Genomic DNA, 57,671 nt, shown 5'->3' with positions numbered 1-57,671 from the left:
TGCGGCAACACTCAGAAAGTACCCCGGACCACACCACCCGCGACCATCCGGACAGTGGTGATCACCCCTGGGCGCGCCACCCCTTGCACACAGGCAGCCGGGTACTCCCTGGCCGGCGACCATCAGGGCAGCACGTTCGCGGAGGTGGGTCTCAAGGAGACCATGCCGGTGCGGATGCGCAAGCAGGATCCGTTCGGCAACCAGCGCGGTGCGGACACGGCCGGGGAGAACGTCCAGAGCCACGGGGGTTTCCTGGGTGCGACGCGGGACGACGCGTCCGGCTGTGTGCCGCTGGGTGCGCGGTTGTACGACCCGGTGGTGGGCAGGTTCCTGTCCGCGGACCCGGTGCTGGACCTGAACGACGTGCTGCAGTCCAACGGCTACACCTACGCCCACAACAACCCGGTGACGATGTCCGACCCGTCGGGTCTGTCCATCGCGCTGACCGCGTCGGAGCGGGCGGCGGCGCTGGCGGGCGCGGGTCTGTCGGCGGCGCAGATGGCACAGGAGCAGGCCGATATGGGCAAGTCGCTGACGCGTTTCGCCCGCACGGCACGAGCCCGGAGGGCCGCCGCCCCCGAGCGGCTGCGGCCCTTCACCCCGTACGGCTCGTACGGCTCGTATGGGTGGTGCGGCTTGTGCGGCTTGTGCCGTGCGCGGTTCGCGTACCGCGGGACGCGGCTCAGAGCACCCGCACGGCGCCCGTCGCCGGGTACCCGGAGAGGTTCTGGATGACGACGCCCTTGGAGGGGTTCGCCGCGTCCAGGTACTGACCGTTGCCGATGTAGACGCCGACGTGGTACGCGGAGCCCTTGGCGCCCCAGTAGAGGATGTCCCCGACCTGCAGGCTGGAGAGCGAGACATCGGTGCCGACCGTCGACTGGTCCTGCGAGACGCGCGGCAGGTCGACGCCGACCTGCTTGAACGCGGCCTGGACGAGGCCGGAGCAGTCCCAGGCGTTGGGGCCGGTGCCGCCCATGACGTAGGCGTCGCCCACCTGTGCCTTGAGGAAGGAGATCACCGTCCCGACGCTGCCGCTCGGCGCGGACGCGGTCGTCGCGGAGAGCACGGTCCGCGCGGAGTCGCGCGTGGCGCGCTCGGCGGCGGCCTTGCGGGCCTCCTCGGCCTTCTTCCTCGCCTCCGCCTTCTTCTGCGCCACGGCGAGGTCCGCCTTGGCCTGCTTCGCGGCCTTCGCCGCGGCCGCGTCACGCTCGGCCCGCAGCAGGTAGTCGGCCGCGGCCTGCTGGGTGGCCTCCGCGGACTGCGCGACCTGCGTGGCCATGTCGGCCGTGAGCGTGGGCAGTTCGAGGGTCTGCGTCACCGGCTCGGCGGCGCTCGCCGATGCGGCCGCGCCGACCGAGGCCATGCTGAGGACGCCACCGGCGACTCCGGCCCGCATCGCGAGGTTCGACGCGCTGCGGTTCCGGGGCTTCCGGTGGCTGCGTATGTGAGCGGTGTGGGACATGGGTACAAGCGGTATCAGGGGCTCCTCCATACCTTCAAGGAACGTGTGCTGTGCCACAGTTGTTCAATCGAGACCCTGAATCCCGGGCGTGTCGTTCTTTATTGACGCCGTAACGGGCATTGCGGACACTGATGATCAAGCCTGTGATCACGGTCTTTCATCGTTACGTCCGGATTGCTCTGTACATATCACCGGTGGGAACGCGTGGCCAAGCTCGCTTTGTGGGCGCCTTCATGGGTGTGGTGCAGGTCACGGAACGGTCACCGTGGCGGCGGCGTCCCCGCGGGGGTGCGGTACGCGGGTGCGTGACCGCTGGCGCGCGATGTGCGGTACGCGGGTGTGTGACCGCCGGCGCGCGATGTGCGGTTGCAGACCGTTCATGGCCGATGACGTGATGTGTGCGATGGGTGGCCGGCGGTGAACCGTTCGCCCCTGTGTGCAGGCGCCTCCACTCGTGAATGCATGCACACGTCCACTCCCGCGACGCTCCCCCTCTCCTATGTGAACGCGCTCCCCCTATCAGGGGATCCGGTCCGGTGCGAATTTGCCTACAGTGGTCGTTGCCTGGTAGTGCGGGGCGGCCCTGACCAGCGGTGATGAGTGAAAATGTCACCTCCTGGTGACCGCTCGGCCGCTTCGCGTATGAAGGTCATCGCTCATCCGACTTCATGATCGTTCGACGGGTGGTAGAGATCACAAAGCACAAGGGCACCCTCGTGTCGCAGATCACACACCCCCGGGCATAGGATGCACGGCAGTTGGGCTTGTGACCTGCTTCACATGTGCACGATCTTCGCTGGGGTGAGTGGGGTTCGCGGTACAGACGGGGTGGGTGTGAGCCCAGTGCAACCGCCAGCAGTCAGTGCCGACTGAGAGGAGCGAGGAGCGGTGAACGCGTATGCGCCCATCCTCGTACTGGGAGCCCTCGGGGCAGGATTTGCGATCTTCTCCGTGGTCATGGCCACGCTGATCGGTCCGAAGCGGTACAACCGGGCCAAGCTCGAAGCATACGAGTGTGGTATCGAGCCGACCCCGACACCGGCCGGTGGCGGGCGCTTCCCCATCAAGTACTACCTGACGGCGATGCTCTTCATCGTCTTCGACATCGAGATCGTCTTCCTGTACCCGTGGGCCGTCACCTTCGACGCCCTGGGGATTTTCGGGCTCGTGGAGATGCTGCTCTTCGTGCTCACCGTCTTCGTCGCGTACGCGTACGTATGGCGGCGCGGCGGCCTGGAATGGGACTGAGGGGCTGAAGCCATGGGACTCGAGGAAAAGCTGCCGAGCGGCTTCCTTCTGACCACTGTCGAGCAGGCCGCGGGATGGGTGCGCAAGGCGTCCGTCTTTCCCGCCACCTTCGGACTGGCCTGCTGTGCTATCGAGATGATGACCACCGGCGCCGGCCGCTACGACCTGGCGCGCTTCGGCATGGAGGTCTTCCGCGGATCGCCCCGCCAGGCGGACCTGATGATCGTCGCGGGCCGGGTCAGCCAGAAGATGGCGCCGGTCCTGAGGCAGGTCTACGACCAGATGCCGAACCCCAAGTGGGTGATTTCCATGGGGGTGTGCGCCTCCTCGGGCGGCATGTTCAACAACTACGCGATCGTCCAGGGCGTCGACCATGTCGTGCCCGTGGACATCTATCTGCCCGGCTGTCCGCCGAGGCCCGAGATGCTGATGGACGCGATTCTCAAACTGCACCAGAAGATCCAGAGCTCCAAGCTCGGCGTCAACGCCGAGGAGGCGGCCCGCGAGGCGGAGGAAGCGGCGCTCAAGGCCCTCCCGACGATCGAGATGAAGGGGCTGCTGCGATGAGTGACGCGAAGAGCGACGGCGCGAACACGCCGCGCGACGGCGCGAACGGCGCCGGCGCCAACGGCAACGGCGTCAATCCCGAGAAGGACCTCGGCGCCGCCAACCTCCCCGGCATGCGCGGGGACCGCGGCGAGGAGATCCGCGTCCAGCGCGGCATGTTCGGCGCCAACAACGGCGGCGACACATCCGGCTACGGCGGTCTGGTGCGCTCCATCCGGCTCCCGGGCGCGGCCGGCCGCCCCTACGGCGGCTGGTTCGACGAGGTCGCCGACGAACTGGAGGGCGCCCTGGAGGAGCAGGGCCTCCTCCCCGGGAACGTCATCGAGAAGACGGTGGTCGACCGCGACGAGCTGACCTTCCACATCGAGCGCGAGTACCTCGTCGCCGTCGCCCGGACGCTCCGCGACGACCCGGCGCTCCGCTTCGAACTGTGCACGGGCGTCAGCGGAGTGCACTACCCCGGCGACAAGGGCCGCGAGCTGCACGCCGTCTACCACCTGCGCTCGATCACCCACAACCGGCTGATCCGCCTGGAGGTCAGCGCCCCCGACGCCGACCCGCACATCCCGTCGCTCGTCCCGGTGTACCCGACGAACGACTGGCACGAGCGCGAGACGTACGACTTCTTCGGCCTGATCTTCGACGGCCACCCGGCGCTGACGCGGATCATGATGCCCGACGACTGGCTGGGCCATCCGCAGCGCAAGGACTACCCCCTCGGCGGCATCCCCGTCGAGTACAAGGGCGCCCAGATCCCGGCTCCGGACCAGCGGAGGTCGTACTCATGAACACCCAGACTCCGTCCTCCGCCTCCCCGCGCGAGACCACCGAGGGCACCGTCTACACGGTCACCGGCGGCGACTGGGACGAGGTCGTCCAGTCCGCGGCCCGCGCCGACGACGAGCGCCTCGTCGTCAACATGGGGCCGCAGCACCCGTCCACGCACGGAGTGCTCAGGCTGATCCTGGAGATCGAGGGCGAGACGGTCACCGAGGCCCGCTGCGGCATCGGCTACCTCCACACCGGCATCGAGAAGAACCTCGAGTTCCGCACGTGGACGCAGGGCACCACGTTCGTGACGCGCATGGACTACCTGACGCCGTTCTTCAACGAGGCGGGCTACTGCCTCGCCGTCGAGAAGCTCCTCGGCATCGAGGACCAGGTCCCCGACCGCGCCTCGGTCATCCGCGTGCTCCTGATGGAGCTGAACCGGTTGTCCTCCCACCTGGTGTGCATCGCCACCGGAGGCATGGAGCTCGGCGCCACCACGATCATGATCTACGGCTTCCGCGACCGGGAGATGATCCTCGACATCTACGAGCTGATCACCGGCTTGCGGATGAACCACGCCTTCATCCGCCCCGGGGGACTCGCCCAGGACCTGCCGCCGGGCGCGGTGGACCAGATCCGCGAGTTCGTGAAGAAGATGAAGAAGAACCTCCCGGAGTACGACAAGCTCGCCACCGGGAACCCCGTCTTCAAGGCCCGCATGCAGGACATCGGCTACCTCGACCTGTCCGGCTGCATGGCCCTCGGCGCCACCGGCCCGATCCTGCGCGCGGCCGGCCTGCCGCACGACCTGCGCAAGGCGCAGCCCTACTGCGGCTACGAGACGTACGACTTCGACGTCCCGACCGCCGACACCTGCGACGCCTACGGCCGGTTCCTCATCCGTCTGGAGGAGATGCGCCAGTCGGTCAGGATCGTCGAGCAGTGCCTGGACCGGCTGGAGCCCGGCCCGGTCATGGTCGCCGACAAGAAGATCGCCTGGCCCGCCCAGCTCGCCCTGGGACCCGACGGGCTCGGCAACTCCCTCGACCACATCAAGCAGATCATGGGCACCTCCATGGAGTCCCTGATCCACCACTTCAAGCTGGTGACCGAGGGCTTCCGCGTCCCGCCGGGACAGGCGTACGCGGCCGTCGAGTCCCCCAAGGGCGAACTCGGCGTGCACGTCGTCTCCGACGGCGGCACCCGGCCCTACCGGGTCCACTTCCGGGACCCGTCCTTCACCAACCTGCAGGCCACGGCCGCGATGTGCGAGGGCGGCCAGGTCGCCGACGTCATCGTCGCCGTCGCGTCCATCGACCCCGTGATGGGAGGCGTCGACCGGTGACCACCAGTTCTTCGGATCACGGCGTCAGCCTGGGCATGCCCGAGCTGCCCGCGCCCGACTACCCGGACGGCGTTCGAGCCCGGCTCGAGCTGGACGCCCGCGAGATCATCGCCCGCTACCCGGACTCCCGGTCCGCCCTCCTGCCGATGCTGCACCTGGTGCAGTCGGAGGAGGGCCACGTCACGCGCACCGGAATGCAGTTCTGCGCGGACGTGCTGGAGCTGACCACGGCGGAGGTCGCCGCGGTCGCCACCTTTTACACCATGTACCGGCGGCGGCCCTCCGGCGACTACCAGGTCGGCGTCTGCACCAACACGCTGTGCGCCGTGATGGGCGGCGACGCGATCTACTCCGCCCTCCAGGAGCACCTCGGCGTCGGCAACGGCGAGACCACCGGCGACGGCAAGGTCACCCTGGAGCACATCGAGTGCAACGCGGCCTGCGACTACGCGCCGGTCGTGATGGTCAACTGGGAGTTCTTCGACAACCAGACCCCCGAGAGCGCCAAGCGCCTCGTGGACGACCTGCGGGCGGGACGGCAGGCCGATCCCACCCGCGGCGCCCCCTTGTGCACCTTCAAGGAGACGGCCCGGATCCTGGCCGGCTTCCCCGACGAACGGGAAGGGGCCGTCGACGCGACCGGTGGCGCGGGACCGGCCTCGCTGACCGGGCTGCGGCTGGCCAAGGGGGAGAAGCCCGCCGCGCGCGTGGTCCACCCGCGGGACGGCGGGCCGCACGACGAGCCGCGCAGTGGGACGGCGGCCAACGCGGACGTGCACCTCAGCTCGCACGACGCGCCGCAGGACACATCGGCCTCCGACCCGAGCCACCCGGCCGGGCCCGCAGCCGAGGAGGGGCAGTGATGACCGTGGCAGCCGAGAACGGGGGCACCGCCCGCCCGAGCGGATTCGAGGGCGGCGGGGAAACGAGCCCCGAGAAGCTGCTCGCACCCGTGCTGTCCGCCTTCTGGGACGAGGAGAAGTCCTGGACGCTGGACGTCTACCGCCGGCACGACGGCTACGAGGGGCTCCGCAAGGCGCTCGCCATGTCGCCGGACGAGGTGATCGCGTACGTCAAGGACTCCGGACTGCGCGGGCGCGGCGGCGCGGGATTCCCTACGGGACTGAAGTGGCAGTTCATTCCCCAGGGTGATGGCAAGCCTCACTATCTCGTTGTCAACGCCGACGAGTCGGAGCCCGGAACGTGCAAGGACATTCCGCTCCTCTTCGCGAACCCGCACAGCCTCATCGAGGGCATCGTCATCGCGTGCTACGCCATCAGGTCGTCGCACGCCTTCATCTATCTGCGTGGTGAAGTCGTCCCCGTGCTGCGGCGCCTGCACTCCGCCGTGCGCGAGGCGTACGAGGCGGGCTACCTCGGCAAGAACATCCTCGGCAGCGGACTCGATCTCGACCTCACCGTGCACGCGGGCGCGGGCGCGTACATCTGCGGCGAGGAGACCGCGCTGCTCGACTCGCTCGAAGGCCGCCGTGGCCAACCGCGGCTGCGTCCCCCCTTCCCCGCGGTCGCGGGCCTCTACGCGTGCCCGACTGTGGTGAACAACGTCGAGTCGATCGCGTCGGTTCCCGCGATCCTGCACCGGGGCAAGGAATGGTTCCGGTCGATGGGCAGCGAGAAGTCCCCCGGCTTCACGCTCTACTCGCTCAGCGGCCACGTCGCCAGCCCCGGCCAGTACGAGGCCCCGCTCGGCATCACACTCCGCCAGCTGCTCGACATGAGCGGCGGCATGCGGCCCGGCCACCGCCTGAAGTTCTGGACCCCGGGCGGCTCGTCGACGCCCATGTTCACCGACGAGCACCTCGACGTCCCGCTCGACTACGAGGGCGTGGGCGCCGCCGGCTCCATGCTCGGCACCAAGGCCCTGCAGTGCTTCGACGAGACGACCTGCGTGGTCCGCGCCGTCACCCGCTGGACCGAGTTCTACGCCCACGAGTCCTGCGGCAAGTGCACACCGTGCCGCGAAGGGACGTACTGGCTGGTGCAGCTGATGCGGGACCTCGAGGCCGGCAAGGGCACCATGGCCGACCTCGACAAGCTCGCCGACATCGCCGACAACATCAACGGCAAGGCGTTCTGCGCCCTCGGAGACGGCGCCGCCCAACCCATCTTCTCCTCCCTCAAGTACTTCCGCGCGGAGTACGAGGAGCACATCACCGGCCGGGGCTGCCCCTTCGACCCGGCCAAGTCCACGGCCTGGGCCGACCGCACGGAGGTGAACGCATGACCGTACAGCAATCCGACAGCGGCTCCGCCGCGGGCCAGCGCTCCTCCGGAAAGGGAGAGGCGGCCATCCCGCCGGAGGACCTCGTCACGCTGACCATCGACGGCATCGAGATCAGCGTGCCCAAGGGCACCCTGGTCATCCGTGCCTCCGAGCAGCTCGGCATCGAGGTCCCCCGCTTCTGCGACCACCCCCTCCTCGACCCGGTGGGCGCCTGCCGCCAGTGCATGGTCGAGGTCGAGGGCCAGCGCAAGCCCATGGCGTCCTGCACGATCACGTGTACGGACGGAATGGTGGTGAAGACCCAGCTCACCTCGCCCGTGGCCGAGAAGGCCCAGAAGGGGATGCTGGAGTTCCTGCTCATCAACCACCCGCTGGACTGCCCCGTCTGCGACAAGGGCGGCGAGTGCCCGCTGCAGAACCAGTCGATGTCGCACGGCGCCGCCGATTCCCGCTTCGAGGGCAAGAAGCGCACCTACGAGAAGCCGGTACCGATCTCCACCCAGGTGCTGCTCGACCGCGAGCGCTGCGTGCTGTGCGCCCGCTGCACCCGCTTCTCCAAGCAGATCGCCGGCGACCCGATGATCGAACTGCTCGAACGGGGCGCGCTCCAGCAGGTCGGCACCGGCGAGGGCGACCCCTTCGAGTCGTACTTCTCCGGGAACACCATCCAGATCTGCCCGGTCGGCGCGCTCACCTCCGCGGCCTACCGCTTCCGTGCCCGCCCCTTCGACCTCGTCTCTTCCCCGTCCGTGTGCGAGCACTGCTCCGGCGGTTGCGCGACCCGCACCGACCACCGGCGCGGCAAGGTCATGCGGCGCCTCGCGGCGAGCGACCCCGAGGTCAACGAGGAGTGGATCTGCGACAAGGGACGCTTCGCGTTCCGGTACGCGCAGATGAAGGACCGGCTCGACCGGCCGCTGGTGCGCAACGAGTCGGGTGAGCTGGAGCCCACGTCCTGGCCGGAGGCGCTCCGGGTGGCGGCGCAGGGCCTGCTCGCCACGCGGGGCCGGGCCGGTGTGCTGACGGGCGGCCGGCTCACCGTCGAGGACGCCTACGCCTACAGCAAGTTCGCGCGCGTGGCGCTCGACACCAACGACATCGACTTCCGCGCGCGTGTGCACAGCACCGAGGAGGCCGACTTCCTGGCCGCCCGGGTCGCCGGGCGGGGCCGCGACCTCGACGGCAGCGGCGTCACCTACACCTCCCTGGAGAAGGCGCCGGCCGTCCTGCTCGTCGGATTCGAGTCCGAGGAGGAGGCGCCCGGCGTCTTCCTGAGGCTGCGCAAGGCGTGGCGCAAGCGCAAGCAGCTGGTCTTCTCGCTGGCCACGCACGCCACCCGGGGCCTGGAGAAGGCGGGCGGGACGCTGCTGCCCGCCGCGCCCGGCACCGAGCCCGAGTGGCTGGACGCCCTGGCGGGCGAGGTCGGCCTGGAGGGGGACGGCGTCCGGGCCGCCGAGGCACTGCGCACCGAGGGCGCGGTGATCGTCGTCGGTGAGCGTCTCGCCGGCGTGCCGGGCGGGCTGACCGCCGCCGTGCGGGCCGCGGCCGCGACCGGTGCCGAACTGGTGTGGATCCCGCGCCGGGCCGGGGAGCGGGCCGCCGTCGAGGCCGGCGCGCTGCCCTCGCTGCTGCCGGGCGGACGTCCGGCCACCGACCCGAGGGCCCGGGAGGAGGTCGCCGCCGCCTGGGGCGTCGCGGTACTTCCGAGCGGCTACGGCCGCGACACGGGCCAGATCGTGAACGCCGCCGCGAGCGGCGAGCTGCAGGCCCTGGTGGTCGCCGGCGTCGAGGTGGCCGATCTGCCCGATCCGGCACGCGCGCGTGCGGCACTTGCCGCGGTGGACTTCCTGGTCTCGCTCGAACTGCGCCCCAGTGACGTCACCGAGCACGCGGACGTGGTGCTGCCGGTGGCGGCGGTGGCCGAGAAGGCCGGCACGTTCCTCAACTGGGAGGGCCGGGCGCGCTTCTTCGAGGCCGCGCTCAAGCCCGAGCAGATGACCCGTCGGCTGCCGCCCACCGACGCGCGGGTGCTCCAGATGCTCGCCGACGCCATGGACGTCCACCTGGGACTGCCCGATCTGCGCACCGTGCGCGCGGAGCTGGACCGGCTCGGCACATGGGACGGGTCCCGGGCGGCCGACCCGATGGGTACCGGCACCCAGCTGCCCCGCCCGGCCGCCGGGGAGGCAGTGCTCGCCGGCCACCGGCTGCTGCTCGACCGGGGCCGTCTGCAGGAGGGCGACGACGCGCTCGCCGGCACCCGGCACGCGGCACGCGCGCGTCTGTCGGCCGCCACCGCCGCCGAGGCCGGCGTCGAGGACGGTGCGGTGCTGGCCGTGAGCGGCCCCGCCGGAACCGTCGAACTGCCGCTGCAGGTCACCGAGATGCCGGACCGCGTGGTGTGGCTCCCGATGAACTCCACGGGCGGCGGCGTCATCTCCGACGCCGGAGCGCTGCCCGGCACCCTCGTCCGCATCGGCCCGGCGACGTCCACCGCCGAAGCCCCCAAGGAGGTGGAGGCATGAGCCCGTACCTCGCCGCTGAAGACCTCTCCATGTTCGGCCGCGACCCGTGGTGGCTGATCGCCATCAAGGCGGTCTTCTGCTTCGCCTTCCTGATGGTGACCGTGCTGGTCTCCATCGTGTGGGAGCGCAAGGTCGTCGCCTGGATGCAGCTGCGCATCGGCCCCAACCGGAACGGCCCCTGGGGCATGCTCCAGTCGCTCGCCGACGGCGTGAAGCTGATGCTCAAGGAAGACCTCATCGTCAAGCGCGCCGACAAGGTGGTCTACATCCTGGCGCCGGTCGTCGCGGCCATCCCGGCCTTCATGGCGATCGCGGTGATCCCCTTCGGACCCGCCGACAACGAGATCTCGGTCTTCGGCCACCGCACCGCGATGCAGCTCACCGACCTGCCGATCGCGATGCTCTACGTCCTCGCGGTCGCCTCGATCGGCATCTACGGCATCGTGCTCGCGGGCTGGAGCTCCGGATCCACCTACCCGCTGCTGGGCGGCCTGCGCTCGTGCGCCCAGATGATCTCCTACGAGATCGCCATGGGCGCCGCCTTCGCCTCGGTGTTCCTCTACTCGGGCTCGATGTCCACCTCGGCGATCGTCGAGCAGCAGCACGACCGCTGGTACATCCTGCTGCTGCCGGTCTCGTTCATCATCTACGTCGTCACGATGGTCGGCGAGACCAACCGGGCCCCCTTCGACATGCCGGAGTCCGAGGGCGACCTGGTCGGCGGCTTCAACACCGAGTACTCGTCGATCAAGTTCGCGCTGTTCATGCTCTCCGAGTACGTGAACATGGTGACGGTCTCGTCCGTGTCGACCACGCTCTTCCTGGGCGGCTGGCGGGCCCCGTGGCCCATCAGCACCTTCTGGGAGGGCGCGAACCACGGCTGGTGGCCGCTGCTCTGGTTCGTCATCAAGGTCCAGTTGCTGCTGTTCTTCTTCATCTGGCTGCGCGGCACGCTCCCGCGCGTCCGCTACGACCAGCTGATGAAGCTCGGCTGGAAGGTCCTCATCCCGGTCTCCGTGGTCTGGCTGATGCTCGTCGCGACGGTACGGGCGCTGCGCAACGAGAACTACGCCTTCGGCGACATCGCCCTGTACGTGGCCGGCGGCGTCCTGGCGCTGCTGCTGCTGTCGTTCGTCGCCGACATGTTCCGCGAGAGGGCGAAACAGACCGCGCGCTCCGCCGAGGAGCCCGCCGCCTTCGACCCGATGGCGGGCGGATTCCCCGTACCGCCGCTGCCGGGCCAGACGCTGCCGCCGGTGCCGAGGCGCCGCCCGCACCGTGAGCGGGAGCTGATTGTCAGTGGTGGCGCGGACACTGTCAGTGACGGATCTTCGGATGGAAAGGAGGCGTCCGATGGCTGAGGAGCCCAAGGAGACCGAGCCCGGTTTCCTGAACCCTGTGGCCGGCTTCGGCGTGACCTTCAAGGCCATGTTCAAGAAGCGGCTGACCGAGCAGTACCCGGAGCAGAAGAAGACCACGGCTCCGCGGTTCCACGGACGGCACCAGCTCAACCGTCATCCGGACGGCCTGGAGAAGTGCGTCGGCTGCGAGCTGTGCGCCTGGGCCTGCCCCGCCGACGCGATCTACGTGGAGGGCGCGGACAACACGGACGAGGAGCGCTACTCCCCGGGCGAGCGGTACGGGCGGGTGTACCAGATCAACTACGCCCGCTGCATCCTGTGCGGCCTGTGCATCGAGGCGTGCCCGACCCGCGCGCTCACGATGACGAACGAGTTCGAGCTGGCCGACTCCAGCCGCGCCAACCTCATCTACACCAAGGAACAGCTGCTGGCCGGCCTCGAAGAGGGCATGGTCGACACGCCCCACGCCATCTACCCGGGGACGGACGAGCAGGACTACTACCGGGGCCTGGTGACGGAGGCCGCGCCCGGCACGGTGCGTCAGGCCGCTGTCTCCAAGGGCGAACAGCCCTCGGCGGAGGAGGTGGACGCATGAGCGCGCAGCTCGCCGCCTACACCACCTCCACCGGTGAGGCGTTCCAGTTCTGGGTCCTGGGCACCGTCGCGGTGATCGGCGCCCTGTGCACCGTCTTCATGAAGAAGTCCGTGCACAGCGCGCTCTGCCTGGCCGGCACCATGATCGTCCTGGCGGTGTTCTACCTCGCCAACGGCGCCTACTTCCTGGGTGTCGTGCAGATCGTGGTCTACACCGGCGCGATCATGATGCTGTTCCTGTTCGTGGTGATGCTGGTCGGTGTCACCGCGGCGGACTCCCTGAAGGAGACCATCAAGGGGCAGCGCTGGCTGGCGCTCCTGTGCGGCGTCGGCTTCGGCGTCCTGCTGCTCGGCGGCATCGGCAACGCGGCGCTGAAGGACTTCGACGGCCTGGGCCAGGCGAACGCGAACGGCAATGTGGAGGGCCTCGCCGCCCTCATCTTCACCAAGTACGTGTTCGCCTTCGAAATCACGGGCGCGCTGCTCATCTCGGCCGCGGTCGGCGCCATGGTGCTCACCCACCGCGAGCGCACCGAGCGCGCCAGGACCCAGCGCGAGCTGTCCGAGCAGCGCGTCCGGGAGGGCAAGCACGTCCCGCCGCTGCCGGCCCCCGGCGTGTACGCCCGGCACAACGCGGTGGACATCGCGGGCCTCCTCCCGGACGGCACCCCGTCCGAGCTGACCGTCAACAAGACGCTGCGCGCCCGCGGCCAGATCCGTGATGTGTCCGAACAGGCGCTGAGCGATCTGAAGGCCCTGGAGCACCGCACCGCCGAGCGTCTGGAGCGGACCGAGGACGAGCGGCCCGCGCTCAAGAGGACCGAGGAGGCGTCGAAGTGAACCCGGTCAACTACCTGTATCTCGCCGCCCTGCTGTTCACGATCGGCGCCACCGGCGTGCTGATCCGGCGGAACGCGATCGTGGTGTTCATGTGCATCGAGCTCATGCTCAACGCCTGCAACCTCGCGTTCGTCACCTTCTCCCGGATGCACGGCAATCTCGACGGCCAGATCATCGCGTTCTTCACGATGGTCGTCGCCGCCGCGGAGGTCGTGGTCGGGCTCGCGATCATCGTGTCGCTGTTCCGTACCCGCCACTCGGCCTCGGTCGACGACGCCAGCCTGATGAAGCTGTAAGGGGTCGCTGAATCGTGGAGAACCTGATTGCGCTGCTGATCGCGGCGCCCTTGCTCGGAGCGGCCGTCCTGCTGTGCTGCGGCAGAAGGCTGGACGGGGTCGGCCACTGGATCGGCACGGTGCTGTCCGCCGCCTCCTTCGTGGTCGGCGTCGTCCTCTTCGCCGACATGCTGGGCAAGGGCGCCGAGGACCGGACCATGACGCAGCACCTGTTCAGCTGGATCCCGGTGGGCGGTTTCCAGGCCGACGTCACCTTCCGGCTCGACCAGCTGTCGATGACGTTCGTGCTGCTGATCACCGGCGTCGGGTCGCTCATCCACCTGTACTCGGTCGGGTACATGGAGCACGACGAGCGCCGGCGCCGCTTCTTCGGCTATCTGAACCTGTTCCTCGCGGCGATGCTGCTGCTCGTCCTCGCCGACAACTACCTGCTGCTGTACGTCGGCTGGGAGGGCGTGGGCCTCGCCTCGTACCTGCTGATCGGCTTCTGGCAGCACAAGCCGAGCGCGGCCACCGCCGCGAAGAAGGCGTTCCTCGTCAACCGTGTCGGCGACGTGGGCCTGTCGATCGCCATCATGCTGATGTTCACGACGTTCGGGACCTTCGCCTTCGAGCCGGTCCTCGCCGGCGCGGACAAGGCGGGGGAGGGCAGGCTCACCGCCATCGGCCTGATGCTGCTGCTGGCCGCGTGCGGCAAGTCCGCCCAGGTGCCGCTGCAGTCCTGGCTCGGGGACGCCATGGAGGGCCCGACCCCGGTCTCCGCCCTCATCCACGCCGCGACCATGGTGACCGCGGGTGTGTACCTGATCGTCCGCTCCGGCGCGATCTTCAACGCGGCGCCCGACGCGCAGCTGGTCGTCACCGTGGTCGGTGCCGTCACGCTCCTCTTCGGTGCGATCGTCGGTTGCGCGAAGGACGACATCAAGAAGGCGCTGGCCGGTTCGACCATGTCGCAGATCGGCTACATGGTGCTCGCGGCGGGCCTCGGCCCCATCGGCTACGTCTTCGCGATCATGCACCTGGTGACGCACGGCTTCTTCAAGGCCGGGCTGTTCCTCGGGGCAGGCTCGGTCATGCACGGCATGAACGACGAGGTCGACATGCGCAAGTACGGCGGCCTCCGCAAGTACATGCCGGTCACGTTCGTCACCTTCGGCCTCGGCTACCTGGCGATCATCGGTTTCCCGGGCCTGTCCGGTTTCTTCTCCAAGGACAAGATCATCGAGGCGGCGTTCGCCAAGGGCGGCACCGAGGGCTGGATCCTCGGCGGCGCGGCCCTGCTCGGCGCGGCCATCACCGCGTACTACATGACGCGTGTGATGCTGATGACGTTCTTCGGCGAGGAGCGCTGGAGGAACCGGCCGACGGCCTCCCCGGACGAGTCGAGTGCGGAACCGGCCGCGGAGCACCGCGGCGATGCTGCGTCTGAGCATGTCGCTGCCGCGACGGGGGAGCCGCACCCGCACGAGTCGCCCAAGGTGATGACGATCCCGATGATCGTGCTGGCCTTCGGGTCGGTGTTCGCGGGTGGCCTCTTCTCGCTGGGCGACCGCTTCCTGCACTGGCTGGAGCCGGTCACGGGTCACGCGGAGGGCCACTCGCCGGTCAGCGCCGGGACGGTCACGGGCGCGACCCTGGTGCTGCTGCTCGTCGGCGTCGGCATCGCCTACGCCCAGTACGGGCGCCGCCCGGTCCCGGCCGTCCCCCCGCGCGGATCGCTGCTCACCCGGGCCGCCCGGCGCGACCTGCTCCAGGACGACTTCAACCACGTTGTCCTCGTCCGCGGCGGAGAGCACCTCACGCGCTCCCTGGTGTACGTGGACCACACCCTGGTCGACGGCGTCGTCAACGGCACGGCGGCCTCGGTCGGCGGTCTCTCCGGACGGCTCCGCCGGCTGCAGAACGGCTACGCCCGGTCGTACGCGGTCTCGATGTTCGGCGGTGCGGCGGTGCTCGTCGCACTGACCCTGCTCATGAGGGCGGTCTGATAGCGATGTCCTTTCCTCTGCTGACAGCCACGGCGGCGCTCCCGGCCGTGGGAGCGATCGCCACGGCCGCGGTCCCCGTCGCACGGCGCACCGCCGCGAAGTGGCTGGCGCTGCTCGTCTCGCTCGCCACGCTCGCGCTCGCCGCGGTGGTCGCGGTCCGCTTCGAACCGGGCGGCGCCCGCTACCAGCTCACCGAGTCCCATGCCTGGATCAGGGACTTCGGGGTGCGGTACGAGCTGGGTGTCGACGGCATCGGGGTGGCGCTCGTCGCGCTGACCGCGCTGCTGATCCCGTTCGTGATCCTGGCGGGCTGGCACGACGCCGACCCGCTGGAGACCGGAAGCCGGCGCTGGCGGCCCACTCAGGGCTTCTTCGCCCTGATCCTGGCCGTCGAGGCGATGGTGATCCTCTCCTTCGAGGCCACCGACGTCTTCCTCTTCTACATCTTCTTCGAAGCCATGCTCATCCCGATGTACTTCCTCATCGGCGGCTTCGGGGACCACGCCCACGAGCACGGAGAGCAGGCGGCGGCCACACAACGGTCGTACGCCGCCGTGAAGTTCCTCCTCTACAACCTGGTCGGCGGTCTGATCATGCTGGCCGCGGTCATCGGCCTGTATGTGCAGGCCGGGACCTTCTCCCTCCCGGAGATCGTGCAGGCGCGGGCGAGCGGCTCGCTCCACATGGTGACCAGCACCGAACGCTGGCTGTTCCTCGGCTTCTTCTTCGCCTTCGCGGTCAAGGCGCCGCTGTGGCCGTTGCACACATGGCTGCCCAACGCCATGGGCGAGGCCACCGCCCCGGTCGCCGTGCTCATCACCGCGGTCGTCGACAAGGTCGGCACCTTCGCGATGCTGCGCTTCTGCCTCCAGCTGTTCCCGGAGGCGAGCAAGTGGGCGACGCCCGCCATCCTCGTCCTGGCGCTCATCAGCATCATCTACGGCGCCCTGCTGGCGGTCGGTCAGCGGGACATCAAGCGGCTGGTGGCGTACGCGTCGGTCTCGCACTTCGGCTTCATCATCCTGGGCATCTTCGCGATGACCAGCCAGGGCCAGTCGGGCGCGACGCTGTACATGGTCAACCACGGGCTCTCGACGGCCGCCCTGATGCTGGTGGCGGGCTTCCTGATCTCACGCCGCGGCTCGCGTCTGATCGCGGACTACGGCGGCGTGCAGAAGGTCGCGCCGCTGCTCGCCGGCACGTTCCTGGTGGGCAGCCTCGCGACCCTGTCCCTGCCGGGGCTGGCGCCGTTCGTGAGTGAGTTCCTGGTCCTGGTCGGCACGTTCACGCGCCACCCGGCCATCGGGATCATCGCCACCTTCGGCATCGTCCTCGCGGCGCTCTACGCCCTCGTCCTCTACCAGCGGACGATGACGGGCCCGGTGAGGGCGGAGGTCGCCGAGATGCCGGACCTGCGCGTACGCGAACTTCTGGTGGTCGCCCCGCTGATCGTGCTGCTGATCTTCCTGGGCGTCTACCCGAAGCCGGTCACCGACATCGTCAACCCGGCGGTCAAGCAGACCATGTCCGACGTACACCAGACCGATCCCAAGCCCGTGGTGGAGGCGGCCAAGTGAGCACAGCAGCCGTCCACAACCTGTGGACAACCGCGGCCGACCCGATCTCGAAGATCGATGCGCCGAAGATCGAATACGGGCAGTTGTCACCGACGTTGATCGTCATCGGTGCCGCGCTCATCGGAGTGCTGATCGAGGCGTTCGTGCCGCGCAAGTCCCGTTACTACGCGCAGGTGTTCGTGTCGGTCGTCGCGCTCGCCGCCGCGTTCGCCGCGGTGGTGGGGCTCGCGGCGGGCGGATACGGCACCACGAAGGCCCATATCGCGGCGATGGGCGCGATCGCGGTCGACGGACCGTCCCTGTTCCTGCAGGGAACGATCCTGCTGGCCGGTCTGCTCGGCGTGTTCACGTTCGCCGAGCGGCGCCTGGACCCGGCGGCGCACGGCAACCGCGTAGACTCGTTCGCGGCGCAGGCCGCGTCCGTACCGGGCAGCGACAGCGAGAAGGCCGCCGTGAAGGCGGGGTTCACCACGACCGAGGCGTTCCCGCTGCTGCTGTTCGCGGTGGGCGGCATGCTCGTCTTCCCCTCGGCCAACGATCTGCTGACGCTGTTCGTGGCCCTGGAGGTCTTCTCGCTGCCGCTGTACCTCCTGTGCGCGCTGGCCCGCCGCAAGCGTCTCCTGTCGCAGGAGGCCGCGGTCAAGTACTTCCTGCTCGGTGCGTTCGCCTCCGCGTTCACACTGTTCGGCATCGCACTGCTGTACGGGTACGCGGGCTCGGTGTCGTACGCGGCGATCGCACGGGTCGTCGAGGGCACGGTGCCGAGCGTCGACCCGGCGCTCGCCAACACCATGGGCAACGACGCGCTGCTGCTGGTCGGCGCCGCGATGGTCGTGATGGGGCTGCTGTTCAAGGTGGCCGCGGTGCCGTTCCACATGTGGACGCCGGACGTGTACCAGGGCGCGCCGACCCCGGTGACCGGCTTCATGGCGGCGGCGACCAAGGTGGCGGCGTTCGGCGCGCTGCTGCGGCTGCTGTACGTCGTCCTGCCGGGCATGCGCTGGGACTGGCGGCCGGTGATGTGGGCGGTCGCGATCGCCACCATGCTCGGCGGTGCGATCGTCGCGATCACCCAGACCGACATCAAGCGGCTGCTGGCGTACTCGTCGATCGCACACGCGGGATTCATCCTCGCCGGTGTCATCGCCGCGACCCCGGACGGCGTGTCTTCGGTGCTCTTCTACCTGGCCGCGTACTCGTTCGTGACGATCGGCGCGTTCGCGGTGGTCACCCTCGTCCGGGACGCGGGCGGCGAGGCCACGCACCTGTCCAAGTGGGCCGGGCTCGGGCGCCGGTCCCCGCTGGTGGCGGCCGTGTTCGCGGTGTTCCTGCTGGCCTTCGCCGGCATCCCGCTGACCTCCGGCTTCGCCGGGAAGTTCGCCGTGTTCAAGGCGGCGGCGGAAGGCGGGGCGACACCGCTGGTCGTGATCGGTGTGATCTCCTCGGCGATCGCGGCCTTCTTCTACATCCGTGTGATCGTGCTGATGTTCTTCAGCGAACCGCGCCCCGAGGGGCCGACGGTGGCGGTCCCCTCGCCCCTGACGATGACGGCGATCGCCGCGGGCGTGGCGGTGACGCTGGTACTGGGCGTGGCGCCCCAGTACTTCCTCGACCTGGCGAGCCAGGCGGGCGTCTTCGTACGCTGACCCGCACCCGCACGGGACGGCCCGGCACCCGCTCGGGGGGCGCCGGGCCGTCGCGTTGTGTGTGAGCGGTGCCGGGCTAGGGGGTGTTTTGAAAGTCCCGCACAGCACCCCCGCGGCGCCCGGCACGCTCCCCCAGGCTCTTCGAGCAGGGGGCACCCCCACTCGCCGCACCGGCCGAAACCCCGAGTACGTCCAGTACGAGGGCTTTCGTCCGGCACGCCGAGAGCACGCACCGGACACCGCGGGCACCGCACAGGACTTCCGAAACACCCCCGAGTGCTGAGCTGCGCGGCGCGTCCTGATCTGGGTGAGGTCCAGGTCCAGTCCACCGGGAAGGGGACGTCCACCTTCATCCGCTCACGGAAGATGCCCACGCTCGTGTAGGTGCCGGTCGTGGGCTCCAACTCGAAGGCGTGCACCGCGGCACGGCCCTTCTCGTTCTCGGCGCGCCAGTAGTGGGGGATCCTGGCCCGGGAGTACTTCATGGGCTTGGTCTCGCGGCGCGGGAGACGGAGTCCTCCGAGACGACCTCGACGGCCAGGACGACGGCCTCCGCCGGGAACCGGGTCTGCTCAGGCCCCTTCACCACATCCTCGCACCACGACCACGTCCGGCTCGGGCCTGTTCTGCCTGTCGATATCGACGGTGAACTCGCGTACGACTTCAAGATCCGCGGGAGCCACGGACTGCAGCCGCCGTTCGAAGAAGCTGACAGCACGTGCGTGAAAGAGGGTTTGCGGACCTACGTAGACGAGGCTCCCGTCGATCAGTTCCGTATGCGGAGGCAGATTCGGAAGCCGGTCCAGGTCGTCGGCGGTCCAGCCGTCTACTGGCGGGGTCGGCCAGCTGGACGCGGACGCCTTCGGCGCGACGCTCATCAGTGCTCCCATGGGACGGAGTCTCGCCGGTCCAATCAGACTATCGGGTGCAAACGTGCAGGTCTCCCCATGTACGTGTGAACGGCCCCCTGTGTCATTGACCCGGGTATGCGGGAGCGGCCTGTGGATAACCCCGAGGCTGTCGGCACGGCCCCCTATCGTGGACGCAGTGGTCGAGGGACGGCGTGCGGGGGACGGGCGATGGACGGGACGGGCGGGATGACCGAGGCGGGCGTGAGGCCGGAGCCGGACGAGGGCAGCGAGGCGCTCGCCACGCTGCACCGGGTCTTCGGGTACGAGGCCTTCCGTGGCGAGCAGGAAGCGGTCATCGAACATGTGGTGGCCGGCGGCGACGCGGTCGTGCTCATGCCGACCGGTGGCGGCAAGTCGCTCTGCTACCAGATCCCGGCCCTGGTCAGACCCGGTACGGGCGTGGTGGTCTCCCCGCTGATCGCGCTGATGCAGGACCAGGTGGACGCGCTGCGGGCGCTCGGTGTGCGCGCGGGCTTCGTCAACTCCACGCAGGACTTCGACGAGCGGCGCGGGGTGGAGTCCGAGTTCCTGGCCGGCGAGCTGGACCTGCTGTACCTGGCCCCGGAGCGGCTGCGCCTGGGGCCCACCCTCGATCTGCTCTCGCGCGGCAAGATCTCGGTGTTCGCCATCGACGAGGCGCACTGCGTGTCCCAGTGGGGCCACGACTTCCGCCCCGACTACCTGGCCCTGTCCCTGCTGGGCGAGCGCTGGCCGGACGTCCCCCGGATCGCGCTCACGGCCACGGCGACGCGGGCGACGCACCAGGAGATCACCCAGCGGCTCGGTATGCCGGCGGCGCGGCACTTCGTGGCGAGCTTCGACCGGCCCAACATCCAGTACCGGATCGTCCCGAAGGCCGACCCCAAGAAGCAGTTGCTGTCGTTCCTGCGCGAGGAGCACCCGGGTGACGCGGGCATCGTCTACTGCCTGTCGCGGAACTCGGTGGAGAAGACGGCGGAGTTCCTGACCCGCAACGGTGTCGAGGCGGTGCCGTACCACGCGGGCCTTGACGCGGGCACGCGCGCCTCCCACCAGTCCCGCTTCCTGCGCGAGGACGGCCTGGTCGTGGTCGCGACCATCGCGTTCGGCATGGGCATCGACAAGCCGGACGTACGGTTCGTCGCGCACATGGACCTGCCGAAGTCGATCGAGGGCTACTACCAGGAGACGGGCCGGGCGGGCCGCGACGGACTGCCGTCCACGGCCTGGATGGCGTACGGGCTGAACGACGTCATCCAGCAGCGCAAGCTGATCCAGTCCGGGGAGGGCGACGAGGGGTTCCGCCGCCGCGCCCAGGCGCACCTGGACGCGATGCTGGCCCTGTGCGAGACGGCCCGGTGCCGCCGCGGCCATCTGCTCGCCTACTTCGGCCAGGACCCCGAGGCGGGCGGCTGCGGCTACTGCGACACGTGCCTGGTCCCGCCCGAGACCTGGGACGGGACGATCGCGGCGCAGAAGGTGCTGTCCGCGGTGTGGCGGCTGGACCGGGAGCGGCGGCAGAAGTTCGGCGCGGTGCAGATCGTCGACATCCTGCTGGGGCGGCGCTCGGCCAAGGTGATCCAGTTCGACCACGACCAGCTGTCGGTCTTCGGGATCGGCGAGGAGCTGACCGAGGGCGAATGGCGGGGTGTCATAAGGCAGTTGCTGGCACAGGGGCTGCTCGCGGTCGAGGGTGAGTACGGGACGCTGGTGCTGACCGAGGCGAGCGGGGCCGTGCTGCGGCGGGAGCGCGAGGTCCCGCTGCGCAAGGAGCCGGCCAAGCCGCAGGCGCCCCGGTCGTCGTCGGGCTCCGCCCGGCCCGACCGCAAGGCGAAGGCGGCCGCCGCCGAGCTGTCCCCGGAGCTGCTCCCCGCCTTCGAGGCCCTGCGCGCCTGGCGCGCCGAACAGGCCCGGGAGCAGGGCGTCCCGGCGTACGTCATCTTCCACGACGCCACGCTGCGGGAGATCGTCACCCGCGGGCCCGGCTCGGTGGCGGAGCTGGGCACGGTCAGCGGGGTCGGCGAGAAGAAGCTCGCCACGTACGGCGAAGGGGTGCTCAGGGTGCTGGCGGCCCTGGACGAACCCTCCACGGGCAGCCGGGCCCCGGCGGACGCGGACGCCCCCGCCGGGGCCCGTGGCGGGGCCGACACGGAGCCGGACTGGGACACGGAGCCGGAGCCGGAACCGGACGACTGGTTCTAGGGGGTGTTTCGAAAGTCCTGTGCGGTGCCCGCGGTGTCCGGTGCGTGCTCTCGGCGTGCCGGACGAAAGCCCTCGTACTGGACGTACTCGGGGTTTCGGCCGGTGCGGCGAGTGGGGGTGCCCCCTGCTCGAAGAGCTTGGGGGAGCGTGCCGGGCACCGTGGGTGCTGTGCGGGACTTTCGAAACACCCCCTAGGGCGGCTGGACACCGGAGCGGCGGAGCGGACGACGGGAGGCAGCGCAGCGATGGCCCGGGCCGCCCCGCCGGCCGCTATACCGGCGCGGCTCAGCCCGCGGTGTCCACCGCCGGTGCCACCCGGCCCGTCACCTCGCCGAGCCCCACCCGTGTCCCGTCCGGCCCGGGCGCCCACGCCGTCAGCGTGACCACGTCCCCGTCCTCAAGGAACGTCCGCTTGCCGTCGGGGAGTTCGAGGGGGTCGCGTCCGTTCCACGTCAGTTCGAGGAGCGAGCCGCGCTCGCGCTCCGCCGGGCCGCTCACGGTGCCCGAGCCGTACAGGTCGCCCGTCCGCAGCGATGCCCCGTTCACCGTCATGTGCGCCAGCTGCTGGGCAGCCGTCCAGTACATGGTGGAGAACGGCGGCCGGGAGACGACATGGCCGTTGACCGCGACGGAGATGCGCAGGTCGTAGCCGGCCGGTTCCTCCCGCGTGTCGTCCAGGTACGGCAGCAGCGGATGGGTGCGCTCCGGCGGCGCCACCCGTGCCTCCTCCAGCGCGTCCAGCGGCGTGATCCACGCCGAGACGGACGTGGCGAACGACTTGCCGAGGAACGGCCCCAGCGGCACGTACTCCCACGCCTGGATGTCCCGCGCGGACCAGTCGTTGAGCAGGCAGAGCCCGAACACGTGCTCGCGGAACCCGGACAGCCCCACCGGTCGGCCCAGCCGCGACGGGACCCCCACCACGAATCCCACCTCCGCCTCGATGTCCAGCCGGACGGAGGGGCCGAAGACCGGAGCGGGGTCCGTGGGGGCCTTCCGCTGCCCCTGCGGACGCACGACGTCCGTGCCGGACACCACCACGGTCCCCGAGCGGCCGTGGTAACCGATCGGCAGATGCTTCCAGTTGGGGGTCAGGGAGTCCTCCGCGTCCGGACGGAAGATCCGCCCGACATTGCGGGCGTGGTTCTCGGAGGCGTAGAAGTCGACGTAGTCCGCGACCTCGAAGGGCAGGTGCAGTGTCACCTCGGACAGCGGGCGCATGAGCGGCCCGACCGTCTCCCGGTGGGCGGGCACCGTCACCCATGCCGTCAGCGCCCGGCGCACATCCGACCAGGCGGTGCGGCCGGCAGCCAGCAGCGGGCCCAGGGACGGCCGTGCCAGCAGGGAGGCGTACGGGGAGCCGAGCGCCCTGGCCGCCGCGCCGGCGTCGAGCACATGGTCGCCCAGGCGGACGCCGACGGTGCGCTCGTCGGAGCCTGTGGGGGAGAACACGCCGTAGGGGAGGTTGTGCGGGCCGAAGGGGTCGCCCTCGGGGACATCGAAGGGGGGCATGGGATGCTGCCTCGCTTTCGTGTGCTCCGGGTGGTGCCGTGCACGGTTGTTCCAGGTCGTCGCCGCACACGTTACGGGTGGCCGCCCGTCTTGGGCAGTGTCTAAAGAGTTCGCAATGTCCGAATAGGTCTTGTCAGGGCGGTCAATTCCGGCTTAGCGTCCTTTGGGGGATGCGGGCGGGGTGGGTCCGCTCCGCAAGGGGGACACGTGGGGGGACCCGTGGCCAGGAGCACCGGCAGCGTGCCGCTCGACCCGGACCGCGATGTCCCGGGGCTCATCGTGAAGTTCGGCGACTATCCCCTGCACCACGGCGGGGTCGGTGCCGTCCGCAGCCTGGGCCGGCTCGGCGTGCCGATGTACGCGATCACCGAGGACCGTTACACGCCGGCCGCCGTCTCCCGCTACCTCCGGCGCGCCTTCGTCTGGCCGACCACCGGGACCGAGGAGCCGGAGCGGCTCGTGGAGGGACTGCTGAGCATCGGGCGGCGCATCGGCCGGCCGGCGGTCCTCGTGCCCACCGACGAGGAGGCCGCCGTCGTGATCGCCGAGCACCAGGGCGTCCTCGGCGGCCCCTTCCTGTTCCCGAAGGTGGACGCCGGGCTGCCGCGCCGCCTCGCCAGCAAGCAGGGCCTGCACGAACTGTGCGTGGAACACGGCATCCCCAGCCCCGCGACCGCCTTCCCGCAGTCGTACGACGATATCGTGCGCTTCGCGGACACGGCCCGTTTCCCGCTCGTGGCCAAGAACCGGGAGGCGTTCGTGCGCCGCGAACGCCCCGCCGTGAACGGGACGACCAGGATCACCACCCGTGAGGGCCTCCTCACCCTCGCCCGCGACTGGGGCGAGCACCCCGGCGTGATCCTCCAGGAGTACCTGCCCCGGGAACAGGCCGAGGACTGGATCGTGCACGCGTACTTCGGCCGGGACTCGACCCCCCTCGCCCTGTTCACGGGTGTCAAGGTCCGCTCCTGGCCGCCGCACGCCGGCATGACGGCGAACGCGTACGTCGTCGACAACCCGGAACTCGCGGACCTCGCGGCACGCTTCGTCAAACAGATCGGCTTCACCGGCATCGTCGATCTCGACCTGCGCTTCGACCGGCGCGACGGGCGGTACAAACTGCTCGACTTCAACCCGCGCATGGGCGCCCAGTTCCGGCTCTTCGAGAACGGGGCGGGGGTGGACGTCGTCCGCGCCATGCACCTGGACCTGACCGGCCGGGGGGTTCCGGAGGGCGAACAGCGCGCCGGCCACCGGTACATCGTGGAGAACATCGACCTGCCGGCCCTGATCGCCTACCGCCGCAGCGGCTATACGACGCCGCACGCCCCGGCCCGCGCGAGCGGCATCGAGCTGGCCTGGCTCGCGGGTGACGACCTGCGGCCGTTCCTCACGATGCTCGCGCGCTTCGTGCGGCCGGGCGCGAAGCACCTGTATCAGCTGTGGCGGACCAACCGCCGCGGCAGCGCGGCCGCTCCGGCCGGCCGGCCCGGCCCCGCCACGACGTAGGCACGACGCAGGCACGAAGCAGGCACGAAGCAGGCACGTAGCGTCCTGGGGAGGGACTTCGTGATTCATCCGGTAGCAGTCATCGGTGCCGGGCCGTTCGGCCTGTCCACCGCGGCTCATCTGCGGGCACGGGGCATCCCGGTACGCGTTTTCGGCGAGCCCATGGTGAGCTGGCGCGACCACATGCCCGCGGGCATGCTCCTGAAGTCGACCCCGGCCGCCTCGTCCATCGACACCCCCCAGCGCGGTCACACCCTCGCCGACTACTGCGACGCGGCGGGCGTCCCCCGCCTGGTGACGGACGAGGACATCATCCCGGTGGAGACGTTCATCGGGTACGGGGAGTGGTTCCAGCAGAAGCTGGTGCCCGGACTGGAGCGGGTCCGGGTGGTCTCCGTGGACCGCGGTCAGGGCGGGGGCTTCGAACTCAAGCTGGACTCGGGCGAACTGTTCACCGCGCGGGCCGTCGTCGTGGCGACCGGCCTGTCGGGTCTGGCTCATCTGCCGCCGGAGCTGGCCACCGCGGCGGCGGACGGACCCACGCCGACCGGCCCCCTCTCCCACAGCTCCCAGCACCACGACCTGTCCCGTTTCTCCGGCAGGGACCTGCTGGTCGTCGGTGCGGGCCAGTCGGCGCTGGAGACAGCGGTGCTGGCGGCGGAGGCGGGCGCGCGCGTGCGCGTCGTCTCGCGCGGCCGGGGCCGGGTCGCGTTCGGCGCGCCGCCCTGGAAGCAGCCGAGGCTGCGTCCCGAGTCGCCGTTCGGCCGTGCCTGGTCGCTGTGGGCCCTGAGCTACTACCCGCACCCGTACCGCTTCCTGCCCGCCCGTACCCGCCACTACCTGGTCCGCCGAGTCCTCGGCCCCCTCGGCGCGTGGTGGCTGCGCGACCGCTTCGAGGGCAGGGTGCAGCTACAGGAGATCGCCCGCCTGGTGCGCGCGTCCGCGCCGCACGGCGGCCCGTCCCTGACGGTCCTGACGCACACGGGCCGCACGGTGGAACTGCACGGCGACCATGTGATCGCCGCGACCGGCTACCGCGTGGACATCGCCGCGATGGACTTTCTGGCCCACGAGCTGCGCACGGAACTGGCGGTGAGCCGCGGCACGCCGAAGCTGGGGGCGGGATATGTGTCCTCCGTCCCCGGTCTGTACTTCACGGGCCTTCCGGCGGCGGCCTCGTATGGGCCCGTGATGCGCTTCGTGTGCGGTACGCAGTTCGCGTCGCCGCGGCTGGTGCGGCATCTGGCGGCGGCTCACGGCTGAGTCCTCGCGGTCCTCGTCCGGTTCGGGCCGAGCATGCGGGGGTGTTCCATCCGTATTCTCTGATCATGGCCGCACCCCTCACATATGCACTCATCGCCACCGACCTGGACGGAACCCTGCTGCGTGGTGACGACACGCTCTCCGACCGGTCGAAGGCCGCTCTGGCGCGGGCCGTGGCGTCCGGCGCCCGGCACCTGGTGGTGACGGGGCGTCCGGCGCCCAGGGTGCGGCCGCTGCTCGACGACCTGGGCAGCGAGGGGCTCGCGGTGTGCGGGCAGGGCGCGCAGGTGTACGACGCCGGCGCGGACCGGCTGCTGTTCTCCGTCACCCTGGACCGGGAGTTGGCCGAGACCGCGCTCGGCAAGATCGAGGCCGAGGTGGGGCAGGTCTACGCGGCGGTCGACCAGGACGGGGTGGACGGACTCACGCTCATCGAGCCCGGCTACCGGATGCCGCACCCCACCCTGCCCGCGGTGCGCGTCGAACGGCGCGACGACCTGTGGTGCGAGCCCATCAGCAAGGTGCTGCTGCGCCATCCCACCTTGTCCGACGACGAGTTGGCGGTGGCGGCCCGTGGCGCGATCGGGTCCCTGGCGACGGTCACCATGTCGGGGCCCGGAACCGTCGAACTCCAGCCGTGCGGCATCACCAAGGCGACGGGGCTCGCGCTGGCCGCCGAGCATCTGGGCCTGAGCCCGTCGCGGACCATCGCCTTCGGCGACATGCCCAACGACATCCCCATGTTCGACTGGGCCGCGCACGGCGTCGCCATGGCCAACGCCCACCCCGAACTCAAGGCGGTCGCCGACGAGGTCACCCTGTCCAACGAGGACGACGGCATCGCCGTCGTCCTCGAGAGACTGTTCGGGCTCAGTAGGCGCTGTTGACGTTGTCGATCGAGCCGTACCGGTGGGCCGCGTAGTTGCAGGCGGCCGTGATGTTCGCGACCGGGTCGTAGGGGTCGTACGCCGTGCCGGGCACGTGGTAGGCGCGGAAGGTCGGGTCGATGACCTGCAGGAGGCCCTTGGACGGAATGCCCTTCGTGGCGTTGGAGTCCCAGAGGTTGATGGCCCGCGGGTTGCCCGACGACTCGCGCATCACATTGCGGTAGATCCCCTGGTAGGAACCGGGAATCCCGTGTTTCGCCATGACGGCCAGCGACTGGCGTATCCAGCCGTCGAGGCTGCCGCGGTAGGTCGTGGCCGTCGCCGCTTCGGCGGCGGGTGTGGCGGCCGAGGCACTCGTCGCGCCGACGACGGGAAGGGCGAGCACCGCGGCGGCGGTCGCCGCGACGGCGAGGGTGCGGCGGACGCGGGTGGCCTTGGACCGGTCGTTCCGACGGCGTACGGGCAGGGCGAAAGCGGGCATGTCGTTTTCCTCTCCGGCGCCTGCGAGGTGAGCTGTCGGGTTCGGGCTGGGAGGTGCCCGGCCGTGTCCTCGGTCCCGAGGGCACGGCTTCACCCCAAGCCGTTCCGGCGCGGTGTCCGGCTCGGCGACTTACCTGGGTCCCCCGCTCCTGCCGTCATCGGTGGATGGGCCCTCGAGCGGCGGCAGGATTCGGCGATCCGCTCGGGTCGAGAGGAAGGTATGCGAGGGGAGATGCCCGGAACAAGCAGGAAGTCATCGTCCGGTCGAAATGACCTTGACATTATGCAATGTGGATGTTGATCCGCTTTGAGGTCGGCGGCCAACGCGCCCTTTGTGGAAGGAAAGTTGGCCACATGACCGAAAAGAGTCGCATCGGGGTGGCGTGACCGATTTCACTGGCATCCTCCCCACGCCGAGGAATTCGGTGTTATGGGAAATCGAATGTCAATTCGGGCAAATCGGTCGATGGCTGCCCGCCCGGTGGGAGCTGTTCGCGCCATCGGCGCTCCGAGTGGCGAAGCTCACGGGAAGTGCGGTTCGAATGCCTCCAATTCGGGCATTCCGTCGGAGTGGTGGAGGCGGCCACCGTGCGGGGAATCCTCGTCTCCCATGTCCGGTGGAACACCACCTCGTCCCCGTCCTTGCAGACCACCTCGTCCGAGACGACGAACTCCGTCGCCGTGCAGGCGATCCCGGAGCGCGTCTCCACCCTGGCGTCCCATCCCGTCTCCGGGCGGTGCATCCGGACGGACCGGTCCGAGCGGGCCCGGGCCGTCAACGCGTCCGAGTCCTCGACGGTGTACGTCTCCCGGGCGTCCTCGGTGACCTCGAGACCGTCGGGGTGCACGAGAACACCCTCGCGGCACGGGACGAGTTCGAGGCGCCACTCGCCCTTCGCCACGTCCCGGACCACCAGCCGGGGCGGGCGCGGCCCGTCGGGCACGGCCGGGGAGCTGACGCCCAGCGGCCGGGCGTGCTCCGGTTCCCGAACACGATGGGCGGCCCCGACTGCGCCGTGTGCAGGGGAAGTTCGAGCCGACTGCCGGCCGGGTCCAGGACGAGGCCCGCCTCCGAACCCGGTTGCGGCCACAGCCACGGCCAGTACGCGCAGGACACGGCGAGGCGGATGCGATGGCCGGGTGGGAAGACGTGCCCGACGCAGCCCAGCTCGACCATCACGTCCTCCGTGGCACCCGGGGTCCAGGGACCGTCCGGTCGCGGCCGTGGCGTGCGGACAGGTCCAGTGCGCCGCGGGTGACGAGGGTCGACACCCCGTCGGGTGCCACGTCGCACAGCCGTGCGACCACCTGGCCGCACGGCACCGGGCAGGTCAGCCGCAACCGCACTCGGTCGGCCGGGAGGCGCTCCGGGAGTGCGAGCACGGTGTCCCGGTACGGGTCGTGCCGGCCACCCACCGCGAGCACGGCGGCCCGGAGCGTGCCGGGGGTCGCGGGGTGGGCGCCGTCGCCGTCGAGTCCGTGGGCGCCGTGCCTGCCGACCCGCGCGGGTGCGGGCGGGAGGGCGGAGGGACTCCGGGCGCCTGATCCAGCCGTCGCGCCACACCGTGCCCGCATACCGGGGGTCCGGTGGCCGGGCCGCGAGGGCGAGCATCGCCGCCTCCCGGGCGTGGGCGCCGCCGGTGAGGGCGGAGCCGCCGGGGTGGCCCACGTCGTCGTACGGGTCGTCCGCGGCGCAGACCGCCACGACCGCCTTGAGCGGTTCGGGAGCGAGGGCCGCGATCCGGAGGGCGGCGGAGCCGCCCCGGGAGACGCCGAACATGCCCACGTGCCCGTCGCACCACGGCTGTGCGGCGAGCCGTTCGACGACCTCGACGCCGTCCTGCAGCCCGGTCGCCCCGTCGGCGTCGGCGGGCAGGCCGTCCGAGTTGCCGTACCCGCGGGCGTCCACGCGCACGGAGGCGTAGCCGTGGCCCGCGTAATAGGGGTGGCGCTGGTGGTCGCGGGCGGCGGTCGCGTCGGTGAGACGGCCCGGGAGGTATTCGAGCAGGGCCGGGAAGGCCCCCTCGGTGAGCGGACGCCATGCGCGCGCGTACAGACGGGTGCCGTCCTGGAGCGGGATCCAGAAGTCGTCGTGGGCCGTCTCGTGGGGGAAGGCCGTACGGATGCGCATGTGCCTGACCTCGGAATGCGGAGCGCAGCACAAAAAGGTGCACTTCGGGTATATCGATAAATATGTATTCGTATGGCCCGATCAAGAACTTACCGTTCGTGATCCGATACCGCCCGGCCTGGAACAGCGGGCGCTCGCGGTGATCGAAACCTGACCGGATACGCTGACTTGAGTGATGGCAGCGACAGATCGACAAACGCGATGAGCCGAGTCGACCGGCGACGTCATCGACCCAGTGACCGTCCTTGAGACCGACCGTGTGATCGTCAGCAGACGTCAGCAGACAGGAGACCCCACGTGACCGTCGTCGGGCCGTTCGGGCTGAGCGTGCGGGACCAGGCTCTGGAAGCCGATGTCCAGGCCGGATTGGCCGCTGTCGAGGAAGGGCTGCTCGACGCCACCAAGAGCGAGGTGCCCTTCATCACGCAGGCCGCACAGCATCTCGTGCGCGCGGGCGGGAAGCGGTTCCGGCCGCTGCTCGTGATGCTCGCGGCCCAGTTCGGCGACCCGTACGCGCCAGGGATCGTCCCCTCGGCCGTGGTCGTCGAACTGACCCACCTCGCCACCCTCTACCACGACGACGTGATGGACGAGGCCGAGGTGCGGCGCGGGGTGGACAGCGCGAACACCCGCTGGGGCAACTCGGTCGCCGTCCTCACCGGTGACTTCCTGTTCGCGCGGGCCTCGCACATCCTGGCCGACCTCGGCCCGGAGGCCGTCCGCATCCAGGCGGAGGCGTTCGAGCGGCTGGTCACGGGCCAGATCCTGGAGACGGCGGGACCACGGGACGGCCGCGACCCCGTGGAGCACTACCTGGACGTGCTGAGCGGCAAGACGGGCTCGCTGGTGGCCGTGGCGTGCCGCTTCGGGGCGATGATGTCGGGCGCCGACGAGACCGTCGTGGATGTGCTCACGCAGTACGGCGAGCGGCTGGGCGTGGCGTTCCAGCTCGCCGACGACGTCCTGGACATCGCGTCGGACTCGCACGAGTCCGGAAAGACCCCGGGGACCGACCTGCGCGAGGGCATCGCCACCCTGCCCGTCCTGCGCCTGCGCGAGCGTGCGGAGCGCCTGGGGCTGCCCGAGGACGCCGCCCTGTGCGAGCTCCTGGACTCGGACCTCACGGACGACGCCCGGCACGCCGAGGCGCTCTCCCGCCTGCGCGTCCACCCGGCGCTGGAGCAGGCCCGCCGCGACACGATCCGCTACGCGGAGGACGCGCGCGCGGCCCTCGCGCCGCTGCCCGAGTGCGGCGCTAAGGCGGCCCTGACGGAAATGTGCGACGCGGTGGTGCACCGGGCCGGCTGAGACCGGCCGGCGGGCCACCCGGCGCCGCCGGGAATATGACCTGGATTACTTCTCCGGAGTGAATCCGGCGTCGGATGCCTTCCGTACCCCTGCCCGAAAGCCGGCACAGGGGTGCCGGCTGCGGAACGGGGCGGCCACCGCGACACCGTCTCGGTGGCCGTCACCCGGCGCCGCACCGGACGGCCCACCGCGCTCCACCTCCACGAGGGCCCGAAGGCGTCGACGGCGGCGTGCGGACCGACTTCACCCGGCTTCCGGACAAGGGCGCACGGGGCCATACCGCCGTCGGCAGCGTGAAGGTCGAGGACGCCATCCCGGCACGCCGCAGCGGGTCACCCCCGACGGCAGCGACGTCACCGGCACGGTCCTGGCCAGGACTCCGAACGGCGACACGGACATCCCCGAGCTCGACCTGAAGGCCATCCGGCCCGTCGGGCGCCACGGCCTGCTCGCGGACACCGCCGAGATCCTGCGCCTGAACACGGTCGGCGGTGTCGCCCCGGCCGGCTCCTGCACGCCCGGCACGATCGCCGGTGACCCCTACCGGGCGGACTGCGTCTTCGTGCGGTGCTGAACCAGGAGTTCGCGCACCCGGGAGACTCAGGAGCCCCCGAAAGTCCCCTGGGCGGCGCCCCCTGACGACCCCTACGGGTCGGTCGAGGCTCCGCCCCGCCATGTCATACCCCAGCAGTACGCCGAGTTGGGCCCGCGGTCTGACGCTTCCCCGCAGCCGTTTTGGTCAGATTGAGGCAGTGGCCTTCCCGGGGAGACCCCCGGGGCCCCACCTGACAGGAGTTCGGGTGACAATGGCGGCACAGGGGTGGACGAGTGCACTGACGGTAGGCCGCCGCCGACGACGGAGGTAAGGCAGACATGGCACCGTACGAATCCGACGACAACGCACCCGCCGGGGAGGCGGATGACGTACGCGACGGGCGGCGCAAGGCCGCGCGGTACGTCGTCCCGGTCGCGGTGGTGGGGGTGGCGGCGGCGACCATCGGGCTTGTCCCGGCGTTCGCCGGATCCGGCGACCCCGACCTGCCGAAGATCAGCGCGCAGCAGCTCATCGAGAAGATCGCCGCGTCGGACGTCCAGCAGATGTCCGGCACGGTGAAGATCAGCACGGACCTGGGCCTGCCCGACCTGGGAGGTCTGGAGAACAGCATCACCTCGGGCGCCCTCTCACGGGGCACCGGGGTCGGCGGCAAGGACGGCTTGGCCGCCGACCCGGGCTCCAAGCTGCTCGAACTGGCCTCCGGGACCCACACGCTGCGCGTCGCCACGGACGGCCAGGACAAGCAGAAGCTCTCCCTCATCGAGAAGGCCGCCGAGTACAGCATCATCCGCAACGGCACCGACATGTGGGCGTACGACAGCGCGTCCAACGAGGCGTATCACGCGACCGGCGCGGCCGCGGGCAAGCACGAGCGGACGACACCCCGGGACATGCCGGCCACCCCCGGGGGCCTGGCCGAGCAGGCACTGAAGGCCAGCGACAAGACGACCTCCGTGACGGTCGACGGCACGGCCCAGGTCGCGGGCCGGGACGCGTACAAGCTGCTCATCAGGCCGAAGCAGTCGGGCACCACGGTCGGTGCGATCAGCATCGCGGTGGACGCGAGGACAGGGATGCCGCTGAAGTTCACGCTGACCCCGGCGGCGGGCGGCGCGGCCGTCGTGGACGTGGGCTTCACCGAGGTCTCCTTCGCCAGGCCGGCCGCGTCGACGTTCGACTTCACGCCGCCCAAGGGCACGAAGGTCACCCAGGGGGACGACCTGCGGGCCGAGCGGGGGACCGGGTGGAACGGCGGGGACGAGGCCGGACCCGAGGGACTGCACAACGGCCTGCCCAAGGGGCTGCCCAAGGACATGGGGAAGCCGGTCCCGGGCACCGGGTCCAAGACCATCGGCGAGGGCTGGAACACGATCGTCGTCCTCGACGGCGGCGGCAAGGGCGGGATGCCCGCGGGCGGCCCGGCGTCCGGCGGCAGCGCGGTCTCCGGCTTCCTCGGCTCCCTCGGCGACCACGTCAAGGGCAAGTTCGGCTCGGGCACCGTGTTCTCGACCCGCCTGGTCAACGCCCTGATCACGGACGACGGCAAGGTGTACGCCGGCGCGGTCACCAAGGACGCGCTGGTGAAGGCGGCGAACGCGGGGAAGTAGGTCCCGCGCGGACGGCACGAGCAGGAGAGCCCATGGAGGAACTGTCCGCCGCGGAAGCGGAGCCGGAGGACGCGGAGACTGCGGCGAGCGACCCGGAATCCCCGGTCATCGCCACCCGCGCCCTCACCAAGCGCTACCGCGGCGGACAGCTCGCCGTGGACGGACTCGACCTGACCGTTCCGGCGGGCAGCGTCTTCGGCTTCCTCGGGCCGAACGGCTCCGGCAAGACCACCACCATCCGCATGCTGATGGGCCTGATCGAACCCACCTCGGGCACGGCACGCGTCCTGGGCCGGCCCATGCCGCGGGCCTCGCGCGCCGTGCTCCCGCACGTCGGCGCCCTCATCGAGGGCCCGGCTCCGTACGGCTTCCTCTCCGGCCGCGACAACCTCCTGCGGTACGACTCCGCCGATCCCACCGCCGATCCCCGCACCCGGAGCGCACGCGTCGCCGCCGCGCTGGACCGGGTCGGCCTCACGGCAGCGGGCGGCAAGAAGGCGAAGGCGTACTCGCTGGGCATGAAGCAGCGCCTCGGGCTCGCTGCGGCGCTGCTGCGGCCCCGCAGGCTCCTGGTCCTCGACGAGCCCACCAACGGCCTGGACCCGCAGGGCATGCGTGAAATCCGCTCCCTGGTCAGGGAGCTGGCGTCCGACGGCACGACCGTCTTCCTCTCCTCCCACCTGCTCGACGAGATCGAGCAGGTGTGCACGCACGCCGCTGTCATGGCCCGTGGCCGGCTGATCACCCAGGGCGCGGTGAGGGACCTGGCGGCCGGTGCGCGCGGACGTCTCGTGGTGACCACCCCGGACGTGACCGACGCGGCCCGAGTACTGAAGGAACAGGGCGTGGCCGACGTCACCGTGGCGGAGGGCCGGGTGACGGGCGAACCGCCGGAGCGTGAACTGGCCGACGTGAACGCCGCACTGGTCACCGCCGGCGTCCGGGTCCGCGGCTTCGGAGTCGAGCGCGCTTCCCTGGAGGACGCGTTCGTGGCGCTGACGGGAGAGGGTTTCGATGTCGCGGGCTGAGGGTGCCGGGCGGGCCGAGCAGGCCGTGTCGGGGGCCGGCGGGACCGCGCCGGGCCGGACCGGGGCGCCCCCGACCGGAGCGTACCGGCGTCCGAACCCGCTGTGGACCTTCGGGCTGCTGCGCAGCGAGCTGGTGACCGTCTTCCGGCGCTGGCGCACGCTCGCGCTGCTCGCCGTCCTGGCGGCCGTGCCGGTCCTCGTCGGAGTAGCGGTCAAGATCGAGACGAGTGACGGCTCCGGCGTCGGCGGGGGACGGAGCGGCGGCGGGCCGGCCTTCATCACCCAGGTCACCAACAACGGGCTGTTCCTGGTCTTCACGGCGCTCGCCGCGACGCTCCCGTTCTTCCTGCCGATGGCGATCGGCGTCGTCGCGGGCGACGCGATCGCGGGCGAGGCGAACGCGGGCACGCTCCGCTACCTCCTGGTGGCCCCCGCCGGCCGCACCCGGCTGCTGCTCACCAAGTACGCGACGACCATGGTCTTCTGCCTCGTCGCCACCCTCGTCGTGGCCCTCTCGGCGCTCGCGGTGGGCGCGCTGCTCTTCCCCCTGGGCGACCTGACGACGATCTCGGGCACGCGCATCGGCTTCGCCGACGGCCTGGGCCGGGCCCTGCTGATCGCTCTGGCCGTCGCCGCGTCCCTGATCGGCGTGGCGGCCCTGGGGCTGTTCGTCTCGACCCTCACCAACAGCGGCATCGCGGCGATGGCGACGACGGTCGGCCTGCTGATCACGGTCCAGATCCTCGACCAGATCCCGCAACTGCACGCGCTCCAGCCGTACTTCTTCTCGCACTACTGGCTGTCGTTCGCGGATCTCATGCGCGACCCGGTCTACTGGGACGACCTCGTCCACAACCTGGGCCTGCAGGCCCTGTACGCGGCGGTCTTCGGCTCGGCGGCGTGGGCGCGGTTCACCACGAAGGACATCACGGCGTAGGACCGGACGCGGCGGCCTCGCAGGGGAACCGCGCGAGCCCCCGCGGCCGCCCGGCGAAGAACGTCTCGGCGCGTGTCAGGGCCTCCGTGTCCCCCGGCACGTCGCCGGGCCCGCTGCCGTTGCCGAGCAGGACCCCGCCGAAGCGCATCTTCATGTACGCGGCGGAGTTGTTGAGCGTGCCGACCAGCGGATCGGCGACCGACGGTTCCTCGTCGGCGAGGACGGTGACTCCCCAGAGCGTGCGCCCGGCCAGGGCCGCCCTGAAGCCGAGGCCGGGGTGCGCAGCCAGGCCGACCAGTGGTCCAGGTAGCGCCTGGTGCGGGAGGACACCGAGTACCGGTACAGCGGCGAGGCGATCACGACGCCGGTGGCGGCCAGGGTGGCGTCCAGGAGCGTCGCGAGGCTCCCCTCCCCGGACCGTCGGTGATCCGCGTCGTGCCGCAGGTCGGCGAAGTCGGGGAGGGGGTGCCCGGCGAGCGCGATCCACCGCTGTGGGACGCCGGAGGTCAGCTGCTCGGCGGCCCGGCAGCTCGGCGTCGCCGTTGCTGCGGGCGCTTCCGAGGACGAAGAGGAAGCGACGGCTCATGGGTTCCCAGGGTGCCGGACGTCTTGGCGGGATACCTGCGTGCGCATTATGTGTACACGCATATATCTGCCGGGAGGGGGTGCCGGCGGAAGGGGCGTCCAGGAGCGGTCGTGCGGGCCTCAGCGCATGCTCAGTGCTTCTTCCGCACGGAAAGGCGCAGCCCCGAGCCCTTCTCGCGCCGGGTGAACACCGCTCCGCCGCTCACCGTCGCGACGGGAGCCAGGGTCCCTCCGGGCAGGGCCTTCGGCGAGCCGGTGCTCACCCTGAGCTCGACGACCGGCTTGGTGGCGGTCTCTGTGTCGGTCACCCCGTAGGCGGTTCCGTCGTCGGCGAGGGCGACGATCTCGATGCCGCGGCGGGTTGTGTCGCCGGCCAGGCAGAGTGCCTTCCCCGACCTGACGTCGAAGACGACGGAGCCGAAGGCGAGGTAGGTGCCGTTGGGGGACATCACGGCCGAGTACGTGTCGTAGCGGGTGCCGTTGTCGCATGCCGTGCTCGCCAGCAGCCGGCCGCTCTGCAGGTCGTGCGCGGACCAGACGGCAGCGTCGGCGCCGTCGTTCGACCGCCAGTGGGCGACGAACATGCCGCCGCGGACGCCGACGAGGGTGCCGTTGCCCTCACCGCTGAGGCCCTTCGGCGCGTTGTCCTTGCTGGACCACGCGCCTGGCACGTCCAAGCCGCCCGACGCCCCCGTCACGACGGGGCCCTTCGGGCTGACGGCCACGACCGAGTCGTTCCAGCAGTTCGAGCAGTGGGGAAGCAGGGCGCCCGCGTTGTCGTACTGCCTCACCGTGCCCGTGGGCATGTCCACGACCGCGCTGTGCTTCTCGGTCCGATTCCACGTGATCAGCAGCCCCGCCCCGCCGTCACGGACCGTGGCCTGGTTCCGCCGGGCGTCGATGGGCACGGAGACGCGGTGCAACGGCGCAACCGAGCGGCCGGAGGCGTCGGCCGCGAAGATGGTGATCTGGGTCACCTGCTTGCTCTTGGTCAGGGCGTCGCCGGGCTGCTCTCCGATCGCCCAGGCGACGATGTAGGTGCGGCCTCCCTGCCGGACGGTGGTCAACCGGGGAGTCTGGACGGCGTTCACATCATCCGGGTCAATCACCGGTGTCCGGTACGGCGCACTCGTCCACCGCACCTTGCCCGTCGCACCGTCACGCGCCTGGACCACGTAGCCGTTGCCGGACCGGATGATGTAGGCGACCGTGTCGCCGTCCGTCGTCACCGGGTCGGCATCGGCGTCCTCCGACACCCAGTCGATCTCCTGGTCCCAGCCCCTTGCGCCGTCGTACTCGGGAGGTACTGCGAGCTTCACCGGCGCGGCGCCCGCGCTGCCCCCGGAGCCGCCTTCGCGGCCCGTGCCGCCGCCGTCGCTCGATCCGCATCCGGCGAGCAGCGCCCCGGCCAGGGCCGTTGCCGCGACGGTCATCCGCGTCCTGCGCATGTGCTGTTCTCCAACTGGGTGTCGTGCGGTGGTCATCCGCGTTCTGCCGGTAGCTGCTCGGCCGACCGGGTTGCGCATGTCAGCCCGCCGTGGGGCCGATGTCCAGCAGCAGCGCCATGACGCCGACGAGCGTGGCACTGCTGACGACCTCCCGCCGGGCGATCATTCCGGCGAGCCGGGAGAGCGGGATCCAATCCAGGCGGTCCGACTCGTTCCTTTCGGTGGGTGCGCCGGTCCGCCGGGCGTCGTCCGTGCGGAACACGAAGTGGCGGGCGTCGGTGATGCCGGCCGCGGGCTCCGCGTACACCAGCTTCCGCAGCGAGCCCGGACGCCACCCCGTCTCCTCCTCCAGTTCCCGCGCGGCCGCCTGCACGGCTTCCTCCCCGTCCTCCACCAGGCCCATGGGAAGTTCCCACGCCCAGGTGTCCGTGAGGAAGCGGTGGCGCCACATCATCAGCACGCGCCGTCGCTCGTCCATGGCGGCCGTCACAGCGACGTCCCGCAGCCTCACCACGTCGTAGTCGACCCGCGCTCCGTCGGGCTGCTCGACGTCCAGGGAGCGCAGCCGCACCCAGGGCGTGTCGTACAGAGAACGCTCCCCATGGACGGTCCAGCGCATGCGCGGTTCCTCTCGGTCGTCCGTTGCCGGCTCGGTCCACCGGCGGTCGTGATCGCGGCTGCCGCAAGCTCGTTGCACTCGTTGCATCCGGATGTCCGTCGCGCGGACGGACCGCGAGCCGTCACAGGACCGGAGCCACGGCCGCGCGAAGACCGGCCCGCGTCTCGGCGGCCCGTGCGACGGCGAGCAGCAGCGTCTCCCGGCCGTGCGCTGCCACCGGTTGCAGCCGTCTGCTGCTGCGCGGGTGCCATCTGTGCGACGGAGGATGACGGCTGCGTCGCGGCCGCGGGAGCGGCGAGCGGTGTCGTCGCCCCTTGGGCCGTCTGCTTCTTGGCCAGATAGGGGCGGGGCTCCACCTTCGTCGTCTCGGTCACCGGCAATCCGGGCATCCCCGGTCCGGAACATCTCCGGCCGCACCACCGGCTGGTCGTCGACTCCGGCTTCGCACCGCAGCCGGACGGCCCGGTCCGCGGGGACGTCCGGCACGCGGCATGCGTGCTCCTTCGTGCTCCACTGCACCCGCCTCCCGGGCCGGCCCTCGGGATCTCGTCAAGGATCTCGCCCCGGCATCAGCCGTCGTACGCCTCGACCGCCGGCGTCGCCTTCGCCCGGTGGCTGCCCTCCTTGCACCCCGCGAACGGGCCGCTGGGGGAGCGCAGTTCGGCGAGCACGGGCCCCAGGTGGTCCCGGTGCCACACCGCGGGGCCCGAGGCGCCCGCCGCCGGATCGGTGTACTCCTGCCAGGCCAGCCACAGCGCGTGCAGCCGGGCCACCGCCTCCAGGTGTTCCCACCAGCGGGGGCACCAGGGCTGCTGCGAGGAGACCTCGCGGCCGTAGACGGGCAGCAGGAGGTCGCAGACCCAGACGGCCAGACTGCGCATCTCCTCAGCGTACTCGCCGCCGTCCAGGTAGAGGATGAACGGCGGTGCTGCTGCGGGATGTTCCTCGATCGTGGTCATCGGACGGCTTTCTCTGCGGCGCGGGCGGTGATGGCCTTCACTTCGGCCTGGGCGGCGGCCTGGATGCGGTCGGCGCCCGGTTCGGCGTACCAGGGGCGCAGCCTGACCATGGCGGGCCTGATGCCGGTGGCCAGCAGCAGTGCGGTGCCCTTGGGCAGGGCACGGATGCGGTCGGCGGGCAGGATGCGCTCCAGGCGGTAGGAGGTGGAGCGGGAACGGCCGTCCTTGCTCTTGGAATAGCTGACCGTCGACACGTCGTGCTCGCCGACCAGCCGGGACACCTTCTCGACGAAGTCGGCGTCATCCAGGCCCGCGCCCAGCAGCTTGATGGTGGCCGCGCCCCACAGGGCGTCCATCCCGGCCTCGCCCCAGACACGTACGCCCTGCCGGTAACTCTGCAGCAGGGTAACGATGTTGATGCCCCGCGAGCCGAGGTGGGAGTACAGGTCGGGCAGGTCGGAGATGCGGCAGACGTTGGCGGCCTCGTCGAGCACCGCCGTCATCGGCGGGTCGAGGCGGCCGCCCATCCGCTCGGCGGCGACCACGCCGGCGCGCAGCACCGAGTCCGCGGCCGCCGCGATGACGCCCGCGGCCGAACCGCCGCCGTCCTTCGACAGCAGGTACAGGCTGTCACGTGACAGGGCGTGCTGCTCCGGCAGGAACTGGGGCATGTCCGGGTCCTGGGTCACCCAGGCGGCGATGGCCGGGTCGAGGAGGCAGGCCACGCACTGGCGGGCCGTCTCGTAGATGCCGTCCCGGGTCTCGACGGCGCCCTGGATGGTGCCCTGCAGTTGGTCGGCGAGCGCCGGCATGTTGGCGTCGCGCAGCAGGTCGATGGGGGTGCGGTCGGCGGGGTCGGCGAGCCACGCCAGCACCTCGCCGACCCCGCGCCCGCCCCGGTTCGCGGCGTGGAAGAGCGCGGTGAGCGTGTTCTGCGCCGCCGAGATCCAGAAGTCGCGCTTGGACGCGTCGTCGTTGACGGCGCCGACGAAATGGCCCGCGAGCCGCCTCGCGCCCTCGATGGTGACGGCGTCGGCGAGCATGTCCCACCACATGGCGCGCGGCGTGTGCGCGATGCCCTGCGGGTCGAAGACCCAGACGCGGCCGATGCGTTCGCGCTCGGCGCGCGTGACGCTGTAGACGTCCGCCTTGTTGGACGTCAGCAGCACGCTGCCCTGGGCGCGCAGCACGCGCGGCACGGCGATGCCGGTGGACTTGCCGGCGCGCGGGGCCATCAGGTCCAGCTCCACGTCCTCGTAACTGGAGCGCAACTCGGGCCCCTTCGGCTCCAGGTTGCCCAGGAGGTTGCCCGTCTCGTCCGGGTCCAGCCTGGCCGCCTTGGACAGCGACGGGCGCAGGGCGCGGGCCCGGGCGGCCGCACCCTTGGGGAGCATCCCGGCCAGTTCCCTGCGGCCGGCGAGGCCGCTGGGTCGGGACGTCCGGCCGCGTACGAGGGCGATCAGCACGACCACGAGGGCGACGAACCCACCGAACACCGTCACCATGCCGGCCGTCACCGCGCCGCTCGACGCGGCCGGCCACACGGCCCGCGGGCCGTCGTCGACCAGGGTCGCCAGGGTCCGCAGCGAGAACGGCGGCGGGTGCCAGCCCGCGCCGGACACCGCCGCGCCGAGCGTGCCGCCCAGCCAGGCCCCGGTGAAGGAGCCGCCGACGAGGACGGCCGCGCCCGGAATGATCCAGGGCAGCAGGTCGTCTCCCGAGGAGTGGCCCTTGCGCGCGGGGCGGGTACTCATCTCGGTGCCTCCGTCCGCTTGGTGAGGTTGAGTTCGTTTCCGGTCCAACGGGTGTTGGTGTTGTGCAGGTTGCGTTCCGTGTCCGTGATCGACACCTTGATCGGGATACCGGGACGGCCGCCGACCTTGATCAGGAAGCGGCCCCGGCCCGGGGGCTCCTCGTGGCCGCCGGTGCTGGCCCAGCCGGGCGGGGACGACCAGGAGGACACCAGCTCGATCTCGCGCTCCGACATGCCGACGATCTCGCCCAGTTCCCGCATCTCGGTGCGTGGGAGCCCCGCGCAGACGACCATGCCGGCGCGCTCGACGAAGCCGCGCGCCTTGGCCCGGTCGGCCTCGCTGCCCAGCGCCTCCGCGTCCTTGAGGGTGTGCGTGATCTTGGCGTCGCCGAGGCCGAGGGACCGGTTGAGCCGGGTCAGGGCATCGATCCGCTCGACGATGCCGGACGCGGCGCGCAGCGGCCGCCACAACTCGTCCAGCACGGTGAAGAACCAGCGCTGGGGGGCGAGTCCGGCATCCGCGAGCGCGTGCGCCGCAGCCACCGTGCCGAGCCCGTCGGACCAGGCGGCGAGCATCGCGGCCGCGGTCAGCTGGGTATCGGCCTCGCCGATCCGTGAGATGTCCACGCACACGGCGGGCGACGCCGGATCGATCCTCGTCGACGTCTCGGCCGCGAACGTGTCGCCCAGGGGACCATCGAGGACACCGAGCAGCGAGCGGTGCAGCGGGTCGACCGCCTCCTGGTAGCGGGTGACGTCGCCGCGGTCCAGGGTCACCGCGCGCACCCGGTCCGGGCCTTCGTCGAGGACCCGCAGCAGATCGGGCAGGAGCGGGGTGCGACCCGACTTCGTCCGATCGGTCAGGTGGTGAAGACAAGCGGAGAGCACGGACTGTTCGTGGTCGTCCATCGGCCGTCCGCGCACGATCGTGATGAGCGCGGCGACCATGTTGAGGACGCGGCCGTGCGCCTCCGCGGCCAGGACCCGCCCGCGCTCGCCGCCGATCCGCAGCGCGGCCTCGCCCATCGCACCCGGGTCGAGCACGTTGATGCCGCCGACGCCGCGTCCGATGGAGATCACCTGGCCGCCCAGGGCCCGCACGGTGTCCGCGTAATCGGGCTTGAGGTCACCGAGCACCAGCGGGGTGACGCCCGTCGCCGCCATGCCGATGAGTATCCGGTTGACCAGCGTCGACTTGCCCAGGCCCGGCATGCCGAGCATGAACAGCGAGGGGTTGGAGATGTAACGGGCCCGGGTGAACCAGGAGATGGGGTCGCCGCACACGGTCGCGCCGGTGTGCAGGTGCTGGCCGAGCGGCACGCCGGTCATGGGGGCGCCCGATCCTGCGGCGAACGGCCACAGGCCGCACGCCTGCACGGTGGTCGCGCGCCACATCGAAGGCGGGTCGAGGTGGCCGACCTGGCCGCCGCCCGGCCCGTACCAGCCGCGCGGCGGGGCCACGGACGGGGGCTGCGGACGTCGCTTCCCGCTCACAGGGCCTCCCTGATCTGGTACGGGACGAGGGTGTGCTCCCAGGGCAGGACGCCGACCGGCAGCGTGCAGGTGAAGGCGGACGCCTGCATGCGGTCGGCGCTGCGCATCAGGATGCGGGAGGACGCCTGGAGGTTGCGTACGGTGATCGACGCGTCCTGGAGTTCCTGCTCCTGGTCGACGGTGACCGTCACCATCAGCGAGAACTCGACCAGGCCGGCGCCGGACGCCTCCTCGGCCGCGGTCTGCTCGGCCGCCCGAATCTCCGAGGAGGCGCGGGCCTGGACGAGGCCGCCGCGCGAGGACGCCATGAAGTGGGCGGAGCGGCGGTCGGACTCCACGATGCGGGCGGAGGTGGCCGGATCGATCGGCCGGTAGACCAGCGAGACCCGCTTGCGCCGGGTGCCGGGCGCCGGCTCCAGAAGTCCGCGCAGCACGCTGGAGCGGACGGTGCCGCGCGGGGCGAGCGTCAGCAGCCAGGTACGGGAGATGCCCGAGTCGTGCTTGTACGAGGAGACGGTCTCGACCGCGGCCGCCGGGCCGGAGTCCTCCCACTCCAGGCCGGTGGTGGCGTGCTCGGCGCGGGCGCTGAGCACGTCCGGCGCGACGGCAGGGTCGTACGCCACCCGCACGATCTCGGCGATGCGCTCGGCCGAGAGCGGGTACGCGGACCCGCCGCCTGCGGCGACCAGCCCGGACAGCAGTCCGGGAAGCCGCATGGACAGGTCGGTGATGACGTCCTCGACGTCCCGCTTGGGGCCGCCGGTGGGGCCGTAGGTCAGGGCGATGTACGTGTGCATCTCCGAAGAGGCGGTCGGGTAGCGCTCGACGACCTCCTCCATCACGGCGCGGGCCGCGGCCGGGGCGTCGGGGGAGATACGGGGCAGGACCTCGGCGGCGAGCCGGGTGCCGGTGTCGGGGGCGGTCTCGACGACGACCTGGGCGCCGCGCAGACCGGGCTCATGGGCGAGCCGGGACAGCCAGTCGCCCCAACACGCCACCCAGATGTCCACCTGCTCCGGGTCGACGAGCGAGCCTCCGTCGGGCTCGCAGGCGAGGACCAGCGTGTACAGGTTGCGGCCCGGGTGGTGGATCACGCCGAACGGGCGGTCGTAGGCGTCCCGGCCCTCGTGCATCTGGGTACGGGCGAGCAGTCCGGGCGGCTGGAACCGGCCGCCGGGGCGCCGGGAGAGGGGCCCGGAGACGTAGGTGGTGGAGCCGTTCGCCTTCCGCTTCATCCAGCCGATGCGGAGGGCGAGGACCTGGTAGACGTTGCGGCCGTCCGCCGTGCGCAGCGCCAGCGGGGCGAGGAAGAGGGCCGTGGGAACGAGCACCAGGATCGCCGCTGCCAGGGAGACCAGCGAAGCCAGCAGCGCCACGAGGAGACCGCCGAAGGCGACGACGGTTCCGAGCAGGCCCAGAGGGCCGAGACCGGGGCGGCGAGGGCGCCGCCAGTTCCCGTAGGTGGGACGCGTCAGGGCGTCGGTGGACATGAGTTCCTTCTTCCGGCTTCAGCGGTTGGGGGCGGTGGGTGCGGGGACGGAGGCCGGAGGCGGCCGGGCTCGTGGTGCGGATGCCCGGCCGCCGTCCGGGGGCCCGGCAGGCGGACCGCCTACTGGTTGTGGCCCTTCATCCCGTCGTTGTCGTCCAGGGAGTGCGCCGCCTCACTGGCCGCGGCGACCGCGGTCTGCGCGACGACCGTGGCGGCCTGCACGGCCAGGGCCGCACCACCGGTGGCGGCACCGGCCGCGGCACCGGCGGCCGCTCCGCCCGCGGCTCCGGCTCCGCCGGCTCCGCTCGCGCCTGCGCCTCCGCCTGCCGTCGGAGCGGGGGCGCCGGCTCCGGCGGACGGGGAGCCCTTCGGGCTGGAATCGCCGCCGCCCCCGCCCCCGCCGCCTCCGCCCCCGCCTCCGCCGCCCGTGGAGCCTCCGGCGATGCTGACCGCACCGCTGGCCAGGTTGTTGACGGCGTTGAGCGCGACCGTGCCGCCGGAGGTGCTGCCCAGCGCGGCGGTGGCCGGGACGATCAGCTTGAGCAGGGCGGGCAGGGCGAAGACCGACAGGATGAGCATGCCCATGCCTGCGATGGTCTGGTTCAGGTCCTTCGTGTCCTTGGTCATGGCTGTGGCCGAATAGATGATCAGAGCCGCCGCCGGCTTGTACAGCAGCCAGGCCGCGAGCCAGCCGGTGTGCTTCTTCCACCAGCCCTCGCCCCACCCGGTCATGGAGGAGACGGCCGCGAGCGGCAGCGTGCCCACCAGCATGATCAGCACACCGATGCGGATGTACATGAGGCAGATCTGCACGAAGGACGACAGCATGACCAACAGGCCGAAGATGAGGACGAGTCCGGGTGAGTTCAGAGTCATCACGCCGAGGATCTTGGATGCCTGGTCGCCGAGATCGGACTTCGCGTAGATGTCCTGAGCGTACGCGTCGGAGGCGGTGGTGAGCGCCTGCACCACGGGCACCGCGAGTCCGCCGACCAGGAGCACCTTCCACATCCCCATGAACGCCTGCTTCATGGGCTGGCCTCTGCGGTCGAGGGCCATCTTGATCGCAGCGATGAGCAGACTCCCCACGGCTACGTAGCCGACCAACCAGCTGGTTACGCCGTGGATGTCCGAGGTGGGTTGAGCCGGGTCCGCGATGTTGATGTTCATCCAGACGCCGTTCAGCGCCTTCAGCGTCTCCGACGTCGCGTCGCCGATCGCCTTGGCGAAGGCCTCGACGCCACCGTTGGCGAGCTGTTCACCCCCTTTGGAAAGGCCCCACTTGATGCCGTCGCCGACGCAGTCGTACACCTTCCAGCTGCAGGACATTTCACTTCCCCCAAGTGACGAAGCCGTTGGTGCCGCTCACCTGCGATGTCCCGGAGTAGATCGTGCCGTCCGGGTCGGGTGCGACCTTCCAGTCGCCGTCCTGCCAGCGCACCGTCATCGAAGTGGCGCCGTACATACCCGCGCTGGGGCCGCGAACCAGGATCATCACCGTCGCCTGCTGCTTGCTGTACGAGAGGACGGTGAACCCGGCGTAGCCACCGGCGTCGGCCTGGCCGGAGGTGGGCTTGTCCTCCTCCTTGGAGCGGGTGGCGATCAGTGCGTCCCTGCCCGCCCCCGGCACGACCTGCCGATCCACGACCTCGCGCCAGCCGGGGTAGCTGAAGTGATCCGTGATGGCCTGGGCGGCGAGCACCGCCCCCATCGGTGTGTGCGCGTAGCAGGACCAGACGGGGCCGTCGAACTTCAGCGGGCCCGCGGTCTTCGAGACGGGCACCAGTCCCGTTCCGTCGGCCTTCCAGGAGAAGTCCTTCGGCGGCGCCGTCGGCTTCGCCTGATCGCTGTCGTCGGTACGGCAACCGGCGGGCCGGGCGTCCGGGCTCTCGCCGCCGGCACTGCGGGAACTGCTGTGGCTTGGGGCCGGCGAGTCGGAGGCGTCGGGCGTCCCGTTGTCGCCACGGGTCATCAGGGTGTAGACACCGAGGACGATCAGGACCAACAGGAACCCGGCCGACAGGATCCAGCCTCGCTGCTGCCAGAACGGCTGCTCCCACTCTCCGCTGCCCCCGCGGGGCCGGCCGGACTTCATCATGGGTTCCTTCCCTTCTGTTGAGGCCCCGCCGGATCAGCCGAAGACGAAGGTGACGACGGGGCCCGCGGTGGCCACGAGGACGCAGCCGCCGAGGACCATGCCGAGCCGGCCCATGTGTTCCGAGCCCTCGCCACGGCGCATCGAGATCGCCATCATCGCGCCGGTGATCAACACGCCGGCGACGCCCGCCGCGGTACCGGCCCAGGCCAGAATGCCGAGGACCGTGTTGACCTTGCCGGTGAGCGCCCCGGGGGCGTTCCGGGTCGGGTTGGGCACCGATCCGTCCGCGAGAACGACGTACGTGTGGGCCTTGGCGGCGAGTGCCTTGATCATGAGTTCTCCCCGATTGGGTCGGCCAGGGGGGCCGAGAATGTGCTTGAGCGTCAAATAGCTTGTGTCGTAGGCGTCATGTGAGCCTGACGAGCGAACTGGGCCACGGGCAACCGGCGTAGCGATCCGCCGCCACCCAGTGACGTGTCCGTGACAGAAGTGACGATCTGGGAGGGCGCCGCGCTGGGCTCAGCCGGAGGTGTTCCAGAAGTCCAGGCCCACGAACTGGACGAGGGGGCCCGCGCAGGCCGCGATGACGCACGCGCCCATCACGATGAGGTACTCGCGCAGATGTTCCTCGGCGTCGCCCGTCTTCAGCGCGATGGCCATGCGGGTGCCGACGATCATCAAGCCGGCCACTCCTGCCGCGGTGACCAGCCAGGCCAGGTAGCCGAGGACCTGGTCCAGGCCGCCCGTGACCGAAGACGGCGGGGCGTACGCCTGGTCTGCCAGCATCAGGCCGGCGTTCATCGGTTGCTCCTCACATGTGTGTCTCGTGCGGGCGGCACAGAGGTCAGGGCCGCCAGTTCCGCGGTCTCCCGCGGCGGGGGGACGGTGAGGTCCCCCGTGCGCCAGGCGGCAACCCAGGGCACCCGGTGGACCTTCACCACCGAGCCGATCACCTTGATCCGCTGCTGCAACGGCCGGGGCAGTCGCCCGGGCGCGTCCGCGACCAGCGCGACGGCGACCAACTCCAGCCCCGGCGGCTGCTCGCCTCGCCGGAAGAGGTCGAGGGTGCGTGAGACGGCCTGCAGCCCGGCGGCGTGGGTACGGGCCACCAGCAGGACGCCGTCGGGCTCGCCTCGGTCGGGCCGGGGCCAGGAGCGGCCCGTGTCGACTCCGCCGAAGACCGCCGCCAGTGTCGAGGCGCCGGCACCGCCGTGCGCGGCCACCCAGGCCAACCTCCGGTGGCCGACGGCCGTTTCGGCGGCCGACCGGGTGGCCTGCGCCGGTTGCTCAGGTGTGATGACGGGCCCACGGATCCAGATCTCCGGGCCGTGCGGCGGGCTCCCTTGCACCTGCAACTCATCTCCCCCGAGGCGCGATTGGCAGTCCTGCAGTGCGATCATCGCCGATGAACGGGGGATGGACAGCACGGTGTGAGGCTCTGGGACACGTTTGTGACCCGCTGGTTACTCACGTGCCGTCACTTCCCAGCGAAACTCAACAGGCCACAGGGCAGCACCAGTTGACGCTGAGGGGAGCGGATGTCGAAGGACGGGGGAGGGACCGTCGGCTGGGTGGTCGGCGGGGGGATCGCCGCGGTCATGCTGCCGGTCATCATGATGGTCGCGGTCAGCGGCAACGAGTCCTCCAAGGCCCAGGCCGACGAACAGGGCGGCGTGGGCGGCGGCCTCAAGAACGGTTCGGTGCGAGCGGAGTACGTCCCTTGGGTCCTCAAGGCCGGTTCGATGTGCGACGTCATCAAACCGGCTGTCATCGCCGCCCAGATCGAGGCGGAGTCCGGCTGGAACCCCAATGCCAGATCACCGGTGGGCGCCGAGGGCCTGTCCCAGTTCATGCCCGGCACCTGGCCGTCCTGGGGCAGGGACGAGGACGGCAACGGCCGTGCGTCCCCGTACGACCCGGCCGACGCGATCATGGCGCAGGGGCGCTATGACTGCGCCCTCGCCAAGAACGTCGAGGGGTACAAGAACCGGGGAGAGGCATCCGGCGAGACCCTGGACCTGGCCCTCGCCGCGTACAACGCGGGCCCGGGAGCCATCGAGCAGTACCACGGCATGCCGCCCTACACCGAGACGCGGAACTACGTCGCCCGCATCAAGTCGCTGATACCGAAGTACGAATCGATCGACGACGCTCCGGGCAAGGTCCCTCCGGGCCAGCAGATGGCCATGCCCCTGCGCGGCAACCCGCCGGTCACCTCCCCGTTCGGCATGCGCATGCACCCGATCCTGCACGTGTGGAAGCTGCACACCGGCATCGACTTCGGGGTCCCGGCGGGCACGCCCTTCCTCGCCGCCCGGGACGGCAAGGTGACCTTCGCGGGCTGGTCCAAAGGCTACGGCAACCGCGTGGTCATCTCGCACGGCACCATCGGCGGCAAGCGGGTCTCGACGACGTACAACCACATGTCCGCCATCAACGTCTCCGTGGGGCAGCAGATCAAGGTCGGCCAGCAGGTCGGAGCGGTCGGTTCCACCGGCTACTCGACCGGTCCGCACGCCCACTTCGAAGTCATGGTGAACGGAAAGTACGTGGATCCCGCGCCGTGGCTGGGGCTGAAGTGATGAGGGCACGGTGGCAGGCGGCCGAGCAGGACGGGACACGCGAGGGGGACAGGATGGCAACGACCAGGGCGCAGGCGGGCGAGCGGGCGCCGGAGCGGCCGCGCCCACGGGCGGACCGGCACGGCGCGCGGACGGGCTCGGGGCGGGCCGCGCGCAGGGCCGCGGCCGCCCTGCTCGCATCCGTCACCGGTCTCGCCCTGCTGTCCGGCTGCGGACTGCCCGACCACAGGGACACCGCGGGGCAGGGTGGCGCGTCGGCGCAACCGTCCGTGGCGCCCAAGGCGCCGGTGCCGTCCGGAAAGCCCCTCGGCCCCGACGCGCACGTCCCGGCCCCCGGCGCGGTGGATGACAACGACGCGACCGCGGTCTCCAAGGCGTGGGCCGAGGTGGCGTACGGATACGACACCAAGTACGACACGAGCCCGCACGACGCCGTGCTGCGTGCCACACGCTGGTCCACGGAGCGCAAGGCGGCCGCCGAACGGTCCTATCACCCGGCCAGCGGTCCCGGGAACGACTGGAACACCTGGGCGAAGCACCGTGCCTGGACCGCGGTGACCGTGAACATCGAATTGGAGGACGACGCCCCGAAGGACAGCGAGAGGGTGGCGTACCGCTCCCTGGTCATCGAGGGAACGGCGCACGGCCGTGACGGCTGGACGGGTACCGGACCGCGGCTCAACGCCTATGTCGAACTGGTACGTTCGGCCGTCGGTGAGCCGTGGCGGGTGGACGACGTGACGGTGGTGGAGGCAGTGGCCCCGCCAAGCCCCGAGCAGTCGACGGCTTCCGACTCCGGCTCCGACTCTTCCGCCCACTAGAGGGAACCGATGTCCAGATTCAGTCGCGGTGAAGGCAGGCGACAGAAGCGTCAGCCTGGACAGGGGCAGCAACCCGTGCCCGGGTTGACGCCCATCGACGTCCACGTGTCGGCCGACGGGAACGCCACGGTGGGTGGCCTGCCCGTCGCCGAAGGCCCCGGTGAGAGTGTCCAGGACACGGTGTTGAACTACCTCCACCGCCTGGTCCTCGCCACCGGGCACCCGGTGGCCGCCACGGTCCACGACGAACGGATCGGCTTCAGCACGCCCATCCAGGTCGTGGCGGACGGCTCGAGCCGGTTCACGGGGGAGCCGGTCCGATTCGCTGCGGCTGCGGTCACGCCTGCGGGTGCGGTCACGCCTGCGGACACGGGTACGGACACGGGCACGGACACGGGTACGGACACGGGTACGGGTACGGGTACGGGTGCTTCTCCTCGGCAGGTTCCCGAGGTTCCGGTCGCCGAGACGTCGGCGCAGCCGCAGCACGACAGGGCCACACGGGCGCTGAAGGCGGTGCCGGATCCGACGCCTGGGCCGACGCCCGGGCCGACGCCTGGGCCGACGCCCGGGCCGACGCCTGGGCCGACGCCTGGGCCGACGCCCGTGTCGTCTCCGGTCGCCGAGCCCGCGCCGGCCCCGGCTCCCGCGGGGGCCACCGTCCCGTCGCTGCTCGCGGAGCCCGTCCTGCGGATCAACGAGGCCGTGCGGATGGGCCGGATCGAGTCGGCTGCGGCCATGGCGGAGCAGAGCATCGCCTCGGCGTCGCAGACGCTGGGCCCGGAGCATCCCGAAGTGCTGCAGCTACGTGAACTCGCCGCGTACATCGCCTATTTGGCGGGTGATGCACAGCGCTCCTTCACCCTGTCCATGGAACTCGCCAGGGTACGCAGGCGTCAGGAGGACGCGCGGGCCGTCGTCAATGTCCAGAGCGCGGCGGCCGCGTGGCGAGCCGTGCGGGACCCGTCGCAGGGGCTCGCCCTCGGTCGTGAACTGATCGGTCTGTGGAGCGAGCTGGCCGTCGACGGCGGCCCGGCCGCGGCCGACACCCAGCAACTGGAGGCGGCCCGCGTCCGCATGGACCGTCTCGCCGAACGCGCCCGCGTCCTCGCGGACAACCCCTACGCACGGAGTCCCCACGCCCATGGCCAGTGACCACGAACCCCACCGCCGTGGGGACCGAGCATCGGCGCGACAGGACGACGGCGGTCGCCGCCTGGCAGCGGCCCGTCGCAGCTCCCCACGGGTTCGCGTCGAGGTGAACGTCAACGAGCTGACCGGCACGGTGAGCTGGCGCACCCTCGGACAGAGAACTCCCGCCGGCACCCGGGGACGCGGCACGCGCACGGATGCCCAGCGGGGCGAACGGCCGGATACGACGCCCGTGCGCCGCGAGCGGGCCGCCGCGCTCCGCTCGGCCGGCCTCGACCCGGCACGCGCCCGTGCGCGCGGTGCCGCCCCGATCCCCACCCACCCCGCGGCCGTCCAGGCCGCCGTGAGCACACCGGTGGAATCCCTCCCGCCGGACCGACTGAACGGCCACTTGGCACGGATCGCCGTACTCCGCTCGGAACTCGCAGGTGACCTGGGACGCGGCACACGCATGCCTTCGGCCGTGGCGGCCCGGCTGCGCTCGGCCGCCTCACCCGCCGACGTGCACGCGCTGTCCGCCGCACACGCGGCGTCCGTACGCACAACGGGCCACCGTGCCGGTCCCGCCTACCGCCCTGCCGCGCCTGCCACCGGCGCGGCGCCGGCGCCCGTGCCCCGGTGAAGCCGACAACGGCCGATCCCGGAGCAAGTCGCGGACACGAGCGGCGAGTCGGGAACGCGCCGTTTTCTAGACTGCAGTTTTCCCCCACCGCTCCGGGTCGGTGGGCGGCGAATGCGAACCGAGTCGGAAGGAAGGCAGACATGGGCGAGAGCCGTGACGACGAACCTGTTTCCAGAGAGGACATCCGAGCCGAGTGGCGTGCCCTCGTCGAGTCCGGGGAAGCCCTTCCGGGATCGGGCCTGGCCGCACTGAGTGCCCGCATGCGGGCTACGGGGAACTGGCCGGAGGACCTCCGCTCGGCACCGGTGATCATCGACACGGACATCGGCGGTGACGCCGATGACGCACTGGCGGTCGCGGCGGCGGCCCGTTCCCTGCCCCGGCTGGCCCTGGTGCTGACCAGTGACGAGACCGGGCCGGCTGTCGGCCATGGGGCGAGGGCGAGGTTCGCCAGGCTTCTGCTGGACCTGACCGGCCGTACGGATGTCGCGGTCGTCTCGGGTGTCTCCCTCGGGGAGACCGGGTACTTCTGCGCGGACGGCCTGGTGCCCGACGAGCTGCCGCCCCAGCCGACCGACGTGGTGGGCGCGGTGCGCGCCGTGTGTGCGGCCGTGCCGGGGCCCGTGCAGTGGGTCGGCATGGGCCCTCTCAGCAATCTCGCCCTGGTACTGGAAGCGGCTCCCGAACTGGCCTCCCGGCTCCATGTCACCCAGATGGGCGGAGCCCTGAACTACCGCGACCCCAGCCGGGCCGAACACAACTTCCGGCTGGACGTGCCGTCCGTGCACAAGGTCTTCGATGCGGTGGGCAAGGGTCTGCTGCCGACGCCGCACTTCGTCACCTCCGAGGTCACCTTCATCCCGGACATCGAGATCACGGCCGGCCACCCGGTCCACAGGGCCCTCGCCGCGCCGGGTTCACCGGCCTGGGCCGCCCTGCTGGTGACACACATGCGGCAGTGGTTCGAACGCTTCCACCCGGGCACCATGCAGCACGACGCACTGACCCTGTCGGCCGCGCTCCAACTGCCCTTCGTCGAATTCGACAAGATGCCAGTGGCGGTGGACGGCATCGGACGCACCACCCGCTCCGAGGCGGGCGTGCCGGTCTGGCTGAGCCTGTCCGCCCGTTACCCGGCGTTCATGCGGTGGCTCTCACAACGGCTGGACCCGGTCTGGAGCCCGGCGGAAAAGGGGCCTGATGACGTTGCGCCCCGTTGACGAACTGTACGGCCACGTGACCGACGTCCACGCGGCCTACGGCCTCACGGACCCCGCGCAGCGGTTGGCGGTGGAGGAGGCGTACTCGGTCTTCCGCGAGCACAGTGGTCCGTTCATGGTGTCCGTCGCCGCGGAGATGCTCGACGACCTGCGATCGGACGTCCGGCAGGACCCGGACAGGGTGATCGCCTTCCTGGGCCGGGACGGGCACAGCCTGGCCGCGGCCGTGCGCGGGCTCGATCCGGAGTTCTTCGACCGGCACTGCCGCGAGGTGGTGGTGTCCAGGGCGGTGGTCGATGCGGCGCTCCAGGACCTGGAGAAGAACGCCGGAGCAAGCTTTCCGCAGGCCGAGGCATTCCGCGGCGCCCGCAAGAAGGTGGACCCGGGGGACGTCGACGGTTCCTATCGGTACCTCACGGACTACCTGCGCGCCTCAGGTGTCCCGATGGGGCTTCCGGGCAGCTCGGTCACCGTGGTGGACACCAGTTTCAAGGGCACGGTCCAGGAACTGATGTCCGCGGCCTACCCGCAGACGGAGATCCAGGGCAGATACGCGTTCCTGGCGCTCTCCCCGGACGACCCCCACCCGGAGGCCAAGAAGGGCTACGTCTTCCATCAGGAACCGGACGCCGTCTGGCAGGGGCTTCCCCAGCCGTACCTGCCGGAGCAGCGTTCGCAGACCTTCGGCAACCAGGACGCGCTCGGTGTCGTCGAGGAGACACTGCACGGGCCGATGGGCAGTCCGCTGAGGGTCACGGCACAGGGCCCCCGGCAGTTACCCCAGCAGGTGGACCAGCAGCCTCTGGTGGGCATCAACCCGGTGGTCGTCGGGGAGCAGTACCGTGATCCGAAGGCGCGCGAAGCCGTCAAGGCGGTCGCCATACTCGCCGTCCACGACAGCGCGGTGGAGGCGGCGCGGAGCCGGGACGCGGGGCGCGACTGGAGGGGCGAACTCCGGCAGGCGCGGGAGAGTTTCACCGACCAGGTGCGGTCCTGGGTGTCCCGGGACGGCCGGGCCGACGGCAGGCTCGCCGCTGTCCTGGACAGCTTCGTCCGACGCGTCGACAAGAACGTCGTCAAGGACCTCGACAAGGCACTGAAGCAAGCGGGGGTGGACCAGCGGGCGGCCGAACCGCTCTGGAGACGGTTCGGCGAGTTGAAGAGCCTGGATGACAAGAAGCAGTTCCTGAAGGACGCCACCACGCCGACGCCTGGCAGCGGCAAGACACCGCAGGAGCACCTGAGCGGGGTCGTGGCCGCGTCCGGTGCGTCTTTGTCACCGCAGGCCGGTGGCGCGGGAACGTCGATAGCCAAGGCGGCGGGCCTCCACCGCAGGGGGCGGGCCCCGGGGACCCCTGGCTCGCAGAACTCCTCGAACCAGCAGACCGGCAAGACCGCGAGCAGCGGGCCTTGGGGGGTACCACGGCAATTCGGGAAACCACCGCCGGGGAACAACAGCGGCGGGCCGAAGCGCTGAACAGCTCGCCCGCAGAGCCGTTCGCGGCTTCTGGAACGAGCCTGTGACGCCATGGTGACGTGAAACCGTGGGTGAGCGGAGAGACTCGACGGCAAGCATGTGACGGGCCCCGGCACATCGGAGTGAGGGGACAGATGCCTCGACCCAGCCGCGAGAAGAAGCGGGAACAGAAGCGCTCGGCCTCCTCGGCCGTTCCGGAGGCGGTGCCGATGGAGGTCCGCGTCCCCGCGGCCGGGCCCGGTACGGGCACCGCGTCGATCGGCGGCGTACGGGTCGTCGCGGCCGACGGCGAGGAGATCGAGCAGGCCGTCCTGAACCACCTCCACCGCATCGCCCTCGCCACCGGCCATGTCGTCCGGGCCACGGTCCAGGACGAGCGGATCGGGTTCGTGGTGCCGATCCGAATCTCGGTGGACGGATCGAGCGAGTTCGCGGGCGAGCCGGTGCGGGTGGCCGTGCCCGCGGCGCCGCCACCCGCCGTGCCGACGGCGTACCCCGGGCAGCCGTCCGCCCGGGCCACGCCGCCTCGTGAGCCGGAACGTCCGCGCCCGGACAAGCAGACGCACGTCCTGCGCGCGGTGGAGGAGCAGGGACCCACGGGCGGAACCACGGCTCCGACGTTCCCCCTGCGAGCGGTACCGGAGTCGGCGGCGGGGCCCCGGCCACCGCATCCGACGGCGGCACCGGGCGGCGGCACCGCGTCGACGCATGTGCTGCGGGCCGTACCGGAGGAGGCGGCATCCCGCCCCGAGCGGGCGGCGGGAACACCCGCACAGCCGCGAACGCATCGGCCCACGCCGGAGCCCGCGGCGCATGCCGCGGCGGCCCGGCCCCCTGTGCGGGCTCCCGAGCCGTCCGGTCGGCCCGCGGTGCCGCAGCGTTCCGCGCCGGTTCAGCCGCCTTCGCCAGTGCGCGAGCCTTCGCCGGCGCGGTATCCAGCGCCCGCTCGGGAACCCGCCGCGGACTCTCGGCCCGCGGAGATCCATGAGTCCGCGGCGGTACCGCCTCCCCCCGCCGAGACTCCCGACCGCCCTGGCTGCACCGCTGCCACCTTCGTGCTGCGGGCCGTGCCCGAGCAGGAGCCGTTGATCAGCGCGACATCCGGGCCCGCGCAGGTGCTGCCGGAGGGTGGTGCCGTCGCTCCCGGTACGGTCCCGGCCCCCACCGGCACCTTCGGTCCGCCTCCGGTCCTCACCATGCCCGAGCCGGCCCCCGCCTGGAAGGCACCCGTGACCGGGCCGGACAAGCCGAAGACGCTCAGGCCCGACTTCGCACTCGACCCCGACTCGCACTCCGCTCCCGTGGGCAAGCCCTCCCCGGCCCCGCCGACCGCACCGGCCGCCGGGACCGAGGAAGCGGCCAAGGAGCCGCCGGTGCGGGAGTTCGACTCCGTGGCCGAGGCGGTGCTCGCGCCCGAGCCGGAATCCGCAGCCCCGGGCGGGACGGCCGGGCCGGTTGCCGAGCCCCTGGCCCGGATCAACGAGGCCGTGAAGCACGGTCGGATCAAGGAGGCCGCGGGGATGGCCGAGCAGGCCGTCGCCGAGGCAGCCACGGTCCTCGGCGACACCCATCCCGACGTTCTGCGCCTGCAGGAACTAACCGCCTACATCGCCTACCTGGCCGGTGACGCGCTGCGCTCCTTCCATCTCTCCCTGGACCTGGCCCGGTTGCGCCACCGCCTGCGCGACCCGCGCGGCGCCTACGGCAACGTGCAGAGCGCGGCGGCCGCCTGGCGTGCCGTCCGCGACCCGATGCAGGGCCTGCACCTCGGCCGCGACCTGATCGCCGTGTGGACGGAGCTCGCTGCGAACGAGGGCCCCGCGGCCGACGACCTTGACCAGCTCGAAAAGGCCCGCAGCCGCATGGGCCGCCTCGCCGAACGCGCCCGCACCGCCCTCGGCGGCGCGCACCCCTACGCACGGTGATCCGAAGAACCCGGGAACTCGAGCCCCGGACCCCGAGGCCCCCGGGCCTACAGCGCGGTCTCCACCGGATCGGTCCCCGCCGCCGCACCGTCCGCCCGCTGCGCCGTGGCGCCCACAGCTTGAGCGGCGACGCCGGTGCCCGGAGCGCCGACGCCGGGCCTGAGCGTGCGGGCCGTGCGGCGGGCCGTGCGCAGTGCGTCGCCGGTCAGCAGGGACAGCGCGAGCCAGACCAGCGCGAAGCCCGTCCAGCGCTCGGGCGGCATCTCCTCGTGGAAGTAGAGGATGCCCAGCAGGAACTGGAAGACCGGCGCCAGGTACTGGAGCAGGCCGATCGTGGACAGCGGCACGCGGATCGCTGCCGCGCCGAAGCAGACGAGAGGGAGGGCGGTGACCAGGCCGGTGGCGGCGAGCAGCGCCGCGTGCCCCGGTCCCTGGGAGGTGAACGTCGAGTCGCCCCGTGCCGAGAGCCACAGCAGATACACCAGCGCGGGCACGAACTGCACGGCGGTCTCCGCCGCCAGCGACTCCAGGCCGCCCAGGTTGACCTTCTTCTTCACCAGACCGTAGGTGGCGAAGGAGAAGGCCAGGCAGAGGGAGATCCACGGCGGTCGGCCGTAGCCGATGGTCAGCACGAGGACGGCGGCGAGACCGACCGCGACCGCCACCCACTGGGCCGGCCGCAGCCGCTCCTTCAGGATCAGCACGCCCATCGCGATGGTGACGAGCGGATTGATGAAGTAGCCGAGTGATGCCTCCACCACATGGCCGGCGTTGACGGACCAGATGTACACGCCCCAGTTGACGGTGATGACCGCCGCCGCGACGGCTATCAGTCCCAGCCTGCGCGGCTGCCGCAGCAACTCCCCGGCCCAGGACCAGCGCCGCAGCACCAGCAGCGCCAGGGCGACCAGGCCCAGCGACCAGACCATGCGGTGGGCGAGGATCTCCATCGCCCCGGCGGGCTTCAGCAGGGGCCAGAACAGGGGGACGAGCCCCCACATCCCGTACGCCGCGAAGCCGTTCAGCAGACCTGTTCGCCGCTCACCCTTCGACTTCCCGGTCACGGGCCCCTCCTTCTCGCGCGGCTGCTTGGTGCAGCTCCACGAAGGTAGCGCCGAGGGCCCCTGCCTGTCATACCCGTATCGCCATACGGTCATGACAGGCGGGGTTGCGGGGATGTCCGAGGGTCCGGCGTGCGGGATCAGTCCTTGAGGGCGGCGGCGATCGCGTCGGCGATCGGGGTGGTGGGGCGGCCGGTCAGACGGGACAGGTCGCCGGTGGTGACGGCCAGCTCGCCCCGCTCGATGGCCGTGTCGACGCCCGCGAAGACGACGGCGAGCGGCTCGGGCATGCCGACGCCGGTCAGGATGCCGGTGTAGACGTCGGCCGGGACGGGGGTGTACGGGATCCGCCTGCCGGTCTGCCGGCTCAGCTCGGCGGCGTACTCGGCGAAGCTCCACGCCGTGTCGCCGCTCAGCTCGTAGGTCGCGTTCTCATGGCCCTCTCCGGTCAGCACCGCGACGGCGGCCGCCGCGTAGTCGGCGCGTGCGGCTGTGGCGAGTCGGCCCTCGCCGGCCGCCTGGACGACCGCCCCGTGCTCCAGGACGGGGGTGAGCTGCTCGGTGTAGACCTCGTGGTAGAAGTTGTTGCGCAGCAGCACATAGGGCAGGCCCGAGGCCACGATCGCCTCCTCGGTGCCCCGGTGGTCGTCGGCCAGAGCGGCCGTGAGACTGCCGGGAGCGCTGGTGTAGGCGAGGAGTGCGACGCCGGCAGCTCTGGCGGCGTCGAGGGCGGCCCGGTGCTGGGCGACCCGGTCCCGGCCCATCTCACTGCTGGAGATCAGCAGCACCTTGTCGCCCGCTGAGAAGGCGCCGTCGAAGGTCTCGGGGGTGTTGTAGTCGGCGACCGCGATCCGAACGCCCCGCGCCGCCAGGCCGGAGGCCTTCTCCCGGTTGCGCACGATGGCGGTGACCCGGTCGGCCGGAACCTTCTCCAGCAACTGCTCCATGACGTGACCGCCAAGGTGCCCGGTGGCTCCGGTGACGACGATGCTCATGATGAAAACTCCTCGTGGGCTGGTCCTGCCGCTCACCCTAGGAGCTGCGCTAACTCATCGAAAGTACCCACTTTGAAGTAAGGTACGGGCATGAGCGTAAGTACCCTGGGAGGCGCTGCGAACGCCAAGGGCGAGGCGATGTGCCCGCACCGCCTGGTCCTGGAGCACGTCACCAGCCGTTGGGGCGTCCTCGTCCTCATCGCACTGCTGGAGCGCCGACACCGCTTCAGCGAACTGCGCCGCGCGATCGGCAGGGTCAGCGAGAAGATGCTGGCGCAGACGCTGCAGACGCTGGAGCGCGACGGCCTGGTCCACCGGGACGCCCGGCCTGTGATCCCGCCGCGCGTCGACTACTCCCTCACCGAGCTGGGCCGCGAGGCCGCCGCCCAGGTGAAGGCACTGGCGCTGTGGACCGAGCGGCGGATGGACGACGTGGAGAGGGCACGCCGCGCATACGACGAGGCCCGGGCGGCCGGCGCCCGGGCCTTGTGAACCGGGCGGTGTCCCCGGCGGCGGTCCAGCCGTCGATCAGCCGACGACGGTCCAGGTGTCGTTGCCGGTGAGGAGTGCGGCGAGGTCGCCCTTGCCGTTCT

Annotated in this window: 47 protein-coding genes, 4 pseudogenes and 1 riboswitch; of the genes and pseudogenes, 32 read left to right on the top strand and 19 right to left on the bottom strand. The window is 71.1% G+C overall.

Going from position 1 to position 57,671, the window contains the following annotated elements:
• Positions 1-105 precede the first annotated feature (105 nt).
• Positions 106-537, top strand: a pseudogene (locus ACFSL4_RS23235) (RHS repeat-associated core domain-containing protein); the annotation flags it as partial.
• A 145-nt stretch (positions 538-682) separates the two neighbouring features.
• Here the strand turns inward: ACFSL4_RS23235 and ACFSL4_RS23230 are convergent.
• Positions 683-1,495, bottom strand: coding sequence for a C40 family peptidase (locus ACFSL4_RS23230; RefSeq protein WP_381086181.1), 813 nt, complete (start codon positions 1,493-1,495; stop codon positions 683-685).
• An 858-nt stretch (positions 1,496-2,353) separates the two neighbouring features.
• Here ACFSL4_RS23230 and ACFSL4_RS23225 point away from each other — a divergent pair.
• Genes ACFSL4_RS23225 through nuoN form a run of 14 tightly spaced genes read left to right on the top strand, consistent with a single transcriptional unit; the run spans position 2,354 to position 18,468 of the window.
• A complete protein-coding gene (locus ACFSL4_RS23225) occupies positions 2,354-2,713 on the top strand; it encodes an NADH-quinone oxidoreductase subunit A (protein ID WP_003992243.1) in 360 nt (119 codons plus the stop codon).
• 12 nt (positions 2,714-2,725) lie between these two features.
• Positions 2,726-3,280: a NuoB/complex I 20 kDa subunit family protein gene (locus tag ACFSL4_RS23220; RefSeq protein WP_030174336.1), complete on the top strand. Its 555-nt coding sequence runs from the start codon at positions 2,726-2,728 to the stop codon at positions 3,278-3,280.
• Positions 3,277-4,068 (top strand): NADH-quinone oxidoreductase subunit C, encoded by a 792-nt coding sequence (locus ACFSL4_RS23215; protein ID WP_381086177.1) that lies wholly within the window; start codon positions 3,277-3,279, stop codon positions 4,066-4,068. Before ACFSL4_RS23220 ends, ACFSL4_RS23215 begins: the two co-directional genes overlap by 4 nt.
• Positions 4,065-5,396: an NADH-quinone oxidoreductase subunit D gene (locus tag ACFSL4_RS23210; RefSeq protein WP_381086174.1), complete on the top strand. Its 1,332-nt coding sequence runs from the start codon at positions 4,065-4,067 to the stop codon at positions 5,394-5,396. The genes ACFSL4_RS23215 and ACFSL4_RS23210 overlap by 4 nt, the downstream gene beginning before the upstream one ends.
• A complete protein-coding gene (nuoE, locus tag ACFSL4_RS23205) occupies positions 5,393-6,259 on the top strand; it encodes an NADH-quinone oxidoreductase subunit NuoE (protein WP_381086171.1) in 867 nt (288 codons plus the stop codon). Before ACFSL4_RS23210 ends, nuoE begins: the two co-directional genes overlap by 4 nt.
• On the top strand, positions 6,256-7,641 hold the full coding sequence (nuoF, locus tag ACFSL4_RS23200; protein WP_381086168.1) for an NADH-quinone oxidoreductase subunit NuoF: 1,386 nt from the start codon (positions 6,256-6,258) through the stop codon (positions 7,639-7,641). Before nuoE ends, nuoF begins: the two co-directional genes overlap by 4 nt.
• Complete coding sequence (locus ACFSL4_RS23195; RefSeq protein ID WP_381086166.1) at positions 7,638-10,166, top strand: NADH-quinone oxidoreductase subunit G; 2,529 nt, start codon at positions 7,638-7,640, stop codon at positions 10,164-10,166. Before nuoF ends, ACFSL4_RS23195 begins: the two co-directional genes overlap by 4 nt.
• Positions 10,163-11,527: an NADH-quinone oxidoreductase subunit NuoH gene (nuoH, locus tag ACFSL4_RS23190; protein ID WP_381086163.1), complete on the top strand. Its 1,365-nt coding sequence runs from the start codon at positions 10,163-10,165 to the stop codon at positions 11,525-11,527. The genes ACFSL4_RS23195 and nuoH overlap by 4 nt, the downstream gene beginning before the upstream one ends.
• The gene (gene nuoI / locus ACFSL4_RS23185) at positions 11,520-12,122 is read left to right on the top strand and encodes an NADH-quinone oxidoreductase subunit NuoI (RefSeq protein ID WP_381086160.1); all 603 of its coding nucleotides are present in this window, start codon (positions 11,520-11,522) and stop codon (positions 12,120-12,122) included. The genes nuoH and nuoI overlap by 8 nt, the downstream gene beginning before the upstream one ends.
• The gene (locus ACFSL4_RS23180) at positions 12,119-12,961 is read left to right on the top strand and encodes an NADH-quinone oxidoreductase subunit J (RefSeq protein ID WP_381086157.1); all 843 of its coding nucleotides are present in this window, start codon (positions 12,119-12,121) and stop codon (positions 12,959-12,961) included. Before nuoI ends, ACFSL4_RS23180 begins: the two co-directional genes overlap by 4 nt.
• On the top strand, positions 12,958-13,257 hold the full coding sequence (nuoK, locus tag ACFSL4_RS23175; protein WP_023547474.1) for an NADH-quinone oxidoreductase subunit NuoK: 300 nt from the start codon (positions 12,958-12,960) through the stop codon (positions 13,255-13,257). Before ACFSL4_RS23180 ends, nuoK begins: the two co-directional genes overlap by 4 nt.
• Before the next feature lie 14 nt (positions 13,258-13,271).
• Positions 13,272-15,245, top strand: a complete 1,974-nt coding sequence (gene nuoL, locus ACFSL4_RS23170) for an NADH-quinone oxidoreductase subunit L (protein WP_381086154.1) — start codon at positions 13,272-13,274, stop codon at positions 15,243-15,245.
• A gap of 5 nt (positions 15,246-15,250) precedes the next feature.
• On the top strand, positions 15,251-16,822 hold the full coding sequence (locus ACFSL4_RS23165; RefSeq protein ID WP_381086151.1) for an NADH-quinone oxidoreductase subunit M: 1,572 nt from the start codon (positions 15,251-15,253) through the stop codon (positions 16,820-16,822).
• Complete coding sequence (gene nuoN / locus ACFSL4_RS23160; RefSeq protein WP_381086148.1) at positions 16,819-18,468, top strand: NADH-quinone oxidoreductase subunit NuoN; 1,650 nt, start codon at positions 16,819-16,821, stop codon at positions 18,466-18,468. The genes ACFSL4_RS23165 and nuoN overlap by 4 nt, the downstream gene beginning before the upstream one ends.
• Before the next feature lie 287 nt (positions 18,469-18,755).
• Here nuoN and ACFSL4_RS23155 read toward each other — a convergent pair.
• A pseudogene (locus tag ACFSL4_RS23155) lies at positions 18,756-19,346 on the bottom strand (Uma2 family endonuclease); the annotation flags it as partial.
• A 201-nt stretch (positions 19,347-19,547) separates the two neighbouring features.
• On the opposite strand from ACFSL4_RS23155, the gene recQ reads away from it, so the two are divergent.
• Positions 19,548-21,560, top strand: coding sequence for a DNA helicase RecQ (gene recQ, locus ACFSL4_RS23150; protein WP_381086145.1), 2,013 nt, complete (start codon positions 19,548-19,550; stop codon positions 21,558-21,560).
• A gap of 285 nt (positions 21,561-21,845) precedes the next feature.
• On the opposite strand, the gene fahA is transcribed toward recQ, so the two are convergent.
• A complete protein-coding gene (gene fahA, locus ACFSL4_RS23145) occupies positions 21,846-23,072 on the bottom strand; it encodes a fumarylacetoacetase (protein WP_381086142.1) in 1,227 nt (408 codons plus the stop codon).
• Positions 23,073-23,291: 219 nt separating this feature from the next.
• On the opposite strand from fahA, the gene ACFSL4_RS23140 reads away from it, so the two are divergent.
• From ACFSL4_RS23140 to ACFSL4_RS23130, 3 genes are all read left to right on the top strand, one after another.
• Positions 23,292-24,581 (top strand): carboxylate--amine ligase, encoded by a 1,290-nt coding sequence (locus ACFSL4_RS23140; protein WP_381086139.1) that lies wholly within the window; start codon positions 23,292-23,294, stop codon positions 24,579-24,581.
• 60 nt (positions 24,582-24,641) lie between these two features.
• A complete protein-coding gene (locus ACFSL4_RS23135; RefSeq protein ID WP_381086136.1) occupies positions 24,642-25,844 on the top strand; it encodes an NAD(P)-binding domain-containing protein in 1,203 nt (400 codons plus the stop codon).
• A 65-nt stretch (positions 25,845-25,909) separates the two neighbouring features.
• Positions 25,910-26,731 carry an HAD family hydrolase gene (locus tag ACFSL4_RS23130; protein ID WP_381086133.1) on the top strand — a complete coding sequence of 274 codons (822 nt, stop codon included), beginning with the start codon at positions 25,910-25,912 and terminating at the stop codon, positions 26,729-26,731.
• Here ACFSL4_RS23130 and ACFSL4_RS23125 read toward each other — a convergent pair.
• Together ACFSL4_RS23125 and ACFSL4_RS23120 are read right to left on the bottom strand one after the other, a co-directional pair.
• Positions 26,715-27,212: a transglycosylase SLT domain-containing protein gene (locus tag ACFSL4_RS23125; RefSeq protein WP_381086130.1), complete on the bottom strand. Its 498-nt coding sequence runs from the start codon at positions 27,210-27,212 to the stop codon at positions 26,715-26,717. The two genes, ACFSL4_RS23130 and ACFSL4_RS23125, sit on opposite strands and share 17 nt — an antisense overlap.
• A 2-nt stretch (positions 27,213-27,214) precedes the next feature.
• Positions 27,215-27,385: riboswitch (cyclic di-AMP (ydaO/yuaA leader) on the bottom strand.
• Positions 27,386-27,798: 413 nt separating this feature from the next.
• A pseudogene (locus ACFSL4_RS23120) lies at positions 27,799-29,342 on the bottom strand (CocE/NonD family hydrolase); the annotation flags it as partial.
• A gap of 297 nt (positions 29,343-29,639) precedes the next feature.
• Between ACFSL4_RS23120 and ACFSL4_RS23115 the strand changes: the two are divergent.
• From ACFSL4_RS23115 to ACFSL4_RS23095, 5 genes are all read left to right on the top strand, one after another.
• Positions 29,640-30,650 carry a polyprenyl synthetase family protein gene (locus tag ACFSL4_RS23115; RefSeq protein WP_381086127.1) on the top strand — a complete coding sequence of 337 codons (1,011 nt, stop codon included), beginning with the start codon at positions 29,640-29,642 and terminating at the stop codon, positions 30,648-30,650.
• Between the two features lie 58 nt (positions 30,651-30,708).
• The gene (locus ACFSL4_RS23110; RefSeq protein WP_381086124.1) at positions 30,709-31,224 is read left to right on the top strand and encodes a DUF3455 domain-containing protein; all 516 of its coding nucleotides are present in this window, start codon (positions 30,709-30,711) and stop codon (positions 31,222-31,224) included.
• Positions 31,225-31,523: 299 nt separating this feature from the next.
• Positions 31,524-32,813: a LolA family protein gene (locus tag ACFSL4_RS23105; protein WP_381086121.1), complete on the top strand. Its 1,290-nt coding sequence runs from the start codon at positions 31,524-31,526 to the stop codon at positions 32,811-32,813.
• A 32-nt stretch (positions 32,814-32,845) separates the two neighbouring features.
• Positions 32,846-33,841, top strand: a complete 996-nt coding sequence (locus ACFSL4_RS23100; RefSeq protein WP_381086118.1) for an ABC transporter ATP-binding protein — start codon at positions 32,846-32,848, stop codon at positions 33,839-33,841.
• Positions 33,828-34,778, top strand: a complete 951-nt coding sequence (locus ACFSL4_RS23095; protein ID WP_381086115.1) for an ABC transporter permease — start codon at positions 33,828-33,830, stop codon at positions 34,776-34,778. Before ACFSL4_RS23100 ends, ACFSL4_RS23095 begins: the two co-directional genes overlap by 14 nt.
• Here the strand turns inward: ACFSL4_RS23095 and ACFSL4_RS23090 are convergent.
• From ACFSL4_RS23090 to ACFSL4_RS23035, 12 genes and pseudogenes are all read right to left on the bottom strand, one after another.
• Positions 34,768-35,364, bottom strand: a pseudogene (locus ACFSL4_RS23090) (flavodoxin family protein). The gene ACFSL4_RS23095 and the pseudogene ACFSL4_RS23090 overlap by 11 nt on opposite strands.
• Positions 35,365-35,494: 130 nt before the next feature.
• Entirely contained in the window at positions 35,495-36,811 is a 1,317-nt protein-coding gene (locus ACFSL4_RS23085; protein WP_381086112.1) for a hypothetical protein, read from the bottom strand.
• A 79-nt stretch (positions 36,812-36,890) separates the two neighbouring features.
• Entirely contained in the window at positions 36,891-37,430 is a 540-nt protein-coding gene (locus ACFSL4_RS23080) for an NUDIX hydrolase (protein ID WP_381086109.1), read from the bottom strand.
• A gap of 569 nt (positions 37,431-37,999) precedes the next feature.
• Complete coding sequence (locus ACFSL4_RS23075; protein ID WP_381086106.1) at positions 38,000-38,389, bottom strand: DUF4913 domain-containing protein; 390 nt, start codon at positions 38,387-38,389, stop codon at positions 38,000-38,002.
• On the bottom strand, positions 38,386-40,143 hold the full coding sequence (locus ACFSL4_RS23070; protein WP_381086104.1) for a type IV secretory system conjugative DNA transfer family protein: 1,758 nt from the start codon (positions 40,141-40,143) through the stop codon (positions 38,386-38,388). The genes ACFSL4_RS23075 and ACFSL4_RS23070 overlap by 4 nt, the downstream gene beginning before the upstream one ends.
• Complete coding sequence (locus ACFSL4_RS23065) at positions 40,140-41,636, bottom strand: ATP/GTP-binding protein (protein WP_381086101.1); 1,497 nt, start codon at positions 41,634-41,636, stop codon at positions 40,140-40,142. The genes ACFSL4_RS23070 and ACFSL4_RS23065 overlap by 4 nt, the downstream gene beginning before the upstream one ends.
• The gene (locus ACFSL4_RS23060) at positions 41,633-43,126 is read right to left on the bottom strand and encodes an SCO6880 family protein (protein ID WP_381086099.1); all 1,494 of its coding nucleotides are present in this window, start codon (positions 43,124-43,126) and stop codon (positions 41,633-41,635) included. The genes ACFSL4_RS23065 and ACFSL4_RS23060 overlap by 4 nt, the downstream gene beginning before the upstream one ends.
• A 119-nt stretch (positions 43,127-43,245) precedes the next feature.
• Positions 43,246-44,454, bottom strand: coding sequence for a hypothetical protein (locus tag ACFSL4_RS23055; protein ID WP_381086096.1), 1,209 nt, complete (start codon positions 44,452-44,454; stop codon positions 43,246-43,248).
• 1 nt (position 44,455) lies between these two features.
• Positions 44,456-45,223 (bottom strand): DUF8175 domain-containg protein, encoded by a 768-nt coding sequence (locus ACFSL4_RS23050; RefSeq protein ID WP_381086094.1) that lies wholly within the window; start codon positions 45,221-45,223, stop codon positions 44,456-44,458.
• A 33-nt stretch (positions 45,224-45,256) separates the two neighbouring features.
• Complete coding sequence (locus tag ACFSL4_RS23045) at positions 45,257-45,556, bottom strand: hypothetical protein (RefSeq protein WP_381086091.1); 300 nt, start codon at positions 45,554-45,556, stop codon at positions 45,257-45,259.
• Between the two features lie 186 nt (positions 45,557-45,742).
• A complete protein-coding gene (locus ACFSL4_RS23040) occupies positions 45,743-46,024 on the bottom strand; it encodes a hypothetical protein (protein WP_381086088.1) in 282 nt (93 codons plus the stop codon).
• Complete coding sequence (locus ACFSL4_RS23035) at positions 46,021-46,446, bottom strand: DUF6668 family protein (RefSeq protein WP_381086085.1); 426 nt, start codon at positions 46,444-46,446, stop codon at positions 46,021-46,023. Before ACFSL4_RS23035 ends, ACFSL4_RS23040 begins: the two co-directional genes overlap by 4 nt.
• 315 nt (positions 46,447-46,761) lie before the next feature.
• Here ACFSL4_RS23035 and ACFSL4_RS23030 point away from each other — a divergent pair, with 315 nt between their 5' ends.
• The 7 genes from ACFSL4_RS23030 (at position 46,762) to ACFSL4_RS23000 (ending at position 55,022) form a co-directional block, all read left to right on the top strand.
• Complete coding sequence (locus ACFSL4_RS23030; RefSeq protein ID WP_381086083.1) at positions 46,762-47,805, top strand: peptidoglycan DD-metalloendopeptidase family protein; 1,044 nt, start codon at positions 46,762-46,764, stop codon at positions 47,803-47,805.
• 53 nt (positions 47,806-47,858) lie between these two features.
• On the top strand, positions 47,859-48,626 hold the full coding sequence (locus tag ACFSL4_RS23025) for a hypothetical protein (RefSeq protein ID WP_381086080.1): 768 nt from the start codon (positions 47,859-47,861) through the stop codon (positions 48,624-48,626).
• Positions 48,627-49,232: 606 nt separating this feature from the next.
• On the top strand, positions 49,233-49,781 hold the full coding sequence (locus tag ACFSL4_RS23020; RefSeq protein WP_381086077.1) for a hypothetical protein: 549 nt from the start codon (positions 49,233-49,235) through the stop codon (positions 49,779-49,781).
• 103 nt (positions 49,782-49,884) lie between these two features.
• Positions 49,885-50,400, top strand: a complete 516-nt coding sequence (locus ACFSL4_RS23015) for a hypothetical protein (RefSeq protein ID WP_381086074.1) — start codon at positions 49,885-49,887, stop codon at positions 50,398-50,400.
• Between the two features lie 140 nt (positions 50,401-50,540).
• Positions 50,541-51,620, top strand: coding sequence for a nucleoside hydrolase (locus tag ACFSL4_RS23010; RefSeq protein ID WP_381086071.1), 1,080 nt, complete (start codon positions 50,541-50,543; stop codon positions 51,618-51,620).
• A complete protein-coding gene (locus ACFSL4_RS23005) occupies positions 51,601-53,097 on the top strand; it encodes an ABC transporter permease (protein ID WP_381086069.1) in 1,497 nt (498 codons plus the stop codon). The genes ACFSL4_RS23010 and ACFSL4_RS23005 overlap by 20 nt, the downstream gene beginning before the upstream one ends.
• A gap of 134 nt (positions 53,098-53,231) precedes the next feature.
• On the top strand, positions 53,232-55,022 hold the full coding sequence (locus ACFSL4_RS23000; protein WP_381086066.1) for a hypothetical protein: 1,791 nt from the start codon (positions 53,232-53,234) through the stop codon (positions 55,020-55,022).
• A gap of 47 nt (positions 55,023-55,069) precedes the next feature.
• On the opposite strand, the gene rarD is transcribed toward ACFSL4_RS23000, so the two are convergent.
• Together rarD and ACFSL4_RS22990 are read right to left on the bottom strand one after the other, a co-directional pair.
• Positions 55,070-56,086, bottom strand: coding sequence for an EamA family transporter RarD (gene rarD, locus ACFSL4_RS22995; protein WP_381086063.1), 1,017 nt, complete (start codon positions 56,084-56,086; stop codon positions 55,070-55,072).
• Between the two features lie 137 nt (positions 56,087-56,223).
• Positions 56,224-57,078 (bottom strand): SDR family oxidoreductase, encoded by an 855-nt coding sequence (locus ACFSL4_RS22990; RefSeq protein WP_381086060.1) that lies wholly within the window; start codon positions 57,076-57,078, stop codon positions 56,224-56,226.
• Between the two features lie 90 nt (positions 57,079-57,168).
• Between ACFSL4_RS22990 and ACFSL4_RS22985 the strand changes: the two genes are divergently transcribed.
• Complete coding sequence (locus tag ACFSL4_RS22985; protein ID WP_381086057.1) at positions 57,169-57,570, top strand: winged helix-turn-helix transcriptional regulator; 402 nt, start codon at positions 57,169-57,171, stop codon at positions 57,568-57,570.
• Positions 57,571-57,671 lie beyond the last annotated feature (101 nt).

Source organism: Streptomyces caeni (assembly GCF_042678285.1).
Classification (GTDB): domain Bacteria; phylum Actinomycetota; class Actinomycetes; order Streptomycetales; family Streptomycetaceae; genus Streptomyces; species Streptomyces caeni.
The sequence above is the reverse complement of the archived record's forward strand: the minus strand, read 5'-3'. Positions and strand labels throughout refer to the sequence as shown.

What these genes read in the sequence shown, in the direction of transcription:
- ACFSL4_RS23165 (WP_381086151.1), top strand. Translation starts at nt 15,251, where the DNA reads ATGTCCTTTCCTCTGCTGACAGCCACGGCGGCGCTCCCGGCCGTGGGA.
- ACFSL4_RS23130 (WP_381086133.1), top strand. Translation starts at nt 25,910, where the DNA reads ATGGCCGCACCCCTCACATATGCACTCATCGCCACCGACCTGGACGGA.
- ACFSL4_RS23215 (WP_381086177.1), top strand. Translation starts at nt 3,277, where the DNA reads ATGAGTGACGCGAAGAGCGACGGCGCGAACACGCCGCGCGACGGCGCG.
- ACFSL4_RS23085 (WP_381086112.1), bottom strand. Translation starts at nt 36,811, where the DNA reads ATGCGCAGGACGCGGATGACCGTCGCGGCAACGGCCCTGGCCGGGGCG.
- ACFSL4_RS23025 (WP_381086080.1), top strand. Translation starts at nt 47,859, where the DNA reads ATGGCAACGACCAGGGCGCAGGCGGGCGAGCGGGCGCCGGAGCGGCCG.
- ACFSL4_RS23030 (WP_381086083.1), top strand. Translation starts at nt 46,762, where the DNA reads ATGTCGAAGGACGGGGGAGGGACCGTCGGCTGGGTGGTCGGCGGGGGG.
- ACFSL4_RS23095 (WP_381086115.1), top strand. Translation starts at nt 33,828, where the DNA reads ATGTCGCGGGCTGAGGGTGCCGGGCGGGCCGAGCAGGCCGTGTCGGGG.
- ACFSL4_RS23070 (WP_381086104.1), bottom strand. Translation starts at nt 40,143, where the DNA reads ATGAGTACCCGCCCCGCGCGCAAGGGCCACTCCTCGGGAGACGACCTG.
- ACFSL4_RS23125 (WP_381086130.1), bottom strand. Translation starts at nt 27,212, where the DNA reads ATGCCCGCTTTCGCCCTGCCCGTACGCCGTCGGAACGACCGGTCCAAG.
- ACFSL4_RS23045 (WP_381086091.1), bottom strand. Translation starts at nt 45,556, where the DNA reads ATGATCAAGGCACTCGCCGCCAAGGCCCACACGTACGTCGTTCTCGCG.
- ACFSL4_RS23180 (WP_381086157.1), top strand. Translation starts at nt 12,119, where the DNA reads ATGAGCGCGCAGCTCGCCGCCTACACCACCTCCACCGGTGAGGCGTTC.
- ACFSL4_RS23080 (WP_381086109.1), bottom strand. Translation starts at nt 37,430, where the DNA reads ATGCGCTGGACCGTCCATGGGGAGCGTTCTCTGTACGACACGCCCTGG.
- ACFSL4_RS23040 (WP_381086088.1), bottom strand. Translation starts at nt 46,024, where the DNA reads ATGAACGCCGGCCTGATGCTGGCAGACCAGGCGTACGCCCCGCCGTCT.
- ACFSL4_RS23105 (WP_381086121.1), top strand. Translation starts at nt 31,524, where the DNA reads ATGGCACCGTACGAATCCGACGACAACGCACCCGCCGGGGAGGCGGAT.
- ACFSL4_RS23010 (WP_381086071.1), top strand. Translation starts at nt 50,541, where the DNA reads ATGGGCGAGAGCCGTGACGACGAACCTGTTTCCAGAGAGGACATCCGA.
- ACFSL4_RS23055 (WP_381086096.1), bottom strand. Translation starts at nt 44,454, where the DNA reads ATGTCCTGCAGCTGGAAGGTGTACGACTGCGTCGGCGACGGCATCAAG.
- ACFSL4_RS23100 (WP_381086118.1), top strand. Translation starts at nt 32,846, where the DNA reads ATGGAGGAACTGTCCGCCGCGGAAGCGGAGCCGGAGGACGCGGAGACT.
- ACFSL4_RS23075 (WP_381086106.1), bottom strand. Translation starts at nt 38,389, where the DNA reads ATGACCACGATCGAGGAACATCCCGCAGCAGCACCGCCGTTCATCCTC.
- ACFSL4_RS22990 (WP_381086060.1), bottom strand. Translation starts at nt 57,078, where the DNA reads ATGAGCATCGTCGTCACCGGAGCCACCGGGCACCTTGGCGGTCACGTC.
- ACFSL4_RS23050 (WP_381086094.1), bottom strand. Translation starts at nt 45,223, where the DNA reads ATGATGAAGTCCGGCCGGCCCCGCGGGGGCAGCGGAGAGTGGGAGCAG.
- ACFSL4_RS23220 (WP_030174336.1), top strand. Translation starts at nt 2,726, where the DNA reads ATGGGACTCGAGGAAAAGCTGCCGAGCGGCTTCCTTCTGACCACTGTC.
- ACFSL4_RS23000 (WP_381086066.1), top strand. Translation starts at nt 53,232, where the DNA reads ATGCCTCGACCCAGCCGCGAGAAGAAGCGGGAACAGAAGCGCTCGGCC.
- ACFSL4_RS23005 (WP_381086069.1), top strand. Translation starts at nt 51,601, where the DNA reads ATGACGTTGCGCCCCGTTGACGAACTGTACGGCCACGTGACCGACGTC.
- ACFSL4_RS23195 (WP_381086166.1), top strand. Translation starts at nt 7,638, where the DNA reads ATGACCGTACAGCAATCCGACAGCGGCTCCGCCGCGGGCCAGCGCTCC.
- ACFSL4_RS23230 (WP_381086181.1), bottom strand. Translation starts at nt 1,495, where the DNA reads ATGGAGGAGCCCCTGATACCGCTTGTACCCATGTCCCACACCGCTCAC.
- nuoH (WP_381086163.1), top strand. Translation starts at nt 10,163, where the DNA reads ATGAGCCCGTACCTCGCCGCTGAAGACCTCTCCATGTTCGGCCGCGAC.
- fahA (WP_381086142.1), bottom strand. Translation starts at nt 23,072, where the DNA reads ATGCCCCCCTTCGATGTCCCCGAGGGCGACCCCTTCGGCCCGCACAAC.
- nuoI (WP_381086160.1), top strand. Translation starts at nt 11,520, where the DNA reads ATGGCTGAGGAGCCCAAGGAGACCGAGCCCGGTTTCCTGAACCCTGTG.
- ACFSL4_RS22985 (WP_381086057.1), top strand. Translation starts at nt 57,169, where the DNA reads ATGAGCGTAAGTACCCTGGGAGGCGCTGCGAACGCCAAGGGCGAGGCG.
- ACFSL4_RS23210 (WP_381086174.1), top strand. Translation starts at nt 4,065, where the DNA reads ATGAACACCCAGACTCCGTCCTCCGCCTCCCCGCGCGAGACCACCGAG.
- recQ (WP_381086145.1), top strand. Translation starts at nt 19,548, where the DNA reads ATGGACGGGACGGGCGGGATGACCGAGGCGGGCGTGAGGCCGGAGCCG.
- ACFSL4_RS23060 (WP_381086099.1), bottom strand. Translation starts at nt 43,126, where the DNA reads ATGTCCACCGACGCCCTGACGCGTCCCACCTACGGGAACTGGCGGCGC.